Genomic DNA, 57,671 nt, shown 5'->3' with positions numbered 1-57,671 from the left:
TACCGCGCCAGTCCGTGGCCCGCTCGGCGTAGGTGAACTGGTCCATGTAGTGACCGCCGCTCTCGGCGGCGAGCCGCTCGGCCTCGGTGTACATCTCGGCGGGGACGTCCACGAAGTGGCAGCGACCGCCGTAACGCTCGATCAGCGCGATCTTCTCCGGGCTGGTCCGGCGTGGTACGACGGTGATGAATTCCAGGCCGAGCAGCCGCGCGAAGTAGGCCTCGGAGACCGCGGTCGACCCGGAGCTCGCCTCGACGATCGTGGTCCCCTCGTCGATCCAGCCGTTGGCCAGCCCGTACAGGAACAGCGACCGGGCCAGCCGGTGCTTGAGACTGCCGGTGGGGTGGACCGACTCGTCCTTGAGGTACAGGTCGATGCCCCACTCCTCGGGCAGGGGGAAGACGTGCAGGTGGGTGTCTGCGGAGCGGGCGGCGTCGGCGGTGATCCTGCGGACGGCCTCGTCACTCCAGGAGCGGTTGCGGGAGCACGAGCGGTCGATCCACGGGTCGGGGGTGTCTGGCGAGGCTGACATGGGACGAAGCGTATACGCGGGCGGGCCGCCCCCAAGGGGAGCGGCCCGTCGCCGTCGTCGTCGCCCGGGTCAGTCGAGGGAACCTCCGGACATCACCCCGTGCATCCGGCGGTGCGGGGCGGCCTCGGATTCGCGGTTCTGCCGTTCCAGGGTCCGGGCGAGCGCGATGTGCGCCCACGCGTCACAGGGGTCGAGTTCGACCAGCCGGCGGAACGTCTCCTCCGCCTTGGCGAGCTGGGCCGAATGGAAGTAGGACCGGCCGAGGAGCTCCAGGACCGAGCGGCTGTTGGGCTCGGCCTCCGCCAGCGGGGCCAGGACCCGGGCCGCGCCGATCGGATCGCCGAGGTTGAAGAAGCGGCGGCCACGGGCAAAGGTGTCGTACGACGTCTCCGCCATGCGTACTCCTTTCGTCGGGCGTTCCAACAGAGGGGAAGCCGTGAGCATTCCCGTTCCAGCGGCCGGGTGCGGTCGCCGCGAACCCCGCCCCGTTCCCGGAAGGGCGGGGTGCCCCGCCGCCCCGGGGATCAGGAGCCCGAGGCCGGTGCGGTCACCCCGGTGTCGGTCTGGCCGCTTCCGACGAAGGCGATGGGGCGGGGAAGCGCCTCACCGGAGCCGTCGCGACGTCCGTCCAGGTCGGGCAGGCGGACCGGTCCGCCGTCCGCGCGCGAGGCCCGCGCCGGGGCGCGGCCCACCCAGGCGAAGAGCAAGGTGTCCTCGCCCTTGAGGAACCGGTGGCAGCGAACACCCCCGGTCGCGCGCCCCTTGACCGGATAGACCTCGAAGGGGGTCACCTTCGCCGCGCCGGCCTGGGATCCGGGCAGCGCGGCGGAGGTTCCGGCCACGGTGAGCACGACGGAGTCCTCGGGGACGGGAACCGCCCCGAACCACAGGGCGCGGGCGCCCTCGCCCAGCCGGACACCGGCCACGCCACCGGCCGGACGCCCCTGGGGACGCACCGACGAGGCGGGGAAGCGCAGCAGCTGGGCCTCGGAGGTGATGAAGACCAGGTCCTCCTCGCCGGTCGACAGCTGTGTCGCGCCGACGAGCCGGTCGCCCTCCTTGAGGCCGATGACCTCGAAGTCGTCCTTGTTCTGCGGATAGTCGGTGACCCGCTTGACCACGCCCTGCTCGGTGCCCACGACCAGCCCCGGTCCGTCGCCTGCGAGGCTGGCCAGCGAGATCACCCGCTCGCCGTCGGCCAGCTCCACGAACTCCGTCACCGGGGAGCCGGAGGCCAGCGGCGGCACGTCCGCCCCCTCGTCGGGCACCTCGGGCAGCTCCAGCACCGGGATCCGGATCAACCGGCCCAGGTCGGTGACGATCGCGATCTCACCGCGCACCGTCGCCGGGACCGAGGCGGTGATCGCGTCGTGGCGGACCCGCAGCCCCTCGAACATCCGCGGAAGCCGGGCCCCCACGCTGCGGCCGAGCATCCCGCTGGAGCTCAGCAGGACGTGGCAGGGGTCGTCGCCGACCTCCAGCGGGACCGCGGCGGTGCGGGTGGCGCCGGAGCTCTCCTTGAGGACGGTGCGGCGCGGCGTGGCGTACTGCTTGGCGACCTCGGCGAGCTCCTTGGAGACGACCCGGCGCAGTTTGGCGTCGGACTCCAGGATCGCGGTGAGCTCGGCGATCTCGGAGTCGAGGCGGTCACGCTCGCCCTCCAGCTCCAGCCGGTCGTACTTGGTGAGCCGGCGCAGCGGCGTGTCCAGGATGTAGCGGGCCTGGACGTCGGAGAGCCCGAAGCGGTCCATGAGACGCTCCCGCGCCTGCCCGGAGTCCTCGGATTCGCGGATCAACGCGATGACCTCGTCGATACCGAGCAGCGCGACCAGCAGGCCCGCGACCAGGTGCAGGCGCTCCTGCCGCTTGGCCCTGCGGAACTCGCAGCGACGCCGGACCACCTCGAGGCGGTGGTCGACGTAGACCGAGAGGAGCTCGCGCAGGCCCAGCGTCTGCGGCTGTCCGTCGACCAGGGCCACGTTGTTGATGCCGAAGGACTCCTCCATCGGCGTGAGGCGGTACAGCTCCTCCAGGACGGCCTCGGGGTTGAAGCCGTTCTTCAGCTCGATCACCAGCCGCAGGCCCTGGTTGCGGTCGGTGAGGTCCTTCAGGTCGGAGATGCCCTGGATCTTCTTGGCCTGCACCAGTTCCTTGATGCGGCTGACGACCTTCTCGGGGCCGACGTTGTAGGGCAGCTCGGTGACGACCAGGCCGGTGCGCCGCGGGGTGACCTTCTCGATCGACACGGTGGCGCGGGTGCGGAAGGTGCCGCGGCCCTTCACATAGGCGTCGCGGATGCCGTCGAGGCCCACGATGGTGCCGCCGGTGGGCAGGTCGGGGCCGGGGACGAACTCCATGAGGTCGTCCAGGGTGGCGTCGGGGTGTGCGATGAGGTGACGCGCGGCGGAGATGACCTCACCGAGGTTGTGCGGCGCCATGTTGGTCGCCATGCCCACCGCGATACCGGAGGCCCCGTTGACCAGCAGGTTGGGGAACGCGGCCGGCAGGACCTCGGGTTCCTGCTCCTGGCCGTCGTAGTTGGGGCGGAAGTCCACGACGTTCTCGTCGATGGAGGCGACCATCAGCTCGGCGGGGGAGGCCAGGCGCGCCTCGGTGTAGCGCATGGCCGCGGGTGCGTCGTCGCCGCCCAGAGAACCGAAGTTGCCGTGTCCGTCGACGAGCGGGACGCGCATGGCGAAGGGCTGGCTGAGCCGGACCAGCGCGTCGTAGATGGAGCCGTCGCCGTGCGGGTGCAGCTTTCCCATGACCTCGCCGACCACGCGGGCGCACTTGACGTGCGCGCGGTCGGGCCGCAGGCCCATTTCGTTCATCTGGTAGAGGATGCGCCGCTGAACGGGCTTGAGCCCGTCGCGGGCGTCCGGCAGCGCGCGCTGGTAGATGACCGAGTAGGCGTACTCCAGGAAGCTGCCGCGCATTTCCTCGGAGACGTCGATGTCGATGATCTTCTCAGCGAGTTCCGCCGGAGGTTGGGACGTAGTTCGGGCCATGACCGTAATTCTGGCCCGACCCAGTGACCACCGCGAACCGGATCGCGGGGTGAAATACCGTGCCGTCCCCGTGCCGCCGGCCGTCTCCGGCCGGAGACGGGGAGTGAGGCGTTTCATGTCATCCCCGAGAACAGGCCATACGAGGGGTGGAGACGCTGCGTAACCGGACACGGTGCTTCGGGCGGCCCGTGACGACGCGCTGTAAGTGGGACGCCGTGTCTCATCTTTCTTGTTGTATGAGATCAAACACGGTGAAATTGGGAATTCGAGCCGGTGGCGTTCCGGAGAAGGACCTGATTTTCCCGCCCTACCAGTATAAATACGGAGAGTGACGATCGTCCGTGGTCGGTCGGGGGGGCGGCAAATAGTACACCTCGGCGCGGTGACGTCAAGATGGGAAGGAGGAGTGCGGTTACCCTTTGGGGTGTTCCGTCCGTTCGACACCTCGCCCCGCCCGCCCGCCGTCCGGTGGTGAGAAAGGTTGCGCCTCCGGTCCTGACCATCGATAACGTCACTTATGCTGCTGCCCTTCATCATCGCGATCCACGCCCTGGCTGCGGTCGCGATACCGCCGTTGGTACGGCTCCTGGGACCTCGCGCCTTCCTGGTGGCGAGCCTGCCGCCGATCCTGTCCGCGGTCTGGGCGCTCTCCCAGGCACCGGAGATCGTCGCCGGCCGGGCCGTTTCCGCGTCCATCCCCTGGGTGCCCGCCCTCGACATCAACCTCGACTTCCGGCTCGACGCGCTCGCCCTCGCGATGGTGCTGCTGGTCTCCGGCGTGGGCGCCGTCATCTTCTGCTACAGCGCCGCCTACTTCTCCTCCGGCGAGCGCGCGCTCGGTCGACTCGCCTCGGTGATGGTGCTGTTCGCCGGATCGATGCTCGGGGTCGTCACCACCGACAACCTGTTCGCGCTCTATGTCTTCTGGGAACTGACCTCGGTCACCTCGTTCCTGCTCGTCGGCCATGACGACCGCAAGGAGAACTCCCGGCGCGCGGCCACCCAGGCCCTGGTCACCACCGCGGGCTTCGGCCTGCTCATGCTCATCGGCTTCATCATCCTGGGCACCATCGGCGGGACCTACAGCATCTCCGCCCTGCTGGCCGACCCGCCCACCGACAGCCCCTGGTTGCCGGCGGCCCTGGTCCTCATCCTGGCCGGCGCCTTCGCCAAGTCCGCCCAGGCCCCCCTGCACTACTGGCTCCCGGGCGCGATGGTCGCCCCGACCCCGGTCAGCGGCTACCTGCACGCGGCGGCGATGGTCAAGGGCGGCGTCTACCTCATCGCCCGGCTGTCCCCCGGTTTCGCCGACGTCGATCCCTGGCGCGTCCTCGTGCTCGGCTTCGGTCTGGCCACGATGGTCGTCGGCGGGTGGCGAGCACTGCGCCAAGACGACCTGAAACTCCTCCTCGCCTACGGCACCGTCAGCCAGCTCGGTTTCCTCACCCTGCTGGCCGGGGCGGGCACCCACACCGCCGCGATCGCCACCATCGGGGTGCTGCTGTCCCACGGCCTGTTCAAGTCCACGCTGTTTTTGACCGTGGGGATCGTCGACCACCAGACGGGGACGCGCAGCATCAGCCGGCTCAGCGGCCTGGGGCGGCGGATGCCGGTGCTCGCGGTGGCGGCCGGTCTCGCGGCGGCCTCCATGGCGGGCCTGCCGCCGTTGCTCGGCTTCGTCGGCAAGGAGGCGGCGCTGGAGGCGTTCGTCCCCGGCCACGCCGGCGAACTCCCCCAGGGGGTCGCCTGGACCGTGCTGGTCGGCCTGGTGTTCGGCTCGGTGCTCACCTTCGCCTACAGCGCCAGGTTCGTCTGGGGGGCCTTCGCGGACAAGGCCACCGTCTCCGCGCGCCGCTTCAAAGCGCCCTCGGCCCCGTTCGTGGCGGCCCCGGTCCTGCTGTCGGCGGCCGGCCTGGTCCTGGGGGTCGCCTCGCCCCTCCTCGACCCGATCGCCCAGTCCTACGCCGCCGCCTACGACGACGGCGGGTACCCCTACCACCTCGCCCTGTGGCACGGCCTCACCCCGGCGCTCGGACTGTCGGCGCTGGTCATCGTCTTGGGCGCGGCGATGTTCTGGTGGCGTCGCCCCGTCGCCAGGCTGCAGAACTCGATGCCGCGCTGGCCGGACGCCGACGCGGGCTACCACCTGTTCATCCACACCGTCTACTCCAGCGCGCTGAGCGTCACGCGCCGCTCGCAGAGCGGCTCCCTGCCGGTCTACCTCGGCATCATCCTGGCCACGATGCTCGCGCTGCCGGGACTGCGCATGCTCGCGGCCCTGATCACCGGTGAGCTGGCGCTACCCCTGGGCGGAGAGCACCTGCGCCTGTGGGACAGCCCCCTTGAGGCGGTCGTCGCCCTGGTCATCATCGTCACCGCGGTCGCGACCGTGCGCGAACACCGCAGGTTCCCCGCCCTCATCCTCCTCAGCGCGATGGGATTCGGCATCGCGGGTCTGTTCGTCCTGCACGGGGCGCCCGACCTGGCGCTCACGCTGGTGCTCGTCGAAACGCTGACGACCATCATCCTGGTGTTCGTCCTGCGCCTGCTGCCGACGACCTTCCACACCCGGCCCAACGGGTGGGCCAAACGACTGACCCTCCTCCTGTGCTCGGCCGCGGGCACCTTCATCGCGGTGGCGCTGTGGCTGACGACGAGCGCGCGCACCGCCGAACCCATCTCGCGTGAGTTCGCCGGCTACGCCGAGCAGGCCGGGGGGCACAACCTCGTCAACGTGATCCTCGCCGACTTCCGCGCGCTGGACACCTTCGGTGAGGTCGTCGTCCTGGCCACCGCGGCCGTCGCGGTCGCCTCGCTGGTCCTGCTCAACCGCCGTGACCGGATCGTGGACGAGCCCGACGTCGACATCAACGAGGAGGAGATCGAACTGGCGATGCGCGCCCCCGGATCCCCCGTCAGCGAGAACGCCGACCTCGGCACGCGCGGCGAGGAGGGGGCCGACCTGCGAATCTCCCGTTCCCGAACCGGCGACAAGCCCAAGGAGGGAAGCTGACCATGGCCCTCGAAGGCAGTGGCGCCCCGCGCCCTCGTGCCACGGCCGGCGGGAGCTCCGCGGGACCGCCCGAAGGCTGGGAGGCACCGCGTGAACGGTGGCTGAGCACGGTCGTCCGTCCCGCGTTCGGTCCTCGCTCGGTCCTGCTGGAGGTCGCGGCGCGGCTGCTGATCCCCGCCATCCTCACCCTGTCGGTCTTCCTCCTGGTGTCCGGACACGACCGTCCCGGCGGAGGGTTCGCCGGAGGGCTCGTGGCGAGCATGGCCTACGTGCTGCGCTACATCGCGGGCGGTCGCCATGAACTCGCCGCGGGACTGCCGATGCGGCCCAACACCCTGCTCGCGCTGGGCATGATCGTCGCCTGCGGCGCGGCCGGTGTTCCGCTGCTGTTCGGCCGGCCCATCCTCGACACCGTCAAGTGGGAGTTCACCCTCCCGGTCTTCGGTGACGTCAAACTGCTCAGTGCGCTGATCTTCGAAACGGGGGTCTTCCTGATCGTCGTCGGTCTCGTCCTGTCCGTTGTCGCCGCGCTCGGCGCCCGCATGGAGGCGGAGGAGGCGGAGGCCCGCCAGGAGCGGGCCGCAGAGCAGGCGCGCGCCGCCCGCAGGCGAGGGGGTGAGAAGGCGTGAACACGCCCGGACTCATCCTCGTCGTGTGCGTCGCGGTCCTCTACTCCAGCGGCTTCTACCTGCTCCTCCAGCGCTCCCTGATGCGCGTCGTGTTCGGCATCCTCATCCTGGGCCACGCCGCGAACCTGTCCCTGCTCCTGACCGACGAGGCCATCACCCTGCCCCCGCTGCTGGGCGGCCCGTCGGGGGAGATGTCGGACCCGCTGCCCCACGCCATGGCGCTGACCGCGATCGTCATCACCTTCGGTGTCACCACCTTCCTGCTCGCACTCGCCTACCGGGTGTGGCTGGGAGACGAGAACGACGAAGTCCCCGACGACGTCGAGGACCGCCGCATCAGCCGGCTGACCGAGCCGGAGGACTCCTCGTGAACATGCTGCTCGCCATCCCCCTCGTGGTGCCGTTGCTGGGCGCCGCCGTGACGCTGCTGCTGCGCGGCGTTCCCCGGGCCCAGCAGATCGTCGGCGCGCTGACCCTGTCGGTGGTCATCGTCGACGCAGCGCTGCTGCTGGCGCGCACCGCCGACGGCACGGTCGTGACCACCCAGGCCGGGGCCTGGGCGGCGCCGCTGGGGATCACCCTGGTCGCCGACCCCATGGCCGCGCTGCTCCTGCTCGTCTCCTCGGTGGTCCTGCTGATCGTCCTGCTCTACGCGATCGGGCAGGACATCGGCGGGCTCAGCCGGGCCACGCCGCAGGTGTTCCACCCGACCTACCTCGTGCTGACCGCGGGCGTGTGCCTCAGCTTCATCGCCGGCGACCTGTTCAACCTGTTCGTCGGGTTCGAGATCATGCTGACCGCGAGCTACGCCCTCATCACCCAGGCGCCCACCAGGGCGCGGGTCCGCGCGAGCATGATCTACACCGTCGTCAGCCTGACCTCATCGATCCTCTTCCTCACCGGGATCGCCCTGGTCTACGCCCTGACTGGCACCGTCAACATGGCCGACATCGCCGAGAAGCTCGGTGCCGCCCCTCCGGAGCTGCGGATGGTGCTGGCCCTGCTGTTCTTCGTGGTGTTCGGGATCAAGGCCGCCATCGTGCCCATGCACTTCTGGCTGCCCGACAGCTATCCGGTGGCCCTCACCCGCATCTCGGCGATCTTCGCCGCGCTGCTGACCAAGGTCGCGGTGTATGCGATCATCCGCACCCAGACGCTGCTGTTCTTCCGCGACGACATCTCCGACGTACTGCTGTGGGTGGCGATCGCGACCATGGTCGTGGGGATCCTCGGCGCCCTGGTCCAAGACGACGTCAACCGGGTCATGTCCTTCGCCCTGGTCAGCCACATCGGTTTCATGATCTTCGGGCTGGGCGTGGGAACGGCCGCGGGTCTGGCCGGGGCGGTGTTCTACCTCGTGCACCACATCATCGTCCAGGCCACGCTCTTCCTGGTGAACGGGCTGATGCGGCAGTACGTGGGGCACACCTCGCTGCGCGCCATCCGCGGGCTGACCACGGTGTCCCCGGCGCTGGCGCTCTTCTTCTTCCTGCCGGCGCTCAGCCTGGCCGGGCTGCCGCCGATGTCGGGCTTCGTCGCCAAGGTCGCGCTGTTCGAGGCTGGTTTCGCCGAGGGAAGCCCGCTCGTCCTGGCCGGCATCGTCGCGGGTCTGTTGACCAGCCTGCTCACGCTGATCGCGGTCTTTCGGATCTGGACCCGGGCGTTTTGGGGCACTCCGCTGCCGGACATGGTCGAGGCGAAGGAGCGGCTGCGCAACGGCGCCAACCTCGGCGGTCTGCGTTTCATGACCACGATGACCGGGGTCATGGTCGCCGTCGGGCTGTTCGTGGCGGTCGCGGCCGGACCGTTGGCCTCGATCGGCTTCACCGCGGCCGAGGGGCTGGTCAACGGCGACGCCTACATCGAGGCCGTACTGGGAGAGGGGGCGCGATGACCGCGGCGGACGAGAGCGGCGCGGTGCGTCCCGTGGAGGCGCCCGCCGACGAGCGGAGCTGGCTCCAGCGTCTCCTGGGGCGCCTGCCCACGGTCGTCTGGCTCACGGTGATGTGGGTCATCCTGTGGGGGGACCCGTCCCCGGGAACGATCCTGGCCGGTCTGCTCGTGGCCTCGCTGGGCTACTCGGCCGCGCGTCTCCCGCACCTGCCGGTCCGGCTGGGATTTCACCCGATCGCGGTGTTGCGGCTGGCCTCGCGCATCGGCTACGACCTTTTCGCCTCCAGCGTCAGAGTGGCCTTCCACGTTCTGTGGCGGCCGGAGCGGACCCGCGGCGCGATCGTCGCGGTCCCCATGCGCACCGACTCCGACTTCCTGCTCGCCCTGGTCAGCGGAGGTCTGTCCCTGGTCACCGGGAGCCTGGTGATCGAACTCAACCGTGACCAAGGGGTCATCTACGTGCACGGTATCCCCGTGGCCTCGCCCGAGGCGGTGGAGGGGCTGCGCCGCCAGGTGCGCCGTACCGAGGAACTGATCGTCCGCGCGTTCGGCAACGCCGAGGACATCGCGGAGTTCGAACGCGCCGAACGCGAGTACGCCACGACCACGCGGAAGGAGACGTCGTGAACGTCTTGGAACACGTCTACACCGCGACGTTCGCCATGCTGGGCGCGGGCGTGCTGTTCACGCTCGTCCGCCTGGTGCGCGGGCCGTCGGTGCTCGACCGCATCATCTGCCTCAACGCGCTGTCGGTGCTGGTGGTCAGCTCGATCGCGGTGGAGGTCGCGGTCCGCGGCGACACCGCCTACATCGGCCTCATGGTGACGATCGCGCTGCTGGGCTTCGTCGGCACGTTGACGGCGGCCCGGTTCGCGGAGAGGCGGGCCCATGACCGTGGCTGACTGGGCGACCGCGGTGCTGCTGCCGCTCGGTGCGCTGTTCGCGCTCATCGGCACCTTCGGCCTGGTGCGGTTCCCCACGCTGTTGGGGCGCCTGCACGCGGCGACCAAGCCGGACACGGTGGGGCTGGTCCTGCTCCTACTCGGAGCCGCGTTCCAGCTGCCCGACGTCGGTTCGGCCGTGCCGCTGGCCCTGGTGGGCCTGTTCCAGTTCCTGACGGTCCCGGTTCTGGCCCAGACGATCGGGCGTGTCGCCTACAGCCGTGGCGAGAGCGACCGCGCCCACCTGGTGACCGACGAACTGCGGCAGGCGCTGCGCGAATCGCGCGACGACGGGGAGTGACCCGCGGCCGGTTGCCGGGACCGGGCGGCGCCGCGGCGCGGGCTCTGATAGCAAGGAGGACATGGTGACTTCAGCACCGTCCGAAACCGCGGCCCCGGCCTCGGACGAATCGGCCCTGCGCGAGGCGGCCGAGCGCCACCTCCGCGCGCTCGCCGGCCCGTCCGCCCGGCTGCGCGAGGACCAGTGGCGGGCCATCCACGCCCTTGTCGCCGAACGGCGCCGGGCCCTCGTCGTGCAGCGCACCGGGTGGGGCAAGTCGGCGGTCTACTTCGTGGCCACCGCGCTGCGCCGGGCCGAGGGGGCGGGCCCGACCGTCATCATCTCGCCGTTGCTCGCCCTGATGCGCAACCAGATCGCCGCGGCCGAACGGGCCGGGATCTCGGCCCGTACCATCAACAGCGCCAACCTCGACGAGTGGGAGCGGATCTACGCCGACATCGCGGCCGGCTCCGTGGACGTGCTGCTGGTCAGTCCCGAGCGGCTCAACAACCCCGACTTCCGCGACCAGGTCCTCCCCCGTCTCGCCGAGGGCGCCGGCCTGGTCGTCGTGGACGAGGCCCACTGCGTCTCCGACTGGGGGCACGACTTCCGCCCCGACTACCGGCGCATCCGCACGCTGCTGGCCGGGCTTCCGCGGGGCGTTCCGGTCCTCGCCACCACGGCCACGGCCAACGAGCGCGTCACCCGCGACGTCGCCGAACAGCTCGACATCGGCGACGGCGCGGGGACCCTGGTGCTGCGCGGCGCCCTCGACCGCGAGAGCCTGCGGCTGGCGGTGGTACGGCTTCCCGACAGCACCGCGCGGCTGAGCTGGCTGGCCCAGCACCTGGGCGAACTGCCCGGCTCCGGCATCGTCTACACGCTGACCGTCGCCGCGGCCGTGGAGACCGCGGCCTTCCTCGGTGAACGCGGTTACGACGTGCGCGCCTACACCGGGCAGACCGACCCCGAGGAACGCCGCAGGGCCGAGGACGACCTGCTCGCCAACCGCACCAAGGCGCTGGTGGCCACCAGCGCCCTGGGGATGGGGTTCGACAAACCCGACCTCGGATTCGTCGTCCACCTCGGCGCGCCCCAGTCGCCCATCTCCTACTACCAGCAGGTGGGCCGGGCGGGCCGTGGCGTCGAGCGCGCCGAGGCCATCCTGCTCCCCGGCCGCGAGGACCGCGAGATCTGGGCCTATTTCGCCAGTCTCGCCTTCCCGCCGGAGGAGATCGTGCGCCGCACCCTCGACGCCCTCGCCGAGGCGGACGGCCCGGTGTCGTTGCCGCGGCTGGAGGCCCGCGTCGACCTGGGCCGCAGCCGGCTGGAGCAGATGCTCAAGGTGCTCGACGTCGACGGCGCGGTGCGCCGGGTCCGTGGTGGCTGGACCGCCACCGGACGTCCCTGGAGCTACGACGCCGACCGTTACGCCGCGGTCGCCGCGGCGCGCGAGATCGAGCAGCGGGCGATGCTCGACTACGCCGACACCACCGGGTGCCGGATGGAGTTCCTGCGCCGTCAGCTCGACGACGCCGACGCGGGGCCCTGCGGCCGGTGCGACAACTGCACGGGGGGCCGCTGGCCCGTGGACGTCGATCCCGCGCAGCGGCAGGCCGCGGCCGAGCATCTGGATCGTCCCGGTGCCGTCATCTCCCCCCGCAAGCAGTGGCCCACCGGCATGGACGCGCTGGGGGTCGGCCTTTCCGGCAACATCCGCCCCGAGCACCGAGCGGAGGAGGGACGCTCCCTCGCCCGCCTGACCGACATCGGCTGGGGGACCACCCTGCGCCGTCTCCTCGCCGAGGAGGCCCCAGACGAACCGGTCGCGGATCGGGTGTTCCAGGGGCTCGTCCGGGTTCTGGCGGCCTGGCCGTGGCAACAGCGGCCGGTCGGCGTCGTCGCCATGCCCTCACGCGGCAGGCCGGTCATGATCACCGACCTCGCCGCGCGGATCGCGCGGGTCGGCCGGCTGGCCCCGCTGGGGACGCTCGCATACACCGGGCCCGACGGCCCCGGGGCGCGCCGTCACAACAGCGCCCAGCGGCTCGCCTCGGTGTGGCACGCGCTCACCGTGCCCGACCCCCTGCGCGCGGCCCTGGCCGGGGTCGACGGGCCGGTTCTGCTGGTCGACGACTTCACCGACACCGGGTGGAGCCTGACCGTGGCGGCCCGGCTGCTGCGTGAGGCCGGCTCGGGCCCGGTCCTGCCCCTGACCCTGGCCTCCCGGTCCTGAGCCGTCAGGGCGCGTTCTCCGGCCGGGAGGGCGCCGAGTGAGGATGTTCGACGGCCCCCTCCGGTGACCTCGTGTGGCCCGCATCGATGGGCGGCGCGGGAGGAGATCGGGAGGGGCCTTCCCGGTTCGCGTCCGCCACCGCCTCGTCTCGCGCAAGGCGAGGCGGCGTCGCCTCGTGGCCCCGGCCGCCGGCGCGTGGTCGCGGGAGGCGCCGGATGGGTGGTCTGGGGGGCGATCGGTGTCCGCGCGCCGAAGGGCGCGCCCGGCCGCTCCCTCGGACGTCGGCCGACCGGCGTGTTCGCCCGACCGCGCGGAGCAGCGGGGACGGGGATGGGAACGTCGGGCGGCGCGCGGGATCCCGGTCCGGGGGAGCTCGGCGAGGCCGCTGCCATCGTCCCGCCGAGGAGGAGGCGCGGACCCGCGGGGCCGAGCCCGTCCGGAGGTCCCGAACCTGAGGAGGGGCACGACCGGAGGGTCCGCCCCGGACCCGTGGCGGGTTTCGGGGCCCACGGAGGGGAGGCGGACCCCGCGCCGGTCCGCGACGGGGTCAGCCGAGGTCGGGGCGGGCTCCCGGCTGGTGGAGGGCACGCGCGGCCAGGCGCTGCGCGGAGGCCAGCGCGTCCCTGGGGTGCTTGCCGGCCAGCCACGGTGGGAGGAAGCCGGCGATGAAGGCGTCGCCCGCGCCGATCGACCCGGGAGAGGGCTCGACGGGCTCGGCGGGGAGCACGATGATGTCGTCCCGGTTCCGCGACGCCCACAGGGCGCCCGCGTCACCGAGCTTGATCACCACGTTGGGGTACCAGGCGATGAGGACCTTGGCCGCGGCCTCGGCCTCCTCCCGCCCGGTGAGCACGGTGGCCTGCTCCTTGTTGGCGAACAGCAGCCGCGCGTCCGTGGTCCACTCCAGGAAGTCCTCGGCGCCGGCGCGCTCCAGCGGGGCGTGGGAGCCGCCGTCCACCGAGATGGACATGCCCGTGGACCTGGCCATGCGCAGCGCCGCGCGCGCGGCGCGCCGGGACCCCTCGTTGAGGAGGGTGTAGCCGGACAGGTGCAGATGACCGTCGGGCCCGAACACGTCGCGGGGGAGGTCCTCGGGCTGGAGCGCGGCGTTGGCGCCGGGGTCGCTCAGCATCGTGCGGTCGCCGCGGTGGGTGATCATCACCACGCAGGTGCCGGTGGGACGCTCGGGGTCCATGACCATGCGCGCGTCGATGCCGTACCCCATGAGCTCCATCTCGCGGGTACGGCCGGTGATGTCGGAGCCGCGCCGGCCGACGAGCGTGGTGTCGGTCCCCTCGACGGCGAGCCAGGCGGCCACGTTGGCGCCGGATCCGCCGCCGTACATGATCACCGAGGCGGGGGTGTCACTTCCTCTGGCCAATGGGTGGAAAGCCCGCGCGACAGCGTCGGTCATCAGATCGCCGATCACGACCACTCGCGTCATACCGTCACCGCCTTGCCGACCGAGCTGCGAGCCTGCCCCGCCCTGTTTTTCGAATGCGCTCCTGACGTTAACAGGTCCTGGGGAGACCGTGGGTAACGAAGTGACGGAGGGGAAGGTGAGATCGGTCCAACGGAAGCGTCACTACTTCTGTCCGAAACGCCCGAATCGCCGGCGTGCTGCCTCCAGCGCGTAGGAAAACTCGTTTACTCTCAAAACCGTGCAGCCTTACCCGAAACACTGGGAAGCCGACGTCGTCCTCACCGATGGCGGTACCGCGCATATCCGTCCCATCACCCCCCAGGACGCCGGCCTGCTCCAGGAGTTCCACTCCCGCCTGTCACCCGAGACCATCTACTACCGGTTTTTCGCGCCCTATCCGAAACTGTCGCGACGCGATGTCGAACGGTTCACCACGGTGGACTACGAGGACCGGGTGGCCCTGATCGCGACCATCGGCGATCCCATGGTCGCGGTGGTCCGCTACGACAAGGTGGGGCCCGACGAGGCGGAGGTCGCCTTCGTCGTCGAGGACGCCCACCAGGGGCGCGGTCTGGCCTCGGTACTGCTGGAGCACATCGGTGAGGCCGCGCGCGAGCGCGGGGTGCGCCGCTTCATCGCCGATGTCCTCCCGGAGAACCGGCGCATGATCAACGTCTTCCGGGAAGCCGGATACACGGCCCAGCAGACCTTCGACGAAGGCGTCATCCGGCTCACCCTCGACCTGGAGCCCACCGAGGAGTCCCGCGAGGTCATGCGCGCGAGGGAACAGCGCGCGGAGTCCCGGTCCATCGCACGGCTGCTCTTCCCGGAGTCGGTCGCGGTGATCGGCGCCAGCCGTACCGCCCACACCATCGGGCAGACCGCCCTGCGCAACCTCATCGCCGGCGACTTCCGCGGCCCGGTCTTCCCCGTGCACCCCGAGGCCAAGGCCGTGGCGGGCGTGCGCGCCTACCCCAGTGTCCTCGACATCCCCGACCCGGTGGACCTCGCGGTCGTCGCGGTACGCGCCGACATGGTCGCCGACGTCGTGGACCAGTGCGCCCGCAAGGGGGTGCACGGTCTGGTCGTGGTCAGCTCCGGCTTCGGCGAGGCCGGACCCGAGGGACGGGCCCGCCAGGACGAACTGGTGCTGACCGCGCGTGCCGCGGGGATGCGCGTCGTCGGCCCCAACTGCCTGGGGATCGCCAACACCGACCCCGCGGTCTCGCTCAACGCCACGCTCTCACCCGACGTGCCCCCGCGCGGCCCCATCGGCTTCTTCTCCCAGTCGGGCGCGCTCGGCCGGGCGATCCTGCAACGGGTGGCCCAGCGTGGCATGGGCCTGTCGACCTTCGTCTCCGCGGGCAACCGCGCCGACGTCTCGGGCAACGACCTCATGCAGTACTGGGAGGAGGATCCCGCCACCGAGGTGGTCCTCCAGTACCTGGAGTCGCTGGGCAACCCGCGCAAGTTCACCCGGCTGGCCCGCCGGCTGGCCCGGCACAAACCGGTCGTCGCCGTGCGCAGTGGCGGATCCTCCCAGGGGGTTCCCACCGGGCACGCCGCCAACGCCCTCGCGCTGCCGGACTACGCGGTCACCTCTCTGTTCCAGCAGGCCGGCGTGGTGCGGGTCGACGACATCACGCAGATGTTCGACGTCGCCCAACTGTTCGCCTACCAGCCGCTTCCCGCGGGGCCGCGGGTCGGCATCCTCGGTAACTCCGACTCCCTCGGCCTGCTCGTCAAGGACGCCTGCGTACGCTCCGGCCTGCGCCCCCACGATCCGGTCGACCTCGGCCCGACCGCCACCGCCGAGGACTTCGACGCGGCGCTCGGCGCCGCGCTGGCCGACGATTCGGTCCACTCGGTCGTGGTGGTGTTCATCCCCGCCCTGAACCCGATCTCCGACGACGTGGCCGAGGTCCTGCGGACCCGGGCGGCCACCGCGTCCAAGCCGATCGTGACCACCTACCTGGGCTACCAGGGGCTGCCCGAAGAGCTGCGTCGGGTCGGTCCCGACGGGGAGACCATCCGCGGGTCGATCCCCTCCTACCCGGCGCCCGAGGACGCGGTGCGCGCGCTGGCCCACGCCACCCGCTACGCGATGTGGCGCGAACGCGACCTCGGCCGCCACCCGGAGCTGGCCGACATCGACCGGGCCGCGGCGCGGGAACTGATCAGCGAGGCGCTGGCCGACGCCGAGGTGTCCGGTGAGCCGTCCCACTCGGTCTGGTTCACCAGTGAGCCGGTGCACGACGAGGAGAGCGCGGTCGCGCCCGAGATCGCCCGGCGGCTGCTGGCCTGCTATGGCATCGACGTCTGGCGCGACATCCCGGTGGCCTCCGCGGCCGAGGCGGTCGCCGCGGCCGAGGAACTGGGGTATCCGGTGGTCGTCAAGGCCAACGCCCCCGATCTGCGGCTGCGTTCGGGCGGCGGTGGGATCCGGGCGGATCTGCACACCGCCGAGGACGTGCGCGGGGCCTACACCGCGTTGCACGACCGTCTCGGCGAGGAGGCGATGCTGGTCGTCCAGCGGATGGCCGTCCTGCCGGGGGTGCCCACGGTGGTACGGGCGGGGGAGAACCCCTCGTTCGGTTCGGTGGTCGCCTTCGGACTCGCCGACGCCACCGCCGAACTGCTGGACGACCGGGCCTACCGTCTCGCCCCGCTCACCGACTCCGACGCCGCCGACCTGGTCCGCGCCGTCCGTTCCTCGGCCCTGCTGTTCGGGCTTCCCGCGGGCGCCTCGTCCCTGGCCGACCAGCCCGACGTCGACGCGCTGGAGGACCTGCTGGTGCGGGTGTCACGCCTGGTCGACGCGCTGCCCGAGGTCGCCCACGTCGACTTGGACCCGGTCGTCGTCAACGCCAGCGGCGCCCACGTGCTGGGGGCGCGCGTCTGGCTGCGCGAGGCCCCCGAGGTCCGCCTCGACTATGGCCCGCGGCGGTTGCGCGTTCCCTTCTGAGGGCGTGCGGCCCGCGCCCCACGGCGCGGGCCGCCCTCACGCCGGTTCCGGCTGGGGCTCGGGCTCCGGTGGCGGCGCCGGCGGTTCGGGGGGAAGGGGACTGGGCTCCGGCGGCACCGGGTCGGGGCCGGGCATGGGCGGTCCCGGGGGCTGGGGGGTCGGTATCGGTGGGACGGTCATCACATACATAATCGACCCCTACCCGCCCGCCCGGCCGCTATCCGTGCTCCCGCGTCCCTCCCTTGAGCCTCCTCCGCCCGGGTCGTCGTCCGGGTGCGTGCGGTCATCAGGAGAGGGCAGGATGGGGGCATGAGGAAAACGCGTGCTGTGTCCACTGACTGGCGCTCGGAGATCGAGCGCAGTGGGTACTACCCCGGGCTCGTGGCCGACGCCGTGGCCACCACCCTCGGCACTGAGACCGCCGAAGCCTTCGTGGTCCACCACGAGGCCACGTTCGACCCCGGAATGGAAGTGCGGCGGCACATCACCGTCCTGCTGCTCACGCCCACCCGCCTGGTCGTCTGCCACACCGACGAGCACCCGCCCGCGGGCCCGGGTGAGCGCCCGCACGCCTCCACGACCACCGACGCCATCAAGCTCGGCAACATCCAGTCCGTCGCGCTCACCCGCGTCGTGCCCGACCCCGCCGCCTACGTGCCGGGCACCCCGCCCAGCGAGGTCGTCTTGAGCATCAACCTCGCGGTCAACTGGGGGGCCATCGCCCACATCGATCTCGAACCCGCCGCGTGCGCCGACGAGTCGTGCGACCTCGACCACGGTTACACCGGCGCGATCACCGCCGAGCCGCTGACCCTGCGCGTCAGCCAGGCCGCTGACGGAGCCGACGCCGTCGCCAACCTGCTCGGGTTCGCCCGCGCGCTGACCGAGGCCACCACCGGCTGACGTCCCGCCCTCTCGCAACGACCCAGGAGAACCCCGTGTCCCCCGCCCCCGCCGTCTTCGACACACCCCGCTACGGTGCGGCGTCCCTGGCCGACCTCGCCCCCTCCGTGCTGGCCTCCCTCGGCGTCCCGGGGGAACCCAACGTGCTCGGCCTCGTCCCGTCCCGGCGCGCGTGCGTGCTCCTCGTCGACGGCATGGGCTGGGAGGCACTGCGCGCCAACCGGGAGCACGCCCCCTTCCTGGCGTCGCTGCTGGAGGGCGGCGGGCCGTTGACGGCGGGTTTCCCCACCACCACGGCGACCAGTCTCACCTCCTTCGGCACCGGCGCCGCGCCCGGCCACCACGGCATCCTGGGCTACCAGGTCGCCGTGCCCGGCCACGACCGCGTCATGAACTCGCTGAGCTGGGACCCCGGGATCGAGCCGGAGGAGTGGCAGCCCCGGCGGACCGTCTACCAAAGGGCCGAGGCCGCAGGGGTGCACGCCTCTTATGTGGCGGCGGGGATGTTCGAAGGGAGCGGCTTCAGCCGCGCCTCGGCACGGGGCAGCCGCTACGTCGCGGCCGACGGGATCACCGCGCTCCTGGCGCAGGCCGAGGCGCAGCTGCACGCGGCCCAACGCTGTTTCGTGTTCGTCTACCACAGCGCGCTGGACTCCAACGGCCACCACTACGGGGTCGACTCCTCGCACTGGCGCCACCACCTCGCGCTGGTCGACCGGTTCGCCGAACGGCTCGCCGCGGTGCTGCCGCCCGACGCCGCCCTGTACATCACCGCCGACCACGGCATGGTCGACATCGGCGCGGACGCCCGCGTCGACGTGGAGAGCGATCCGGAGCTGAACGCCGGGGTGCGCGTGCTGGCGGGCGAGGCCCGGGCCCGTCAGGTCTACACGCGCCCCGGCGCCACCCCGGACGTCCTCGCCGCCTGGCGGGAGCGCCTGGAGGGACGGGCGGTGGTGGTCAGCCGTGAGGAGGCGATCGCCGAAGGCTGGTTCGGACCGGTCGGCGAGGAGTTCCTGCCCCGCATCGGCGACGTGCTGGCCCTCGCGCACGGCGACACCGCGCTGGTCGCGCCGGAGGCGGAGCGGATCGAGTCGGCGCTCGCCGGACACCACGGTTCGCTCACCCCGGCCGAACTGCGCGTCCCCCTGCTCCGCTTTTCGCCCGAGGGGTGAGCACCGACCACATTCGACGGCCCGAGGAGGACAAGGCGTGCATGTAGGCGACGAGGTACCCGACTTCGAGCTGCCCGACCAGGAGGGCAGGCCCCGCCGGCTCAGCGCCCTGCTGGCCGATGGGCCGGTGGTGCTGTTCTTCTATCCGGCCGCGATGACCCCCGGGTGCACGGCCGAGAGCTGCCACTTCCGCGACCTCGGCGCGGAGTTCGCCGCGCTGGGCGCCCAGCGGGTCGGTATCAGCGCGGATCCGGTCGACCGGCAGCTCCGGTTCGCCCAGGCCAACGGGTTCGACTATCCGCTGCTCTCCGACGCCGACGGCGAGGTGGCCGCCGCGCTGGGGGTGCGCCGGGGAGGGCCGATGGCGGTCGTGGCGCCGACACGCCGGCGCACGTTCGTGATCGACACCGACCGCCGGATCCTCGCCGTCATCAGCGGCGAGATCCGCATGCGGGCGCACGCCGACGGCGCGCTGGAGGCGCTGCGCAGGCGAAGGGGCGAGGGCTGAGCCCGAACCGACACGAGGCCCCGGGTGTACCCGGGCGGGGCGGAACGGGCAGGATCGGGTCAGCATCCCGGAATCCGACCGGAAAGGGGTCCCTTGATGTCGCAGGCCACCGAGCAACTGGTGCGCGGCACCCTCGACCGGGGCGTCATGACGCTCACCCTCGACTCCCCGCGCAACCGTAACGCCCTGTCGGCGCGGTTGCGCACCGAGCTCGCGGCGGGTCTGGCCGCGGCGATGGCCGATCCGGAGGTGCGCGCCGTCGTCCTCACCGCCACCGGCCCCGCCTTCTGCGCCGGGGCCGACCTCAAGGAGGTCGCCGCGGAACTCGCCGGACAGGCCCCCGCCGCCGACGCGCCGGGCATGCCCGAACTCTTCTCGGCGATCATGGACGCGCCCAAGCCCGTGGTCGCCAAGCTCAACGGCCCGGCGCGGGCCGGCGGTATCGGGCTGGTCGCGGCCGCCGACATCGCGATCGCCCCGCAGGACGCCACCTTCGCCTTCACCGAGGTGCGCATCGGCGTCGTCCCGGCGATCATCTCCGTCCCGGTCGCGCTCCGCATGCACGACCGGCAACTCAACCGCTACTTCCTCACCGGCGAGACCTTCGACGCCGCGACGGCCGCGGCCGCCGGTCTGATCACCGCGGCGGTGCCCGCCGACCGGGTGGACGCCGAGACCGAGGCGGTCCTCGACGGACTGCGCCGGGGGGCGCCCCGCGCGCTGGCCCGCACCAAGGAGCTCCTCGGCGCCTCGGAGCGGGAGGAACGGCGCCGCCGCTTCGACGAGATGGGGCGGGTCTCCCGGGAGTTCTTCGCCAGCGAGGACGCGGCGGAGGGGCGGGCGGCCTTCTTCGAGAAGCGTCCGCCGCGCTGGGTTCCCTGACCCTCCTCCGCCGACCACGCGCCGGGCGGATCCGGCCTGTCCATGGCGTGCCCACGAGACGCCCACCACAATGGGGGACGTGAACTACTCCGGAGACACGCGGGTCGGCGGACCCGCCGACGTACGCGAACTGTCCGAGCTGACCATCAGCAAGCTCGCGGTGGGCCCGATGGACAACAACGCCTACCTGCTGCGTTGCCGACGCAGCTCTGAGGCGGTCCTCATCGACGCCGCCGACGAGGCCGATCGCCTCCTCGACCTCGTCGATGGGGCGGGACTCGACCGGATCATCACCACCCACCGCCACCAGGACCACTGGCGGGCGCTGGCCGAGGTGGCCGGGGCGACCGGCGCGCGCACGGTCGCCCACCCCCTCGACGGCGGGGAGCTGCCGGTCTCGGTCGACGAGCCGGTCGAACACGGCGCCCGCGTCAAGGTCGGGGAGTGCGAGCTGGAGGTCATCCACCTGCGCGGTCACACCCCCGGCTCGATCGCGCTGTGCTACGAGGACCCCCACGGGGGAACCCACCTGTTCACCGGCGACAGCCTCTTCCCCGGGGGAGTGGGCAAGACCTGGAGCGACGCGGACTTCCGGTCCCTGCTCGCCGACGTCGAGGAGCGGATCTTCGCCCGCTTCGACGACGACACCTGGGTCTACCCCGGCCACGGCCGCGACACCACGCTGGGCGCCGAGCGCCCCCACCTGGACGAATGGCGCGAACGGGGGTGGTGACCCCCGCCCCGGGAGGGTGGGGAGCCGTCCCGGGGCTCCGCGCTAGGCGTCGGCGGCCGAGGCGCGAACCGCCGCCGCGGCCTCGGGGGACAGGGGCAGCACACGCTCGTCGGGCAGGAGCGCGAGGGCCTGCTCACTTCGGCCGGCGTCCAGGAGCTCCCGCATCCGCAGGGCCCGCGCGGTGACGTCGGCGATGCCGGTGATCCACTCCCCGGTGTAGCGCCGGACGGCCTCACCCGACAGGCCCACCTGGATCGAGCGGTGCGCCAGCGGGGCGCCGCGCACGTCGCGTTCGGGGTCCCACTGGACGCGCACCGGGGAACGCCCCAGCGCCGCGCGCCACTCCTCGTGGGTGTCGTGCAGGGCGCGGTCGAAGTGACTCGGGCAGGAGTGGCGCAGCGCCCATTCGAAGCCCTCGCGCCGGATCCGCACGGCCAGGACCCGTTCCTGGCCGGGCTTGGCGGCGTAACCGCAGCGGTACATCATCCACAGGAAGGAGGGCTTGATCCAGGTCATCCGCTCGTGTTTGAACGGCGGGACGAAGGTCCCCGCGGCCAGGGCCGCGTCCGCGATCGGGGCGGGATAGGCCTGGTAGACGACGAGCGTGGTGTCGTCGTGGTCGGCGCGGACCTCGCGGGCGGCGGGGACTCGGGAGGGCGTGGCTCGCATGGCCTCCATCATCCCGAGGAGGACAAGCGGTTTTTTCAGGGGAGGTCGGGGTCCTCGCGTTCCCGCACCGCCTGTTCCTCGGCGCTGTAGGCCCCCCGGTCGAATCCCGCGTCCCCGGCCACCAGTTCGTCCTCGTCGTCCTCGCGGACCCCCTCGTCCTCGGCGACCAGGCGCTCGGCCGCGGGGTCGGCGTCGATGTCCCCCTCGGGGTCCGGGCGCGTCTCGCCGAAGTCGGGCTCCTCACGCGACAGCGCGACGTCGAGAGGTTCGCCGGCCTCCTTCTCGGTGCCGGTCGTCCCGAACTCGTCCATCGCCTGGGGGCGCTCGTTCGGCAGGATCAGGTCCTCGGTGCTGTCCTCCTGGGCGGGCAGGGCGTCGTTCTCCCAGTCCGCGGCGGTGTTGTTGATCGGTTCCGTGCGCTGATCCGGTTGCTTCTCGGTCATGGGGATCCCCTACCACCGCCTCGTGCGGTCATGCGCGGGACGGGCCGGTGATCAACTCGGCGGGGGATAGGCGCGCTCGGTCGGCGGAAGCGGACGACGGCCGGCGAAACCGAGGTCGATCCGGTGGTACCAGGCGATCTCGGTCTCGCCCTCGAGCCAGCACAGCCGTACGGGGGTCCCGCTGAGGAGGACGGGGAAGTCGAGGAGCAGGGGCGCCACCCCCTTGACCTCGATCCCCGCCTCGCCGAGCTCCGCGGGGATCTCGGCGAGGCGCGCCTCCAGCGCCTTCAACTCGGCCATCCCGCCCAGTGGGGACATGCCGCCGGTGTTCAGGTCGGCGGCGAGCTGGACGAGGTCCGCGCGGACGGCCACCAACTCGTCGGTCAGCTCGCGGACCCACGGTAGGAGCGCGTGCGCTTCGGCGGTGGAGAACAGCCGCCGAGCCCCGTCCCCGCCGCCCTGGTGGGGGACAGGGCCGGGGGTGTCGTCTTTGCTGTGACCCATGCCCGTACGCTATCCACTCCGACGCCGGGAGGGGGCGCAATCCAGCTCGTCGCAGGTCATCCGGCGCCAAAACAGACGAATCCCGCCTCGGAGAGGTGGTCGGCGACCGCCTGGGCCGGTGGCGTTCCGGCGAGAAGCGCGGCGTACAGGGCGGCCATGGACCGTCCGGCTCCCCTGTCGCGCACCGGCAGCATGCTTGCGATGACCGTCCGTCCGCCGCGCGCCAGCACGGTGCTCACCAACCCGAGGGGGACCCCGGTGGGGGAGGAGACCGACTGGCCCAACCCGCAGGAGGACAGGACCGTCAACCAGGGGAGGCGCGCCGGCCGCTCCATGTCGTAGGCGAACAACGGGCCGCCGTTCAGGAGGAGCCCCGAACGCATGGGCGCGTCCATCGGAACCATCCCGTGCGCGCCGAGGTGGGCGATGTCGGCGGCTCCCAGCCCGCGCAGCACGGCGTCGGCGGTCGCGGCCGCGCCGGAGAGCACGGTCGCCCCGGGCAGGAGCCGGGAGAGCGCGCGAATCTCGTCCTCGGCGCCGGCCAGCCCCGGTCCCGCCACGATGAGGGGGCGTCCCGGCGGGGACGGGGCCGGCCGCGATCGGCAGGCGAGCCAGGTCCGGGCGGAGGGGACGACGCTCACCGGGAGTCCGCGCAGACCCGGCAGCACCCCCCAGGGCAGGGCGTGGGCCTCGGGAGGGGGGACCACCACCAGGGGCCGGCCGCCGATCGCGTCGCCGATGGGGTCGACCAATAACCGTTGCACCAGGGCCGCCCGCGCCTCGGTGAGCGCGTCCGCGGCCGTGGAGGGGGTCACGACGCCCAGCCGCGCGGCGTGCAGCAGTTTGGCCACGGCGTCGGCGCGGTCGGGCGAGTCCGGCAGCCGGTGGGCGCGTACCCGACCCGCCACGAGGGTGATCGCCACGGGTCCCCTCCCGTCCTCCGCGTAGCGGACGAAGGCCCGCGAACCCAGCTCGCCGGCGAGCCGGGCCACCAGGGTGCCGGACGCCCAGGGGGAGGCGAGCGGGCGGGCGGCGCAGGCGGCGTGCCACCGGGCCAGGCCCAGCCTCAGGGAGAGCCGACCCAGTTCCCGGCGGGCCGAGACGTCCCCGGCCGTGGCCTGGTCGTGGGCCGAACGGTAGCGGTCCAGCAGGGCGGCCCAGCCGGTGTCGTGGCAACGGGAGTCGGGGGAGGAGGCCGGCCGCCACTCCAGGAACTCCAGCGCGGTGGCGGCGTCGCCGTCCTCCAGCGAGATCCGCGCCCCGAGCCCGGCCAGCTCGTGCCCGGCCGGCCGGGCGTGGGCCACCAGCTCGACATGGCCGCATCCGAGGGGAGGCCCGGCCTCCCGCGACAGGCCCCTCTCCAGCACCTGGCGTGCCACCTCGCGCCGGTCCTCGGCCAGCGCACGCAGCGCCGCGGCGTGAAAGGGACCGGGAGCCGGATCCCCGCCCAGCGGCGTGGTGGCGATCCGCAGCGCGAGCGCCCGGCCGGCGTCCGCCGTGGCCGGCAGGTCGCGGGGCCATTCCGGAGGCGGCGCCTCTGAGAGGACGGGACCGTCCCCATGGGTGTCCGGGCGCGGTCCGGACACCGCGGGTGCCTCCGTCCGCACCGCGTCGGCGGGCTGGGTTTGGCTCCGCAGGCCGGTGCGGCCGGTCGGCCCCGGACGGGGCGCGTGCGGCGTCCCGATACGCCGGGAGGGGGCGAAGCGCGCGGCCCACTCCACCTGACGGGCGATCCCGGCCCACGACGAATGGGGTGGGAACGCCTCGCGCACCCGCCGGGCGCGTTCCACCGCCGTGTCCCGGTCGCCCATGTTCAGGTGGACCTTGGCCTCCAGGAGGCGGCGAACGGCGAACTCGGAGTCGCGGTGTTCGGTCTCGCAGGACGCCGCCGCGCGGCGGATCAGCGTCGCGGCGTCGCGGAACAGCCCGGCCGCCACCAGCGCGTTGGCGCGGTCCAGCGCCAACGCGCCGAGCCGGCTGCCGGGCAGCAGGGGAGAGGCGGCGGCGAAGCGGTTCATCGCGGCGCCGACGTCCCCCCGGACGACCTCGACACAGCCGAGGTTGTGCAGGACGAGACCGCCCAGGTAGTCCAGCCCGTGTTCGCGGGTGAGCGCCAGGGCCTGCTCCAGGTCGTCGGCCGCGGCGGAGAGCCTCCCGGCGTGCATCAGCGCCAGTCCCCGGTTGCTCAGCAACCCGGACAGCAACCGTCCGTCGGGCCAGGAACGCATGTGGCGCGCCGCGGCGTCGAAGCTGTCGAGCGCGTCTGAGAACAGGCCCTGTTGGCAGGCGGCCACCCCACGGTTGAGCAGGGCCAGCGCGCGCGCCGAGGGGTCGGGGCGAGCGGCCCGGTCCAGCCGGAGGTCCAGACCGCGTCCGCCACCCCGCCGGGCCAGCAGGCCCAGCCTGGTGACGTGCGCCTGGGCGGCGAGGGCGCGCGCCCCCGAGCGGCGGGCGATCGTGACGGCCCGCAGGAGAGACCGCTGGGCCGCGGCGGGATCCCCCATCTCGTGCTGGGCCAGACCCAGGGCGCGCAGGGCGATCGAGTGGATCCGGGGATCGGCCTGTTCGGCCAGCAGCCGTGTGGCGTGCCGGTGGGCGCGCGCGGGATCGCGGCCCACCAACGCCACCACCCGCGTGACCTCGTCGTCGATCCGGAGAACCACTACGCCATCGCCTTTCCGTCGCCGGCGGACGTGCGGGAACGCGGCACAACGGTCGTCGTCGCCGACGGTCACGCGCCGCTCACAGTGATAACAGCTCGCCGTCCCGCCGGGGGAGGAAACGACGAGGAAAGGCGGCGTCCCGTGGGGCCGCGTCGCCGCCTCCGCTGTGGCTCACACGCCGATCCAGCGCGTGGCCACCGGCGGACCCGAGCCGAGATGACACAGCAGGCTCACCGGCCCCCCGGGAACACCGCGCACGACGAACGCGCCGGTCCCGTCGACGCCCTCGGTCCGCCGTCCGCGTGGCCAGCGGACGACGACGGAGACGGCGCGCGGGGGGTCGAACTGCCCGACCAGGTCGCGTCGGCTGTCCTGGGAGGTGACCTCGAGCCGGAGGAGCAGGTCGCCGACCCCGAAGGTCAGGTAGCGGGGGTCCAGGCCGAAGCCCACGGCATCGCGCAGGTCCTCAGGAGGGGTGTCCGCCGAGTCGTCGAGGACGTCGGCGAGCAGTTCGCCCGGACACAGCATCGCGTGAGCGGCGCGGGCGGCGGCGAGCACCTCCGCGGGCATGGGATCCACGACCGGCGGGTCGCCGCGCAGCGACGCGAAGAACCGCCGGTCGTCAATGGGCTCGTCCAGGGACATGCCTGGTCTTCCTTCCTGTGGACTCTGGTGCGCCGGTGGCGGGGGCCGCGCCCGCGTCCGCCGCCGCGCGCTGCCGGGGGCGCGGGGTCAGCCGTCCTCGCGGAGCAGACGTTGCAACCGGCGGCGGGTCCGCCGTCGGACGGTGCGCAGCCGGTCCAGGGGGACGCCCGTCACCCGGGACACCTCCTCGGCGGGCAGGTCGGGTTCGGTGACGGCCAACAGCGCCACGAGCCGGTCCGGCAGGTCCAGCCGGGCGATGGCGGCCCGGACACCGTGCGCCCCTTCGGCGGCGATGTGCAGCGACTCGGGGCTGCGGTGGTCGGGCTCGTCGAACAGGCCCGGATCATGGGGTGCGGTCCGCCGTAGGCGCTTCAGCTGGAGACGGCACTCGTTGTGCGCCGTCGTGGCCAGCCAGGCGCCGATGCTCGAGGGGTCGCGCAACCGGGAGAGATGCTGGGTGAGCGCGCACAGGACCGTCTGCGCGACGTCCTGGGCGTCGTGGTGGGAGAGGGGGTAGGACCTGATGACCACCCACAACCGGCCCGAGTAGCGCTCCAGCAGCCTCTCCCAGGCCTCGCGGTCCCCGTTCGCGGCCCGTTCCACCAGTTCCACGACGAACGCCGCTCCACCGGGCTGGTCACCCACCCGCACCCCCAGTAAAATCGCACATCCGGCAACGCGCGGGGCAACACGCTAACCGCTCACCGTGGCCGGCGCGTGGTTACCGCTGTTTTCGGCCGACGGAGACCCTGGTGCTGCTGATGCCCATGGGGCACAATAGAGTGAGGAGACTACCTATCACGGACATCTCCTCCGCGGATACGAGGGCGTCGGGGAAGCGCACTCGTTCGTATAGGAGGTTCGGTGTCCGCACGTGGCGTCTTGTACGTCCACTCCGCGTCGGCGGCGCTGTGCCCACACGTCGAGTGGGCGGTCGCCGGTGTAGTCGGCGTGCCTGTCAAACTCGACTGGGAGGCCCAGCCCGCGGCTCCCGGGTCCTACCGCGCCGAACTCAACTGGCAGGGTGCCCCGGGAACGTCCGGTGCCATCGCCTCGGCTCTCAACGGCTGGCAACGGCTGCGTTTCGAGATCACCGAGGAGGCCACCCCCGGATGTGACGGGGTGCGCTACAGCTACACCCCCACACTCGGCGTCTTCACGGCGGTGATCAGCGCCTCGGGCGAGGTCCTCGTTCCCGAAGCGCGGTTGCGCAACGCGATGGAGCGGGCGGCGGTCCAGCAGGTCGACCTCGCCGAGGAGCTCGACCGTCTCACCGGGCGGGCCTGGGACGACGAGCTGGAGCCCTTCCGCTACGCGGGCGACGGCGCCCCCGTCCGCTGGCTGCACGCCGCGGGGTGAGGGCCGGACGGCGGCGGAGGGAGGAACGGGCTAATCGGGCCACACCGCCGCGGCGATCAGGATCGCGGCCCAGATCCCCAGGGGGACCAGGGGCCAAAACGGCAGCATCACGCCGCCGATGAGGCTGGTCACGCCCCAGATGCCGGTCATGATGATCGCCCCGCCCAACCACCAGCGCCACTCGTCGACCCAATCCCTCCAGGGAGACGAGGAGCAGGACGGACGGCTCGAACCCGGCACGGCCGCGGGCGGGTTCGAGACGGCGGGGCGTGGTTCGGGCAGGTCGGCGACCAGCTTGCTGAGATCTCCCATGACCACCGCGCGCATGGCGAGATCGAGGCGGCGGTTGTACTCCGCCAGGTCCAGCCGACCCTCGGTGTAGGCGGTTCCCAGACGCGCGGCGACGAGGTCGCGATCCTCGTCCGAAGCGCGCATGAGCCGTTCCGGGAGACGCTCCTCCTCCATCGCCCACCCCCTCCCTGGCACGTGAAGCCGATGGGGAGATTTCACGATACGCCGTGGCGACGCGGGTGAAAACCTCCAACGGTTGACCTGCGAGTTCCTCAGTCGTCGGTCGCCCGCTGACACCAGTCCGCCACGGTGTCCGCGGTGACGGGATCGGCCGCCGCGATCAACCCGGTGTGTTCGAACCCGTCACGGTAGCCGAACGGAGTGCCGTCCAGCCGGAGCAGCGCGCCCCCGGTCTCCCGCAACAGCAGTTCCGGGGCGGCCACGTCCCAATCGCGCACGGGGACGTCCTTGACGAACAGGTGCGCCGACCCCTCGGCGATCTTGCACAGCTTCAGCGAGATGCTGCCGCACTCAAGGTAACCGCGGTACCCGAAGCGGTCACGCACCCTGCGTGCGATGCCCTGTGGTTCGGCGGTGTTGTCGGTCAGGACGCCGACCCCCGGAGGCGCCGAGCGGCAGGGCGGCAGGGGACGCCCGTTGGCGTGGGCGCCCAACCCGCGCACCGCCGTGTACATCACGTCCACCTCGGGCGCGTAGACCGCGGCCAGGACCGGATCGGTCCCGGCCAGCAGGGCGGCCTGCGTGACATACCCCGGAAAACCGTGCGCGTAGCTCGCCGTCCCATCGATCGGATCGATCAGCCAGTAGCGCTCCGGACGGGAGGCGAGCAGCGAATCCGGGTCCTCCTCGCTGAGGACGGGCAGACCCGGGGTGAGCGCGCGCAACCGGCGGGCCAGGGCGTCATGGGCCAGCGCGTCGGCCCGCGCCTTGAACTGCTGCCCCTCCCAGGAACCGTCGGTGTTGCGCGGATCGGTGCGCCACTCCCGCAGCAGGACCCCCACCTCCAGCATGAGGCGGGCCAGTTCGTCCACGAGCACCGGGGCCGGCTGCTCCAGCGGACCGACGCTCATCGCTCTGCCTGCATGATCGGGCCGATGTAGTCGGGGGAGATCCGCGTGGGCTCGAAGCCGTGCGAACCGAACGTCGCCGTGTCCACGAACTCGTCGGCCCAGCGCCGCACCATCACCAGCCCCTCACGCCAGGTGTCCGACAGGGCGGAGGCATCGCCCAGGGCCTGACGCAACAGCCCGCCGATCTCGTCGACCCCGGAGGCGATGGTCAGCGGAGCGGTCGAGGAGAAACGCGGGTTGATCTCGAAGATCCGCGGCAGGCCCGAGGAGTCGAGCGCGAGCTGGACGTTGAACGGGCCGTCCGCCCGCAGGACCCGCTGTACCTCGCGGCAGACCTCGGACACGCGCTCGTCGCGCCGGGTGACGGCGAACTTGGTGACGCCGCGCTTGAGGATCACCTCCTTGGAGACCACGGCCTGGACGCGCCCGTCGCGCCACACCACCACCGAGACCGTGTACTCCGGTCCGGTGATGCGCTCCTGGATGATGAGGTCGCCCGCGGAGTAGGGGCCGTCGTTGATGAGCCGGCGCACCTCGGCGGCGGATCCGCACACGGCGACACCGCGGCTGCCGCGCCCCGAACGGGGTTTGACCACGACGGGAAACTCCAGGTCGTCGGTCCACTCGGTGGCCGTGCGCGTCGCGGGTATCGGGATGCCGGCGGCCTCCAGCCGTTCCATCAGCACCAGCTTGTCCAGGCAGGTGGAGATGAAGTCCCGTCGTGGGGCGAGGACCGCGACGCCCTCGTCCTCCAGCTCGGTGACGGTGATCAGCTCCTCGTCCACGAGCGGGATGAGGGCGGCGGCGTTCTCCTTGAGGCAGATGCCGCGGATCTCGGGAAGGTAGTCGTCGGTGTCTCCCGGTGGGACGAGGTAACCCCGATCCGACAGGTACAGACCCGGTGCCGAGGGATCGATATCGGTGGCGACGACCCGATAGCCCTGGCGCCGCAGGTGCAGGATGGTTCCGGACGTGGGAGCCGAACCCGCGGTCGTGACGACGATGGTCGGCTGTTCGGAGCGCTCTTCAACGGACACCGGGGAACCTTTCCGATCGGTACGGGCGGTGAGCGGTGACCGGCTCGGATCCGCGCCGAAGAGCAGATCCGCCAGAGCCGATGATCTCCCTTCCCCGAGGGTAAGCCCCTGCTCAGCGCACTCCGAGGGGCTGGCCGGTTCCGGTTTCCAAGACAACCGGTCGGCCCGCTCGCGCGTGCGCCCCTCGGCTCAGAAGGTTCCGATTCGATCGATGAGGAAGGACTCCAGGTCGGTGATGCCGCCGAAGTGGTGTGCGTCGATGCCGATTCGCTTGGCCGCTAGCACGTTCTCCTCGCGGTCGTCGATGAACGCGACCTCCGCGGGATCGGCGTCGAGGTCGGCGAGGACGCGATGGTAGACCTCCGGATCCGGCTTGCACATGCCGAGATCGCAGCTGAAGAACAGGGCGTCGAAACGTTCCAGCAGGGGGGAGGCGCGCAGCGCACCGGCGATGTCGGAGGGGGCGTTGGACAACAGCGCGAGCCGGACCCCGCGGTCGGCGAGCCGGTGGATCAGCGCCACACTGGGCGGGAAGGCGTACAGCCAGCCACCGACGTCGGTCGCCCACAGCTCCTGGCGGCGCGCCGCGTCCCAGTCGGCGCCGATCCGGGCGGCGACCCGGTCCCAGTACTCCGCGGAGGACAGGCCGGCGTCATAGGGCCGCCGTTCGGCCCAGTAGGCCGCCCAGAAGTCCTCGGCCGTGGCGCCACTGAGGCGCTCCAACGCGGACCGGACCTCGGGCGGGGGCGGAACGGAAATGACCTCGCCGTAGTCGAACAGCACCGTGGTGATGGAGCCGTCTTCGGCCGGGACGCCCATATGATCTCCTGCCTCGTCCAAGGGTGGGGCGGGACCAGCTTAGGGCGCCGTGTCCGGACGGCAGGGGGAGGGACCCGTCGGGACGGGAACCCTCCCCGCGACGGCCTCAGGACTGTTCGTAGACCGGGGTCACGATCGCCCGGCCGAGGGTGTGGAAGAAGAGGTTGAAGCCGAGATAGGCGGGCGTGGCGGTCTCGTCGATGCCCAGCGACTCGACGTCGAGCGCGTGCACCGCGAAGAAGTACCGGTGCGGGCCGTGGCCGGCCGGCGGCGCGGCACCGATGTAGCGCCTGCTCCCGGCGTCGTTGCGCAGCGTGATCGCGCTCTCGGGCAGACCGGCGCGGTCCTCGCCGCCGGCGCCCGCGGGCAGCTCCGTGACCCCCACGGGGATGTCGCAGACCGCCCAGTGCCAAAAACCGCTGCCCGTCGGCGCGTCGGGGTCGAAGCAGGTGACGGCGAAGCTCTTGGTGCCCTCGGGGAAACCGCTCCACGTCAGATGGGGGGAGACGTCCTCGCCTCCGGCCCCCATGATCCCGCTGACCTGGGCCTTGGGCAGGGTCGTTCCGTCGGAGACGTCCGTGCTGGTCACGGTGAACGACGGAACCTCAGGTAGGAAGTCGTACGGGGATGGCGCCTTGGCCACGAAATACCTCCCGATCGGGTGAGTGCGTCCGCTGCTCGGTCCTACCCCACGATTATCGTGTGACGCCCCTGTCGCGTGGGACCCGGGCGGTGCGGCCGCGACGAGGACGGGACGCGGCGCCCAACGCGCGAGGGGAACGGAGACGTCGCCCGGTGACGGCCGGCGGGCGACGCCGACCGCTGGGGCGGACGTAGAGACGGTTGCGCGCGATCTGACGGCGCATGTCCCACAGGCACAGGTCCTTGGGGAGGTGACGGAGCGCGCGTGGCAGCCGGGGGTAGACCACACGGGTCACATAGACGAGCCGGTCGAACCGCCGTTGCTGGGTCGCCCCCCACTCCAGGCCGAGGGCGTCGCGGATCCGGGGTGGCAGCAGGCCCGCGGCGAGGAAGCGCTGTGCCCGCGCGGCGGCGCGGAGCAGCGGGTTCGGCGGGTTGAACAGGGAACGGGTGATGTGCCGCGCGGCGTCGGTGACCTCGACCGTGTCGACCGTGTGCCGCCAGTACTCGGTGAAGGCGTCGAGGTCCTTGGGCCAGTGCTCGGCCGGACAGCCCAGCGCCGTCGCGAAGATCGACGCCTGCGCGCAGGCGACCTCCTTCTCCGCGGCGGAGAGGGGACCCACGAGTAGTTCGTACATCCGCAGCGAGCCCTCATAGAGGGTGGCGGCCACCCACACCTGGAGGTCGGGGTCGAGGGCCCGGTAGCCGTCGCCGTTGACCCGGACGTGCCGGGCGCGGACGATCCGGGAGACGCGTTCGGCCTCGTCGGCCGTTCCGAAGACCGTGCCGTAGACGAAGGTGAGCGTTCCCCGGAGCCGGTCCAGGGGGCGTTCGGCGAAGTCGCTGTGCTCGTGTACGCCCCGCCCGACGGACGGGTGCGCCACCTGGAGCAGGATCGCGTATCCCGCCGCGCCCAGGACGGCGGCCTCGCGGTTGATCTGGAGGAGAGGGGAGTCGTCGGGGAAGAGTCCTGCGCCCATGTGACAAGGGTAAAGGGGAGTTGGGGAAACCATTGACGGGTTTCGACCTCCCTGTTAAGGAGGACTGATCCGGTGGTGGCGGACGCGCGCCTGTTCCCCGGTCGGGCGATCGCCCGTGGGAGACGGCGAAGTGGCGTGGCCGCGAGCCGAACCAACGCGGATGGGCGTGGCCGCGAGCGTCCCCGCCACGGGGCCCGCGAGACGTTCGCCACGCAGAACGGCCGCCTCCCCCACACCGGCCGCGGCCCCTCGTCGACCCTCTTCCGCAGGGCGGCAGAGGGCGGGCCCCGGCCACCGGGGCCGGCACGCCGGCCTCGTCCGAAGAGGCGGGGGTCTCGCCCACGCTCCGACGCGGTTGTGGCGGGCCGTCCCCGGATCGCTCCTCCCAGCGGCGGCCATCGTCCGGCGCGGCATCGGCGAGGAGGCCGGGGCCTCCTGGAGGACCGCGGCCGCCTCCCCGTCCACGTCGACATGCACACCGCCGTCCACGGAGCCGCCCGCGCCGGGGCAGGTCGTGGAGAGCGCGTCCCGTGGCCGGCGAAGGCCGGACGGTGGGATCGGGAGGACGGCCCCCACCTGGCTGGGGCGCTCACGGAGGAGGCAGGAGGCCGTTGCCCAGCGCGCCCGTCACCTCGGTGACGCCATCGGCCGAATCCGCGCGCGGTCCGGAGACCACGGAGCCCTCTCGGGGGTGCCGAGAGGGCTCCGATCCTGGGACGTCGCCTGAGGCGAGGGGTCAGGTGTTCCCCACCTCGACACGGCGGAAGGTCCGGGCGGTGTAGACGGCGGTGGCGAGGGCGACGGCGGCCAAGAGGGCGAAACCGATGGTGTAGGCACCGGTGGCCTGGTAGACGACGCCCATGACCAGGGGCGGGAAGTAACCGCCGAGGCCGCCGGCGGCGCCGACGAGGCCGGTGACGGTGCCGACCTGGGTGGAGGGGACCAGGCGGGGCAGCAGCGCGAAGATGCCACCGGTGCCCAGCCCCAGGACGAAGGCGGTGAGGACGAAGGCGATGCCGGCGGGCAGCTCGGCCGGTGGGTGCAGGGCCAAGACGATGGCGAGCAGGGCGGTGCCGACGAAGGAGACGAGGCAGACGCGGACGGGGCCGATGCGGTCGGCGAGGACGCCGCCGAGCGGCCGGGCGGCGACGGCGGCGATGGAGAAACCGGCGGTGCGCAGGCCGGCGTCGGTCTGGGCGAAGTGGTAGGCCGTCTGCAGGAGGGTGGGCAGGTAGGTGGAGAAGGCGACGAAGCCGCCGAAGGCGAGGGCGTAGAGGGCGGAGGTCTGCCAGGTGGCGGGGAGACGGAGGGCGTCCTTGAGACGGGGGGTGAGGGGAGCGGTGTTGGGGGTCCAGGTGGGAGCGTCGCGGGCGAAGAGATAGGTGGCCAGGGCGGTGAGGGCGAGCAGGGCGGCGATGAGCAGGTGGGTGGCGGTGGTGCCGAGCGTGTTGGCGAGATGGGGGGTGAGGAAGGCGGAGACGGCGGTGCCGCCCATCCCGGCGCCGAAGACCCCGGTGGCGTAACCGCGGCGGTGGGGCGGGTGCCAGGCGTTGACGAAGGGGATGCCGATGGCGAAGGTCGTGCCGGCGATGCCGAGGAGAAGTCCCCAGGTGAGCAGCAGGGGATAGGAGGTGATGGGCAGGGCGAGGAGGAGGACGGGAACGATGCTGACGAGGGTGGTGGCGGTGAACATCACGCGTCCGCCGTAGCGGTCGGTGAGAGCCCCGACGGGGATGCGGCCGAGGGAGCCGACCAGGACGGGGATGGCGATGAGGAGGGAGGTCTGGGTGGGGGAGAGGTCCAGACGCCGGGTGTAGGTGCCGGCGAGGGGGCCGATGAGGTTCCAGGCCCAGAAGGTGATGGCGAAAGCCAGCGTCGCCACCGCCAGATTGCCCCCGGCAGAACCCCGCCGATAGACGGGGTTCTTCGTTTCCCGTGACTTCCTCGGCATCGGTAACCCCCTAAGTAATCGGTCGAGGCTTACTCTAGACCTGTATTCGCGAGGGAAGTGATCACCCCCCAAATGCGAGTCTCCGTGTTCGGGGAGTAGTTTGTGAGCGAGACCGGTCGTCTTCTTCTTTGAGAACTGCTTGCGGCCTGTTTATCGTTGCCTTCCGTCTGCCGAGAAACGGGGAAAGCCTTATGCGTGGAACCGGTAAAGAACCAGGACAGAGCGGTGATCCTGCGGATCTTCTGCTCAAGGCCGGGGTTTATCTGACAAGGTCGAAGTCATCAAGGGACCTTCGGGCCGTTTTTAAGGACGGAGGTCGCGAGGGTGACGTTTTCTATCGTGATCGATGGAGCCATGACAAGGTCGTGCGGTCGACGCATGGGGTGAATTGCACGGGGTCGTGTTCGTGGAATGTATATGTGAAGGACGGGATTATCACGTGGGAGACGCAGGCCACGGATTATCCGTCGGTGGGGCCGGACCGCCCGGAGTATGAGCCGCGGGGGTGCCCGCGGGGGGCGGCGTTCTCCTGGTACACGTACTCGCCGACGCGGGTGCGCTATCCGTATGCGCGCGGGGTGCTGGTGGAGATGTTCCGGGAGGCGCGGGCGCGGTCGGGGGACCCGGTGGCGGCGTGGGCGGAGATCACGGCCGATCCGGTACGGCGCCGGCGCTACCAGGGGGCGCGGGGCAAGGGGGGACTGGTCCGGGTCTCCTGGGAGGAGGCCGTGGAGATGGTGGCGGCGGCCCATGTGCACACGATCCGGGAGTTCGGTCCGGACCGGGTGGCGGGGTTCTCACCGATTCCGGCGATGTCGCAGGTGTCGCAGGGGGTGGGGGCGCGGTTCGTGAACCTGCTGGGCGGGTCGATGTTGTCGTTCTATGACTGGTACGCGGATCTGCCGGTGGCGTCGCCGCAGGTGTTCGGGGACCAGACGGACGTGCCGGAGTCGGGCGACTGGTGGGACGCGGCCTATCTGGTGGTGTGGGGGTCCAACGTGCCGGTGACGCGCACGCCGGATGCGCACTGGATGGCCGAGGCGCGGTATCGGGGGCAGAAGGTCGTGGTGGTGTCGCCGGATTACAGCGACGCGTCGAAGTTCGCCGACGAGTGGCTGGCGCCACATCCGGGGACCGACGGGGCGCTGGCGATGGCGATGGGGCACGTGGTGCTGCGGGAGCGGTTCGTGGAGAAGCGGACCCCGGCATTCGAGTCGTATGTGAAGAAGTACACCGACCTGCCGTTCCTGGTGGCCCTGGACGAGCAGGACGGGAGGTGGGTGCCCGGACGGTTCGTGACGGCGGCGGATGTGGAAGGGGTGGCCGGGGCGCTGCCCGGGGACCCGGACGGGACGTGGAAGCCGGTGTTCGTGGACGAGGCGTCGGGGGAGGTGGTGGCGCCGAACGGGACGTTGGGACACCGGTGGGGGGAGGCCGGGCGGGGGCGGTGGAATCTGGACCTGCAGGGACGGGACCCACTGCTGAGCTTCCATGGCCGGGAGGGGGCCGAGGCGGTGGAGGTGCTCCTCCCCCGATTCGACCTCGACGAGGCCGACGAGACCACGGGCGCGTCGACACCGCCGGGAGCCGGGCGGGTCATCGCCCGGGGCGTCCCGATCCGCCGGATCGGCGGAAAAGCGGTGACCACGGTGTTCGATCTGCTGCTGGCCCAGTACGGGGTGGGGCGCGCGGGGCTGCCGGGGGAGTGGCCACGGGACTACGACGACGCCTCGCTGCCCTACACGCCGGCGTGGCAGGAGGAGATCACCTCGGTTCCGGCGGCCACGGCGGTGCGGATCGCGCGGGAGTTCGCCGACACGGCCGAGCGGTCGGGCGGGCGGGCGATGATCATCCTGGGCGCCGGGGTGAACCAGTGGTTCCACGGCGACACGATGTATCGGGCGTTCCTCACGTTGCTGCTGCTGACCGGCTGTCAGGGGGTGAACGGAGGAGGGTGGGCGCACTACGTGGGCCAGGAGAAGTGCCGCACCCACACCGGCTGGGCCACCTATGCCGCGGCCTCCGACTGGACCCGGCCGCCGCGCTTCATGCCGGGCACGGCCTACTGGTACATGCACACCGACCAGTGGCGTTACGACGCCTATGACGCCGACGCCCTGACCGCGCCGACCGGGCCGGGCAGGCTCGCGGGCAGGCACACCGCCGATCTGGTGGCGGCCTCGGCGTGGATGGGCTGGATGCCCTCCTACCCCACCTTCGACCGCAACCCCATCGAGCTCGGGAAGGAGGCCAAGGCCGCGGGACGCGATCCCGCCGAGTACGTGGTGGACCAGCTCGGTTCCGGGAAACTGCGGTTCGCGGCGGAGGACCCGGACGCGCCGGAGAACTGGCCGCGGGTGTTGACGGTGTGGCGGGCGAACCTGCTGGGATCCTCGGCCAAGGGCAACGAGTACTTCCTGCGGCACCTGCTGGGCGCGGATTCGGCGGTGCAGGGGGCCGAGGCGGGACCGGGGTCACGGCCCTCGGAAGTGGTGTGGCGGGACGAGGCGCCCCAGGGCAAGTTGGACCTGCTGGTCTCGTTGGACTTCCGGATGACCAGCACGACGCTGTTGTCCGACGTCGTGCTGCCGGCGGCGACCTGGTACGAGAAGTACGACCTGTCGACCACGGACATGCACCCGTTCGTGCACGCGTTCGCCCCGGCGATCGACCCGCCCTGGCAGGCGCGCACCGACTTCGACGCCTTCCACGCGATCGCCAAGCGGTTCAGCGAGCTGGCGGAGCGGCATCTGGGCGTGGTGACCGATGTGGTGGCGGTGCCGCCCCAGCACGACACCCCGGGCGAGCTGGCCCAACCCGGCGGAACCGCCCCCGACTGGAAACGGGACGGGCAGATCCCCGTTCCCGGCCGGACCATGCCCGACCTGATCCCGGTCGAGCGCGACTACCCGGCCGTCGCGGAGAAGATGGCGGCCGTCGGCCCATTGGCCGAGACCAAGGGGCTCCCGGTGAAGGGGGTGTCGTTCACCCCCGACAAGGAGATCGCCTGGCTGGGGCAGCGCAACGGCGTCGTCAGCGGTGGTGTCGCCGATGGGCGCCCGCTGCTGGACACCGACGTCAAGGTGTGCGAAATGATCCTGGCGTTGTCGGGGACGAGCAACGGCCGGCTGGCGTCGCAGGGGTTCGAGCGGCTGGCCGAGCGCACCGGGACCGACCTGTCGGAGTTGATCGAGGGCGGACGGGAGCGGAGGGTGGTGTTCGCCGACACCCGGACCCGGCCCACGCCGGTGGGGGCCAGTCCGGAGTGGTCGGGCAAGGAGGCGGTGGATCGGCGATACGCGCCGTTCACCATCAACGTCGAGCACGACAAGCCGTGGCACACCCTGACCGGACGCCAGCACTTCTACCTGGACCACGAGTGGATGCGCGAGTTCGGTGAGGTGCTGCCGGTGTACCGGCCGCCGTTGGACGCCCACCGGCTGTTCGGGGAGCCGGAGCTGGGGCCGCGGGGGCAGCGCGAGGTGACGGTGCGCTACCTGACCCCGCATTCGAAGTGGTCGATCCATTCGGAGTACCAGGACAACCTGTTGATGCTGACGTTGTCACGGGGCGGGCCGACGATCTGGATGAGCCCGGCCGACGCCGAGGTGATCGGGGCCCGTGACAACGACTGGGTCGAGGCGGTCAACCGCAACGGGGTGGTCGCGGCCCGTCTCGTGGTCTCCCACCGCATGCCCGCCGGAACCGTCTACATGTACCACGCCCAGGAACGGCTGGTCGCGGTGCCGAAGACCGAGACGACCGGCCGGCGCGGCGGCATCCACAACTCCCTCACCCGCCTCCTCGTCAAACCGACCCATCTCATCGGCGGCTACGCCCAGTTCGCCTACGGGTTCAACTACATCGGCCCCACCGGCAATCAGCGCGACGAAGTGACGGTCGTGCGTAAGCGGGTCGCCGAGGTGAGGTACTGACGCCGGTCCGGAGCAGACCAGAGCGGCGGTCGGAAAGAGGGCACGGGGCGCGACGGTGACACGCGGTCGGTGTGTCGCCGATCCACGGCACGGCCGTGTGGCGGGATGCCGGCCGACCACGAACGAGCTGACGAGGTGAGGAGACGATGGAGATTCGCGATGGCGCGGGGCGGCCGATCGGGCGGGTGATGGCCCAGGTCGCGATGGTGATGAATCTGGACAAGTGCATCGGGTGCCACACGTGTTCGGTGACGTGCAAGCAGGCGTGGACCAACCGCAGTGGTGTGGAGTACGTGTGGTTCAACAACGTGGAGACCCGGCCCGGGCAGGGCTATCCGCGCCAGTACGAGGATCAGGAGCGGTGGCGGGGCGGGTGGCGGCGCACGGGGTCGGGCCGACTGGTGCCCAGAGCGGGGGGCCGGTTGCGCAAGCTGGCCACGATCTTCGCCAATCCGTTGATGCCGTCGATTCAGGACTACTACGAGCCGTGGACCTACGACTACGAGAACCTGATCGTGGCACCGTTGGGCGATGACATGCCGGTGGCCCGGCCGCGGTCGTTGATCAGCGGCGAGCCGATGAACATCGAGTGGAGCGCCAACTGGGACGACAACCTCGGCGGTGGGCCGGAGGTGGCGGGCGGGGACCCGTTGGCGCGGCGGTTGGGGGAGAAGGTGCGGTTCTCCTTCGAGGAGTCCTTCATGTTCTACCTGCCGCGGATCTGTGAGCACTGCCTGAATCCGTCGTGTGTGGCCTCGTGTCCCAGTGGGGCGCTGTACAAGCGCAGCGAGGACGGCATCGTCCTAGTCGATCAGGACCGGTGCCGAGGGTGGCGGATGTGCGTGACGGGCTGTCCGTACAAGAAGGTGTACTTCAACCACAAGACCGGCAAGGCCGAGAAGTGCACGTTGTGTTATCCGCGGGTGGAGGTGGGGCTGCCCACGGTCTGCTCGGAGACGTGCGTGGGCCGGCTGCGGTATTTGGGCGTGGTGCTCTATGACGCCGAGCGGGTCGGACAGGCCGCGGCGGTGGCCGACGAGCGGGATCTGTACCCGGCGCAGCTGGACGTGATGTTGGACCCAGAGGACGAGGGGGTGCGCGCGGCGGCGCGGCGGGACGGGATCGCGGAGCGGTGGGTGGAGTCGGCGCGGCGCTCACCGGTGTACACGTTGGCGGCGCGGTACCGGGTGGCGCTGCCGTTGCACCCGGAGTATCGGACGTTGCCGATGGTGTGGTACGTGCCGCCGTTGTCACCGGTGGTGGACGCGCTGGTGGAGACCGGCCACGACGGGGAGGCGGCCGGAAACCTGTTCGGGGCGATCGAGGCGTTGCGGATCCCGGTGGAGTACCTGGCCGAGCTGTTCACGGCGGGGGACGTGGAGCCGGTGGTGGGCGCGTTGCGGCGGTTGGCGGCGATGCGGTCGCACATGCGGCGGGTGAACCTCGGGGAGCCGGTGGACGAGGGGATCGCGGAGGCGGTGGGGATGCGGACCGCCGAGATCGAGGCGATGTACCGGCTGTTGGCGGTGGCCAAGTACGACGAGCGGTATGTGATTCCGACGGCCTACGGGGTGGACGAGGCGGATCGCGGGGTGATCGAGGAGGTCGGGTGCAGCCTGGACTTCGAGGGAGGCCCAGGAATGGGGGGAATGGGCGGCGCGGCGCCGTGGGGAGAAGCGTCGGGGCGTGCGCGTCCGGCGACGGTGGAGAACTTCCACGCGCTGCGTGTCCGCCAATCCGGTGAGAAACCGTCGGGATCGGCGAAACGGGTGAACCTGCTGAACTGGGACGGCAGGGGCCGCCCCGAAGGACTCTTCCCCAAGAAACGCAAGGACGGCGCCGAAGCGGCCGAGGAGGGGACGGAATGAGAAGGGTGAGGGGCCGCGCCAAGAGGGCCGAGAAGGAACGGGCCATCGGGACGGCGCGGGACACGGCGGTCCTGCGCCAGGCGGCGTCGCTGCTGCTGGCCTACCCCGACGCCGACTTCCGCGAGCGGCTGCCGCTGGTCGAACAGGGACTGCGGGCGCTGCCCGGGAGCCAGGCGCGCGATGCGCTGCTCGGCCTGTGCCGTCACACCGCCACGGAGTCCCCGCTGGATCTGGGGATGCACTACGTCGAGGCGTTCGACATGCGCGGGAAACGGACCCCGCACATGACCTTCTACCTCGACGGCGACACCCGCCGGCGGGGGCACACGCTCGCGGCGATCAAGGAGATCTACACCGGATGCGGCTGGGAGCTCTCCCCGCGTGAGCTGCCCGACCACCTCGCCGTGATCCTGGAGTTCGCCGCCCGCGGCGACGCCGAATGGGGCGAGACCCTGTTGCACTACTTCCGGCCCGGACTGGACCTGCTGGGCGCCGCCCTGCACGAGTACGCCACCCCCTACGCGGCCGTCCTCGACGCGGTCCGCGCCACCCTGCCGCCACCCGGCCCCGAGCAGGAGGAGGCCGTTCGCAGGCTGGCCCGCCTCGGCCCGCCCGCCGAGGCGGTCGGTCTCGACGGCTACGGCGGGCCCGTCGACCTCGGCATGCCGGGCGTCGGGTCCCCGGTGAACAGCGGAATCCTCGGGGGTGCGCGATGACCTGGCTGGACTACGCCCTGTGGGGAGTGCTGCCCTACCTGGTGCTCCTCGTCCTGGTCGGCGGGACCGTGTGGCGTTACCGCTACGACCGGTTCGGTTGGACCACGCGCTCCTCGCAGCTGTACGAGTCGCGGCTGCTGCGGATCGCCAGCCCGATGTTCCACTTCGGCCTGCTCGTCGTGATCGTCGGCCACGTGATCGGCCTGCTCATCCCCAAGAGCTGGACCGAGGCGGTCGGCATCCCCGAGTCCGCCTACCACCTCACGGCGCTGTCGCTGGGCATCGTCGCCGGGGTGTGCACCCTGGGCGGCATCGCGCTGCTGATCTGGCGGCGCCGCACCACCGGACCGGTGTTCAGCGCCACCACCGTCAACGACAAGATCATGTACCTGGTGCTGACCATGGCCATCGTCGCGGGGCTGGCCACCACCCTGCTGTCGGCCGGGGCCGATCTGACCGGCGGCCACGGCCACGACTACCGCGAGACCGTGTCGGTGTGGTTCCGCAGCATCTGGATCCTGCAACCCGACGTGGCGGCCATGGCGGCGTCGACCTTCGCCTTCAAACTCCACGTGGTGATCGGCCTGGCCCTGTTCACGCTCTTCCCGTTCACCCGGCTGGTGCACGCCTTCACCGCGCCGGTGGGCTACCTCTTCCGGCCCTACGTCGTCTACCGGGCCAGGGACCCGCGTTCCACCACCCGGACCTCCCGTCCGATCCGCCGGGGCTGGGGGTGAGGAAGGCTCCCGGGCCCCTGACGGGATGAACCCGATGACGGCCCTCACCGGCGCGAGTGGGCTCGGGCCGGTGAGGGGCGGTCGGACACCGGGCGCGCCGGGGCCCTCCCCTCCGCGGGCGGGGGCGTCCATACTCTGAGGGGAGCGATACGAGGCGCGCCGGTCCGCGGAGGCGACCCCGTGGAGCCGTCCGGCCCCTCGCCTCGGTGCCCACCCGCGTCGGCGCCGGGCCGGGGCTCACACCCGGCGGGAGGGGGCGAGATGGGAGACATCGACGCGGTGGTCGTGGGGACCGGTCCCAACGGTCTCGCCGCGGCGGTGACGCTCGCCCGGGCCGGACTCAAGGTCGAGCTGTACGAACGGCACGACGTGATCGGCGGGGGACTGCGCACCGTCCCGCTCTTCGACTCCGACGTCGTGCACGACGTGTGCGCCGCGGTCCACCCGATGGCCGCGGCCTCACGCTTCTTCCGGGAGTTCGACCTGGTCGCGCGCGGGGTGGACCTGCTCCGGCCGGCCGTCTCCTACGCCCACCCCCTGCCCCACGGGCGCGCGGCGCTCGCGGCGGCCGACCTGGACGCCACCTGCGCCGGGCTGGGCGAGGACGCCCGGCGCTGGCGCCGTCTCATGGCGCCGCTCGTCGCGCGCAGCGGGGCCGTGGTCGACCTCCTCCTCTCGGACCTGAGGCGCCTGCCCGCCGACCCGGTCGCCGCCCTCTCCTTCGCCCGCCGCGTCCTCCAACACGGTCGGGGAACCGGCCCCTTCGTCACGGACGGCGCCAGGGCCCTCCTCGCCGGGGTCGCGGGGCACGTGGTCGGTGCCCTGCCGTCGCTGCCGGGCGCCGCCGTCGCCCTCCTCCTGGGGCACCTGGCGCACACCGATGCCGGATGGCCCCTGCCCCGGGGAGGGAGCGGAGTCATCGCCGAGGCGCTCGCCGCCGACATCACCGCGCACGGCGGTGTCCTGCGCACCGGCCACGAGATCAGGGACCTCGGCGACCTGCCGCCGGCGCGCTCGGTGCTCCTCGACGTCGCCCCGCGGGGGTTCCTGCGCCTCGCGGGCGACCGGCTCCCTCCCCGCTACCGCAGGGCACTGCGCCGCTTCCGCTACGCCCCGGGTGTGGCCAAGGCGGACTTCCTCGTCAGCGAGCCCATCCCCTGGACGGCCCGGGAGGTCGCCGGGGCGGGCACCGTGCACCTGGGCGGCACGCAGGAGCAGGTCTTCCGCGTCGAGACGGCGACCGCGCGCGGCCGGCGGACCGACGAGCCGTTCGTTCTCCTCGTCGATCCCGCGGTCACCGACCCGAGCCGGGCCTCGGGGGGCAGACGCCCGGTGTGGGCCTACGCCCACGTGCCCAACGGGGACACCCGGGATCCGGTCGACATGATCCGCCGGCGGATCGAGACCTACGCCCCCGGGTTCAGCGACACGATCATCGCCTCACGAGGGGTCTCCGCCGCGGAGATGGAGGCGTACAACCCCAACTACGTCGGCGGGGACATCGCGTCCGGGGCGATGACCCTGCGCCAGGCCCTCATACGGCCCACGCCGAGGATCGATCCCTACCGGACGCCGTTGCCGGGGGTGTACCTCTGTTCGGCCTCGGTCCCTCCCGGCCCCGGCGTGCACGCAATGTCGGGATACCTCGCCGCGCTGTCGGCGCTCCGCAACGACCACGGCGTGACCGTCCCCCCGTCCCTGTCCCCCTGACCGCCTCGCCGGGGCCGCCGCCGCGCCTTGGACGGCCACGATGGGACGCGGGTCAGGAGGGAAGCGCCCAGGTGAGCAGTGTGAGCTGGGCGATGGCCCCGGCCAGGAACGCGGCCACGGCCGCGACGCGCCGAGGCGCCCCGGCCCCGCGCCAGCGGACGACGACCGTCACCGCCCAGCCGACGCCGACGGCGAGGCCGGCCGCCGTCGCGAGCCGCAGGACCCATACCGCCGCTCCGCCGGCCGGCACCCACGCGCCGCCGGTGACGAGGGGGGACAGCGCCATCATGGGCGCGGCGACCGCCACACCCACCGCGAGGAGGACCCAGGCCAGGCCCAGGCGGCGGGACGCGCGGGCCGCCGTGCCACGGCGTCCGCGCGCCCGCGCGCGCACGACGGCGCACACGGCGGCGACGGAGAGCACGAGCACACCGGCCAGGGCGGTCACGGTGAACCCCCGACGGGCCCACCACGGTGCCGGGGCCAGCGTCTGTTCGAGCATCTTGCGGTCGCCGCGGAGCAGGAACACCGCGCCGTCGGCCGAACGGACGCCCGCGATGCAGCCGTGGGGGTCGCACCAGCGACCGGGCGCCGCGGGGGCGAACCGCCGTTCCCCGAGGAGCAGATCCTCCCCGTCCCGGGTGACGGTCACCTGACCCGTCAGGCTGCGCAGCGCGAGTTCGGGCCCGCGGCCCGCGAAGAGACGCTCGTGGAAGGTGCCGACCGGGACCGCGGGGGCGAGGTCACCGGCCCAGGGCGGCACCACCGTGGGGCGTCCCGCCTGCGGCTCCGGGGCCGCCGCGACCCGGCCGGTGGCCACCGCCCACCTGGCGACGGCGTCCACGACGGCGGGGGCGAAGGGCATGGCGTCCGCGGTGTCGGAGGTGACGGCCGCGAAGACGCCGAGTCCGGCCTCGGGCAGCAGGGCGAGCCAGGCGACGCCGTTCCCACCGGCGTGCTCGAGTACGCGGACCCCCTCCCGCCACGTCTCGAAGAAGACCTGGGTGTGGCCGTCACCACCGTGCGCCGGGCGGACGGCGGTGGTCGTGGCCTCGGCGACGACCTCGGGGGAGAGCCGCCCGTTGTCGGCGAGGAGGGCGTGCAGCAATGCGGCGGCGTCGCGGGTGGACCAGGTCAGTGACGCGGAGGGGGCCTCGTGCACGGCCGGCCAGGGCGAGGCGGTCCAACCGGTGTCGTCGGGCGCGGTCAGCACGACGTCGCCGTCGGCCGGTTCCGTCGCGCCGAATCCGGCGTCTCGGGCGCCCACCGGCTCCAGCACGTGTTCCCTCGCGGCCTGGTCGAAGGGCCGGCCCGTGGCCTGCTCGATGGCGGCGCCGATCAGGGTGTAACCCTGGAGGGGGGAGTAGTGGAGCCCGACGTCGGCGGGGTGGCGCAGGGTCGGGGGATGCTCGTCCAGCCACGATCGCAGGGAGCGCGCGACCTGGTTCGCGTCGTCGGGCGGATCGGGGTGGAGGAGCAGGGGCTCCTCCAGGCCGGAGTGGTGGGTGAGCAGGTGTCTCCCGGTCACCGGGGTGCGCGCGGCCGGGGCGCGGCGGTCGCGAAGCGTGACCCCTGCGAGGGAGCCGATCTCGGCGTCGAGGTCGAGGGAACCTTGATGGTGCAGGGACAACGCGGTCAGCGCGGTCACGACCTTGGACACGGACGCGACCGGTGTGCGCGAGTCGACCGTCAGCGGGACGCCGCGCATGGGATCGGCCTGGCCCCGCGCGTCGAGCACCAGCGGGCCGTCCGCGTCGACGACGGCGATCATCGCCCCGGGGGTGGTGTGTCCCACGTGTCCGCGCGCCAGGTCGTCGATCAGTTCCTCCAGGGCGGCGCGGTCCTCCGGTCCCGTCGTCGCCGGCGGGTGCGCGTGGCCTCCCCCTTGCGCGGTGGCGGCGTTCGCGTCGCCGGCCGCTCCACCGAGCACGCTTCCGCAGACGAGCGCGACGCACAGGACGCCGAGCGCCACGTCACGTGTTCGAGGCACGGCTCCCCCTGCTATGTAATACGGGCGTGTTGGAAAGAAGCTAACACAGCTGTACTGCTAAACGGTATGGAGGACTCATGCCGCACAGGGTCGACCACGACGCCCGAAGGAGCCGGCTCGTCGAGGCGGCGATGCGCGTCGTCGCAACGGACGGCTTCGCCGCGGTCTCCGTGCGCCGGGTCGCGGCCGAGGCCGGCCACTCTCCCGGCTCGCTCAGATACTTCTTCCCCACCCAGGAGTCGCTCATCGAAGCCGCGCTCGCCCACGTCACCGAACTCGCGGCCGAGCGACTGGTCGGGCGGATCGTCGCGTTCGAGAACGCCGACGCCGGCCGCGTGGTCGACGCGGCGTGCGCGCTGATCGAGGAGCTGCTCCCCCTCGACGAGACGCGCCGCGCCGAGTGGCGCATCTACGGAGCGCTCAGCGAGCCCTCTGTCGCGACGAGCGCACTCGCCCGTTGGCGGAAGGCGGGCTGGGCCGGCACGCGCCACCAGTGCCGGCGCGTCGTGCGCGGCCTCACCGGGGGCGGCGTCAACGGCGCCGCCGCGCGCGTAGCCGACCCGCCGCCGGACGCCGAGGCGATCCTGGCCGCAGCCGAGCGACTCGCGGCGTCGCCGGACGACACCGTCGAGCAGCGCGCCGCCGGACTGCACGCCCTCATCGACGGGCTCGGAGCGCAACTCGTCCAGTTCCCCGACATGGTCACGGAGCGGGCCGCGCGGGCGACGGTGCGCCGGGCCGTCACCGACCTCGCCCGGGTCCTCTCCCCGGACCTCTAGGGGGTGTGCCGTCCACCGGCGTGCTCGCCCCGCGGACCGGTCCCGCGACGCTCCCGGCGTCGCCGTCCTCGTGAGGGGAACCGGCGGAGGTCCGCCCCGCTTGACGCGCACGGGCTGACTTGGACGTCCAGGGAGGAGCGCCATCGAAGCCGTGGAAGGGCCGTCGGCGGACCTCGCGGCCGTTCCCGGACGTCTCGTTTTCCCTATTCAGGCGGGGTATCTGAGGAGTCGGGGCGGTCGTGGCGACATCCGCCCCGGGAAGCCTCCATCGACCGATGTGACGCTTTGTGTTCACGTGCGCGCGCGGCGTGGTAAGAATTCGCTGGGCACATCGGGGAGGAGGTGACGGGTGGGATACGCGCGACGGGTCATGGACGGGATCGGCGAGGTGGCCGTGACCGGGGCCGGCGGCTCCGTCACCGGGGCACGGCTGCGGCATCAGGTCCGCCTGCTGGCCCACGCCCTCACCGAGGCCGGGATCCCTCCGGGACGCGGGGTGGCCTGCCTCCACGCGAACACCTGGCGGGCGATAGCGCTGAGGCTGGCGGTCCAGGCCATCGGCTGTCACTACGTGGGCCTGCGTCCGACGGCGGCCGTCACCGAACAGGCCAGGGCGATCGCCGCGGCGGACAGCGCCGCCCTCGTGTTCGAGCCCTCGGTCGAGGCGAGGGCCGCCGACCTGCTGGAACGTGTGTCGGTGCCCGTGGTCCTCTCCCTGGGGCCGACCTCACGCGGGCGAGACATCCTGGCGGCCTCCGTCCCCGAGGGGACACCGCTCCGTTACCGGGAGCACCCCGAGGGGATCGCCGTGGTGGCGTTCACCAGCGGCACCACCGGGACGCCCAAGGGGGTCGCCCACAGCAGCACGGCCATGTCCGCCTGCGTGGACGCCGCCGTCTCCATGTACGGCAGGGGGCCGTGGCGTTTCCTGATCCCCATCCCGCTGTCGGACCTGGGCGGTGAACTCGCGCAGTGCACGCTCGCCACCGGCGGCACCGTGGTGCTGCTGGAGGAATTCCAGCCCGACGCCGTCCTGGAGGCGATCGAGCGTGAACGGGCCACCCATGTCTTCCTCGCGCCGAACTGGCTCTACCAGCTCGCCGAACACCCGGCGCTGCCGCGCAGCGACCTGTCCAGCCTCCGCAGGGTCGTCTACGGTGGGGCGCCGGCCGTCCCCTCGCGTGTCGCGGCGGCCCGCGAGCGGATGGGCGCGGTCCTGATGCAGAACTACGGCACGCAGGAGGCCGCCTTCATCGCGGCGCTCACACCGGACGACCACGCGCGCCGCGAGCTGTTGACGGCGGTGGGCCGGCCCCTGCCGCACGTCGAGGTCGAGATCCGCGACGACAGCGGGGGCACGTTGCCACGGGGCGCGGTCGGCGAGGTCTGGGTGCGGTCCCCCATGACGATGAGCGGGTACTGGCGCGACCCCGAACGCACCGCGCAGGTACTGAGCGGCGGCTGGCTGCGCACCGGAGACGTCGGGACGTTCGACGAAGACGGCCATCTCCACCTGACCGACCGCCTCCAGGACATCATCATCGTCGAGGCCTACAACGTCTACTCACGCCGGGTCGAGCACGTGCTCACCGAGCACCCCGACGTTCGCGCCGCGGCCGTCGTCGGGGTCCCCGATCCCGACAGCGGGGAGGCCGTCTGCGCGGCCGTGGTGGTCGCCGATGGCGCCGACCCCGATCCCGAACACCTGCGCGCCCTGGTCCGCGACCACCTCGGAGACCTCCATGTCCCCCGACGGGTGGAATTCGTGCGGAGCATCCCCGTCACCCCGGCGGGCAAGCCGGACAAGGTCAAGGTACGAACCTGGTTCACCGACTGAGCGGCCCGAGAAGTCCCGCGGGCGACGTCCGCCCCCGCCCCAACCGACGCACGCCTTCATCCGACGAGCATAAGGAGACAACGGTGAGGCAGATCGAAATCGAATGGGTCCAGCCGGGCATCACGGTCACGGCCGACCTGAGCTGGGAACGCAACCCGGAGCTGGCCGAACTGCTGTGGACGGGGCTTCTCCCCTACAACAGCCTGCAAAACCACGCCCTGGTCTCCGGCAACCACCTCTACCACCTCATCGCCGACCCCCGGCTCGTCTACACCGAGGCCCGTTATAAGGAGGACCGCACGAAGTCCCCCGACGGCACGGTCTTCCTGTCCCAACTCCAGCACCTGGCGGTCAAGTACGGGCCGCTGACCGAGTACCTGCCGGCCGCGCCCGTCGGCTCGGTCGTCCCCGAGGACATCGACGCCCTGCGCGAGGCCGGCCGGGCGTGCTGGAAGGCCGCGTGGGAGACCAAGCAGCCCATCGAGGTCAGGGTGCGCCGCAAGGGCGAGGCGGTGACCGACTTCGCGCTGCCGCGCACGCCGCCCGTCGACCATCCCGGCGTGCAGAAACTGGTCGAGGAGATCCAGGACGAGACCGAGCGGGTGTGGATCACCCCGCCCGCCGAGATCGTGGACATGCACCAGGGACGGATCGCGAGCCGGGCCGGAAGCTACGACCAGTACTTCTCCACCCTGGTGTTCCTCAACGGAGAGGTGCGGCCGCTCGGCTACTGCGCCCTGAACGGGCTCCTCAAGATCTGCCGGACCACCGACCTCACCCTGAACGACCTGAAGCGGATCACCCCCACCTTCATCAAGACCCCGGCGGAGTTCCTGGGGTACACGGGCCTGGACACGTTGTGGAGGTTCACCCAGCAGGTGCTGACGCTCCTGCCCGACGTGGAGACCCGGGAACAGTACTTCGCCCTGGTCAACGCCCTCGCCCTGTACGCGAACATGCTCAACACCTGGAACCTCCACTTCTTCCCGTGGCAGCACGGCACCGACTACCGCTATCTGGACGCATGACCGACAGGGAACCGGTGGGGCCGGCCGGGCCGTACGCGGCGGTGCTGGAGGACATGCGGCGCAGGATGTTGCGTCCCGACGAGCAGAACCGCGACGAACTGCGCGAGCGGATCGGCGTCCTGTTCTCCGGCCTCCCCCGCGACACGCCGGCCGACGACTCCTGGCTCGGTACGGCGACCCCGGACTACGGCTGGTTACGGGCGTTCGAGCACATACCGCGGACCGGCGCGGATCGCGATCTGGTGCTCGGCGCGGTCGCGGCGGCCCTCAACGGGCAGTTGCGCCAGCACTCGCTGGGCACCTTCTTCAACCTGATGCCGCTGCCGCTGCTCGACGCGGTGGCGGCGGCGGCCGTGACCGATCTCTACAGCCCCAACGCCCTGTGGGACCTGGTCAGTTCCGGTGTGCTCGACGTCGAACGGCAGATCGTCCGGCAGCTCGCCGGGCTGGCCGGCTGGCGGCCCGAGCTGGCCGGGGGCACGTTCTCCTTCGGGGGCAAGGCCGGGCTGATCTACGCGATCCGCCTGGGGCTGAACCGCTGCCGGCCGGAGGCATCACGGCGGGGGCTGGCCGGGGGACCGGCCCCGGTGGTGATCACCACCGGCCACAACCACGACAGCGTGGAGATGGCCTGCTCGCTCCTTGGGCTGGGGACCGAGGCGTGCCTGCGCGTCCCCGTGGCCCCGGGGCGGGCGGTGTCGCCCCGGGCGGTCGAGGAGACGGTCGCCGGGCTGGTGGCGCGGGGGGTTCCGATCGCCTGCGTGGTGCTGTCGGGCGGCAACATCCTGCACAACGCGATGGACCCGGTCCACGAGGTCGCCGACGCGCTGACCCGGACCTGTCGAGGGCTGCCCTACCGGCCCTATCTCCACTTCGACACCGCGTTCGGCTGGCCGTGGCTGTTCTTCGGGGACTACGACTTCGCCGGCAACCCCCTCGGTATCGAGGAGGGCGTGCTGGCCCGCATCGAACAGTCCACGCGCCTGGTCACCGGGGTCGAGGCCGCCGACTCGATGACCGCGGACTTCCACAAGATCGGTTTCTGCCCCTACTCCTCCAGCGTCTTCCTCGCCAAGGAGGACGCCGAGCTGCGATCGCTCCACGGCGAAACGACGACCCCGCGCGAGGGGGCGTGGGGGGACACCCTCGTGCTCCACCACACCATCGAACACTCCCGCAGCGGGGCGGGGATCCTCGCCGCCTGGGTGGCCCTGCAAAGCGTCGGCCGGACCGGTTTCCAGGTCTATCTCGCCCACATGATCGCCATCTCCGACGTCTTCCGGTCCCTCCTGCCGGGCGGGGGGTATGAGCTGCTCAACCCGTGGGCGACCGGTCCCACGGCCGTGTACTGGCCCGTGCCGCCAGGGGGGCCGGACCGCTTCGCCGACCTGCGCGGCGGCGACTCGTCGCCGCTCATCGAGCGCGCGAACCGCTACACCCACGCCCTGTACCGGCGGCTGGCCGGCCTCGACGGGAAGGCCGGCGCGAGCAGGATCACGTTGGGGCTCCTCCCCACCTACGAGCGGAGCGCCCGAGGAGAACCGATCGCGGCACTGCGGCTGCTTCCCACCTCGCTCCACCACGACCATTCCCGCACCGCGGAACTGGCCGGACGCATGGTCGAGGTGAAGAAGGAACTCGACAAGACGGTCGAGCGCGGTTCGGGGTGGCTTCCCGACGCCCGTCTCTATCCGGTTCCGGAGTGAACCTGCGGCGCGGGGCGGGTCCGGGCCGGACACGAGGGGTTTCCGCCGGTGTCGGACGTACCGGGCCGGCGGCGACCTCGCGAACACCCAAGGCGTGTACGGGGAACCCGTGAAGCGCCGCGGGTGGCCGAGCGCGGGTTCCGCCCGCCCTCGGCCGGCGCGTACCCGTCTCGTTCCCGCAGGCGGTTCGAATCGGATGCGGTGATAGATCAATGGGTCCTTTCCCATGGGGAGCGGCCTGGACGTTCAGGTCTGGGCGAACATGGCGGCGTGGTCGCGGGCGAAGTCGGTGATGTCGCGCGCGGGCCTTCCGGTGAGGTCGGTGACGCAGGAGTACACCTCCGCGGCTTCACCGCGGGCGTAGTGGGCGTAGTCCTCGACGAGGCCGTCGAGCTGCCATGGCGGCATGAGCCCGGTCAGCGCGGCGGCGAACTGTTCGTCGGGCACCTCCTGGAAGGTGATCTCCCGCCCGGTGGCGGTGGAGAGCGCCTGGGCGATCTGGCCGTGGGTCACGGCGCGGGGCCCGGTCAACGTGTAGGTGCGGCCGGTGTGCCCCGACGTGGTCAGCACGACCGCGGCGGTCTCCGCGATGTCCCTGGTGTCGATGACGCTGACGGCGGCGTCGCCGATGGGCGCGGCGAACCAGCCCTGTGCGATGGTGCCGGCGAAACCGAGCAGCGCCTGCATGTAGAGGTTGGGGCGCAGCACGGTGTGGTCGAGGCCGAGTCGCCGCACGTGCGCCTCGACTTCGGCGTGCCAGCGCAGGAACCGCACCGGCGAGTCGACGCGCGCCGCGTACTGCGAGAGCAGCACGAGCCGGCTGACGCCGGCGTCGCGGGCCAGGTCGGCGAACCGGATCTGTAGCGCCGCGGCGTCCTGCGCCGAGGGGCTGTTGAGGAAGACCGCGTCGACGCCCTGCACAGCGGTGGCGACCGCCCGCGGGTCGTTCAGGTCGGCGACGACGTTCTCGACGCCGGGGACGGCGCGGCCGGCGTCGCGGACCATGGCGCGGACGGTGGCGCCGCGGGCGCGTAGGGCGGGGACCAGGGCGGATCCCACGGTTCCGGTCGCTCCGGTCACGAGTACGGTGGGCGTGTTCATCGGTGTGTCCTTTCCTGGTGGTGTCATCGGGGTCTGTTGCTCGAAGGGGTTATCGAAGGGCAGGAGGGGCCGGCGGCGGCCGGGGGCATTCGGGGGTGGGACAGAGGGAGAAGGGCCAGGACGAGGGAGACGACGACGAGCACGCTCTGGCCGAGGAGGACGGTCGTGAACGCGATGCCGCCTGATGTCCCCGCGGTGCCGATGGCGATCCCGGCCAGGGCGGCGAGCCCGATCGCGCCGCCCAGCCGCTGCACGGCGTTGACCAGCCCGCTGAGCACACCCGATTCGCCTTCCCCGGTGTCGTGCAGCGCCATCGAGGTGGCGGTGACGGCGCCGAGGCGGCCGCCGAGCAGCAATCCGGCGAACGCGATGAGGTAGCCGTTCACGACGAGTGTGAGTTCAGCGGTCGAGAGCCCGAGGTCCTCGCGGATCGCCGGCTCGGCGAGGTCGATCATCGCGGTGGTGAGAACGATCAGGAACATGGAGGTCGCCAGCCCGGCCACCGCGCGTGGTACCCGCGGGCGTGGGCGGGTGTCCGCCGTGGGGGGCGTGGTTGGGGCGCTCATCGGTCCGTCCTTCCAGCGAGTGTTCGCTTCCACGGTTGGGGCGGTGGTGACGCGCTCCCGTCTCGATGTGCCCGGTCGGTCGCAATTCTCTCTTTGAGAGTGAGTAGTCACTATCAAAAACTTAAAAAACACGTTGCTTCCGGCGCTCAGGAGCCGGAATCCAGAAAACGCTTGGCCCACTCGTCGTGTTCGGCGCGGGCCGGCAGGTCCATGGAGGCGGCCACCATGTACAACATGCCCGCGGCGAAGAAGTCGTGCGCCGGATCGGTGCCGACCTCGGGCAGGACCTCCAAGCGCCCGAAGACGTCCTGTGTCCATCGGTGCATCAGGTCGCGAATGTCGGGATCCTCGCAGGCGGCATACCCCTGGAGCAGGATGAGCATCAGCTCGCGTCGTTCCATCAGGCTTCCCCAGGCGTCCGCCATCGTCTGGAGTGGATCGCGTTCGGCGGCCTCGCCCGGAACGAGCATCTCCTGTGCGATCGTTTCGAAGGTCTGCTCCAGGACCGCGATGAACAGCTCCTTCTTGGTCGAGAAGACACGGAACAGGTTCGGGTGGGAGATCTCGACCGCCTTGGCGATGTTCACGGTCGAACCACCGTGGAGCCCCTTGTGACTGAACTCCTTCAGCGCCGCGGCGAGGATCTGCTCGCGGCGGCGTTCGATGCTGACCCGTGGTCTGCGCCCTCCCGGCATGTTTGATAGTTAACACTCACTACGAAACCGGCGTCAACCCTGCGGCCTCTGGAGCGGGTGCCAGGGTGTGGTGTGCGGCGACGCCGCCGTTGAGCTGGCCGAAGACGTGGTGTGGGTTGTGGCCCCGGAGTCGGGGAGGGCCGTCTTGGGACGGGTAGGGAACGCCGGAGGGGCCGGGAGCGCGGCCGTGATCTGGGGTTCGGTGTCCGGAGGCGGAGAACGGCGCACTCGCGGTCACGAGGTGCGGTGTGGGTCACATTCACGTCGGCGTGGTCTGGTGGCGGGGACGGGCGGCCCGGGCTGTCCGTCCGGGACGCCGGCGGCGGGGGAGGCGAGGCGTCCACCATCAGGACACCCCCGAGACGGAGCGGCGGGGACTCGGTGTGCCCGAGTGCCGAAGGTAGAGGGGCGTGGTGACCCCCGCCCCCCGGGGGTGAACGGCTCTTCGCCGTGACACCGGTGCTGGGGAGCGTCAGCGTCGGGAAGACGAGAACGGGTCCGCCGGGACGGTGGTCTCCCGGAGATCTCTGCGGCGGAGTACCAGGCTCCGCCGAAGGCGGCGGGCTCCAGGCGGAGTCGCCGGCCCATGCTCCCGCGGTGCGCGCAGCGGTCGGTCACGCGGTCCGATGACGCCGGCCGGCGCGTACAGCACCATGAAGGCCGCGCTGAGCGGTGGCAGGACGGGAAGACCCTTGTTCGGCGGTCACCGGGCGAGGGCCGGTTCCCCGGCGGCCCGCTTCGCGTGGGCGGCAGGACCCGTTCGCAGGACCACGCGCCCGCACGAGGGCCGACTCCCGCGGAAAACCGCCGTCCTCCGCGTCCGGCCCCGTCGGGGAGCGCGCCGGCCGCGCGCTCTGAGCGGCGGACGCGATCGCCGCAGCACCGCCGGCCGCGCCTGTCCCGCCATGCGAGGCCCTCCCCGACACCACGGGCAAGGCGCGTCTCGCCCGCGCCCTACGGCACCGCTGCGGCGAAGACCGTCGTCCTCCGGGGCGCGTACACGTATCCGAGGTGCCGTGATGAGGTGGCCCCTCGACCGTGGATCAGACGCCGCCACGGACCTTCGTGTAGACGAACAGCAGCGCGCTCATCGACGTGCCCGCCACGATCTTCCGCTGCGCGACCAGCTCCGGTACCGACGCCAGCGGTACCCACTCGATCCGCTCGGCCTCCCAGTCGTCAGCCGGATCGCCCACGCGCTCCGCCGTCTCGGCGAGGAACACGTGATGCTCGGAGTCGCTGATGCCCGGGCTCGGCTGGACACGGAGCAGCGGACGCAGCGGGCCCGGCCGCCAGCCGGTCTCCTCCTCCACCTCGCGGGCCGCGGCCGCCGCCGGTTCCTCGTCGTCGTCGATGCCGCCGAGGGGGATCTCATAGCCCCAGGTGTCGGTGATGAAGCGGTGGCGCCATTCCAGCAGCACCCGGTTGCGGTCGTCGAGGACGACGGCGCCGGCCCCGGGAGCCGAGCGGATCAGCCGGTGCCGCAGGTGTCGGCCGGCGGTGATCTCCACATCGGCGATCCGGACATCCAGCCACGGATCGGTGTAGAGCGGCTTCTCGGAATGGACGGTCCAGCGCATGGGGCGACTCCCAGGAGCGAGGGCGGCGTCAGCGGCGTCGCTCCCTAGGACACCACACCCCGGGAGGGGGCTCCGCAACGGCGTGTCCGACGGACTCCCACACTCGGGCCGACCACTGCGGGAGGCCACCGCCGCGCGCACGGACCGGAGGCGGCCGTGGAGCCACCCGGACTCGATCCCGCGAACCCGTTGCGGCGTGCGCCGGGTCCGCGCTGGCGCCTCGTCGACACGGCCACGCCGGGCGCAGCCGGGGACCGGGCCGGCGGATCCGCCCGCGCGGGTGCGCGCCGCGCTGCGCCGAAGCGAGATCGCCGAGCCGCCGTAGTGCCTCGGCTCGCCGGGGCTCCAGCAGGCCGGGTTGTACGCAGGAGGACTCCCGCGGACCGCGTGTCGACGCGGATACGCCCGGCCGGGGACCCCGGCAACGAGGCCAGGGGCGCGCCGATCGCCATACGGGCGGACGCGCGGACCCGTGCCGCGTTCGGGACGCCGGTCAGGGCCGTCGGCGCGCGCAGGGCCGTCCCGTAGCTGGACGGCCAGCCGGTACTCACTCCGTGGCGGCCACGGCCCGGCCGACAAGAGAACGGGGAGACACCGAACGCGCGGCCCCGCCCGCCCCGGCCACGCGCGGCGCGGCGAGGAAGTGGCCAGGGCGTCCTCGGTGCCGACCGACGTGTAACACCGCGCCCAGTCCCCAGGGGACACGATCATGGCCGGGGGCTCGGCAGGACACAGGGCCGGCTCGTGCAGCCCGTCGAGAAGGGCCCGCAACGGCCGGTAGCGCGAGGTGCAAGACGCGGCCGGTCGCGCCCTCGACGTGGCCCACGGGCGGGCCGTCGGGGAACTCCGGCGGCGTGACCGGGACGGCGCTGCCGCAAGGGCGGTGCCCACCCCGAAAACGAAAAAGGCCTCCCAGTCGTCTCCCACGTCGGCGTGAACCGTCGAGGGATCTCTCTGAGAGACCCATGGTGTTACTGGTGGGCGATACAGGATTCGAACCTGTGACCTCTACCGTGTCAAGGTAGCGCTCTAACCAACTGAGCTAACCGCCCGAGTCGAACTCGAGGTGGAGACGGGATTTGAACCCGTGTCGACGGCTTTGCAGGCCGCTGCCTCGCCTCTCGGCCACTCCACCGGATTCACTTGGAGGAACGCGCTCCTCCTCGTCTCCGAGCGGACGACGGGATTCGAACCCGCGACCCTCACCTTGGCAAGGTGATGCTCTACCAGCTGAGCCACGTCCGCCTGAGGTTCGGCCCCCCGGTCCGTTTTCCCGGCCCCGGCGCCGCCCTGCGAGAAGAACTTTATCGGAATCTCCGGATACGGCAAATCGAGGTGAGAGGGGTGGACGGGCTCCCCGGGGCGAGGAGGGGCCGGCGCGCCCGAGGGGGTGGGGGCACGCCGTGGCGCGGATGCCGGGGATATAAGTGGAGGGGTGCGAGTACACAGAGAGGCGAGGGCCCACGGCGCGGACATCGCCCGGCCCTGGAACGTCGCCCGCGCGGCGGCGCGCGACCTCGGCGCCCGGGCCGTCCGTCCGCCCACGCGGCGGCTGCCGTTAGAGGAGGCACGCGGCGCGACGCTCGCCGAAGACCTGGTGGCACTGGTCGGGGTGCCCTCCTACGACACCTCCGCCATGGACGGCTACGCCGTCGCCGGCCCCGGCCCCTGGAACGTCGTCGGCCGTGTCCTGGCGGGACAGCGCGACGGCCACGCGGCGCTGCGACCGGGGCAGGCCGTCGAGATCGCCACGGGCGCCCCGGTCCCCGGGGGAACCGAGGCCGTACTGCCCTACGAGCACGCGCTCCGCCGTGGCGCCGAGGTCACCGGTGAGGCCCGGCCGGGCCGGCACGTCCGCCGGGCGGGGGAGGAGACCGCCCGCGGCGAGACGGTGCTGCCGGCCGGGACATCGGTCACGCCGGCCGTGCTCGGCCTGGCCGCGAGCCTGGGACACGACGCGCTCGCGGTGCGGCGGCCGCGGGTCGCCGCCCTGGTCACCGGCGACGAGCTGGTCCACTCGGGGCTTCCCGCCCCGGGGACCGTGCGGGACGCGATCGGCCCGCTGCTGCCCGGAATGGTGGAGTGGGCGGGCGCCCTGCTCGAGGACCCCCGCCACATCGGCGACGGGTTCGGGACGATGGTCTCGGAGCTGTCCCGGATCGTGACGGCCGGGACGGTCTCGATGATCGTGGTCTGCGGAGCCTCCTCGGTCGGGCCGGCCGACCATGTGCGCGGGGCGCTCGCCGAGCTGGGGGCTCGGACGGTCGTGGACGGGGTGTCCTGCCGCCCCGGACACCCCCAGCTCCTGGGGCACCTCGGTTCGCTTCGGGAACCCGGCCCCCTCGTGGTCGGGCTTCCGGGCAACCCGGGCGCGGCGCTGGCGGCGGCGGTGACCCTGCTCGTGCCAGCCCTCGCCGCGCTGTCCGGCCGGGCCGACCCCACGGCGCGGTCGCCCCGCGCGCTGCCCCTGCGGGGGGAGGTCGAACCGCACGGGCACGACACCCGCCTGGTCGCGGTGCGGATCGAGGACGGCCACGCGGTCCCCGTCGGCCACGACCGGCCGGGAACGCTGCGCGGCGCGGCCATGGCCGACGCGCTGGCGGTGATCCCCCCGGGCTGGTCGCCCCCCGAGGCCGAACTGGTGTGGCTGCCCCGGTAGCGCGGTCCCGGGATCAGCGCAGCGTCAGGGCGTGCTCCCCCTGGGGGAGCAGTTCCCCGATGACGGTGCCGCCGGGGATCTCGCCGGCCACCAGCAGACCACCGGAGGTCTGGGCGTCGGCCAGCAGGAGCAGGCCCTCCTCCCCGGTCCCGCCCGGGTCCAGGTGGGGGGCCACCCAGGCGAGGTTGCGCCGGGTGCCGCCGCTGACGTGTCCGGCCCGCACGGCCTCGCGCGCGCCGGGCAGGAGGGGAACCGCCGCGACGTCGATGACCGCGGACACCTTCGAGGCCCGGGCCATCTTGTAGCAGTGGCCGAGGAGACCGAAACCGGTGACGTCGGTGGCGGCGGCGATACCGGCCGCCACCGCCGCGCGCGCCGCGTCGCGGTTCAGCGTGGTCATCGTGGCAATCGCCTCGGCGCTGACCTCCCCCGTCGCCTTGTGGCGGGTGTTGAGCACGCCGACGCCCAGGGGCTTGGTCAACGACAGAGGGCTTCCGGGGCGCGCCGCCCCGATACGCAGGAGCCGCGCGGGGTCGGCGAGCCCGGTGA

The 57,671-nt window shown here is 72.1% G+C and carries 48 protein-coding genes and 3 tRNA genes (2 of these 51 cut by a window edge); 25 read left to right on the top strand and 26 right to left on the bottom strand.

What is annotated here, in order from left to right; translation table 11 throughout:
* The 3 genes from cds1 to ACYVHU_RS19035 form a co-directional block, all read right to left on the bottom strand.
* Positions 1–532, bottom strand: the beginning of a protein-coding gene (gene cds1 / locus ACYVHU_RS19045; RefSeq protein WP_078762962.1) for an L-cysteine desulfhydrase Cds1. It extends 587 nt beyond the left edge of the window; only the first 532 of its 1,119 coding nucleotides appear in the window; it begins with the start codon at positions 530–532; its stop codon lies off the left edge, out of view.
* Between the two features lie 69 nt (positions 533–601).
* Complete coding sequence (locus tag ACYVHU_RS19040; protein ID WP_078762961.1) at positions 602–928, bottom strand: tetratricopeptide repeat protein; 327 nt, start codon at positions 926–928, stop codon at positions 602–604.
* A gap of 128 nt (positions 929–1,056) precedes the next feature.
* Positions 1,057–3,540 (bottom strand): DNA gyrase/topoisomerase IV subunit A, encoded by a 2,484-nt coding sequence (locus ACYVHU_RS19035; protein ID WP_078762960.1) that lies wholly within the window; start codon positions 3,538–3,540, stop codon positions 1,057–1,059.
* Positions 3,541–4,057: 517 nt separating this feature from the next.
* Here ACYVHU_RS19035 and mbhE point away from each other — a divergent pair.
* From mbhE to ACYVHU_RS18995, 8 genes are all read left to right on the top strand, one after another.
* Complete coding sequence (gene mbhE / locus ACYVHU_RS19030) at positions 4,058–6,553, top strand: hydrogen gas-evolving membrane-bound hydrogenase subunit E (protein WP_078762959.1); 2,496 nt, start codon at positions 4,058–4,060, stop codon at positions 6,551–6,553.
* A gap of 2 nt (positions 6,554–6,555) precedes the next feature.
* The gene (locus tag ACYVHU_RS19025) at positions 6,556–7,182 is read left to right on the top strand and encodes an MnhB domain-containing protein (protein ID WP_078762958.1); all 627 of its coding nucleotides are present in this window, start codon (positions 6,556–6,558) and stop codon (positions 7,180–7,182) included.
* Complete coding sequence (locus ACYVHU_RS19020; protein ID WP_078762957.1) at positions 7,179–7,553, top strand: NADH-quinone oxidoreductase subunit K; 375 nt, start codon at positions 7,179–7,181, stop codon at positions 7,551–7,553. The genes ACYVHU_RS19025 and ACYVHU_RS19020 overlap by 4 nt, the downstream gene beginning before the upstream one ends.
* Positions 7,550–9,076, top strand: a complete 1,527-nt coding sequence (locus ACYVHU_RS19015) for a Na+/H+ antiporter subunit D (protein ID WP_144390197.1) — start codon at positions 7,550–7,552, stop codon at positions 9,074–9,076. The genes ACYVHU_RS19020 and ACYVHU_RS19015 overlap by 4 nt, the downstream gene beginning before the upstream one ends.
* Positions 9,073–9,702 (top strand): Na+/H+ antiporter subunit E, encoded by a 630-nt coding sequence (locus ACYVHU_RS19010; protein ID WP_078762956.1) that lies wholly within the window; start codon positions 9,073–9,075, stop codon positions 9,700–9,702. Before ACYVHU_RS19015 ends, ACYVHU_RS19010 begins: the two co-directional genes overlap by 4 nt.
* Positions 9,699–9,977, top strand: a complete 279-nt coding sequence (locus ACYVHU_RS19005) for an MrpF/PhaF family protein (RefSeq protein WP_078762955.1) — start codon at positions 9,699–9,701, stop codon at positions 9,975–9,977. The genes ACYVHU_RS19010 and ACYVHU_RS19005 overlap by 4 nt, the downstream gene beginning before the upstream one ends.
* Positions 9,964–10,317 (top strand): monovalent cation/H(+) antiporter subunit G, encoded by a 354-nt coding sequence (mnhG, locus tag ACYVHU_RS19000; protein WP_078762954.1) that lies wholly within the window; start codon positions 9,964–9,966, stop codon positions 10,315–10,317. The genes ACYVHU_RS19005 and mnhG overlap by 14 nt, the downstream gene beginning before the upstream one ends.
* A 61-nt stretch (positions 10,318–10,378) precedes the next feature.
* The gene (locus ACYVHU_RS18995) at positions 10,379–12,532 is read left to right on the top strand and encodes a RecQ family ATP-dependent DNA helicase (RefSeq protein WP_498949153.1); all 2,154 of its coding nucleotides are present in this window, start codon (positions 10,379–10,381) and stop codon (positions 12,530–12,532) included.
* 547 nt (positions 12,533–13,079) lie between these two features.
* On the opposite strand, the gene ACYVHU_RS18990 is transcribed toward ACYVHU_RS18995, so the two are convergent.
* Positions 13,080–13,967, bottom strand: coding sequence for a sugar kinase (locus tag ACYVHU_RS18990; RefSeq protein WP_078762952.1), 888 nt, complete (start codon positions 13,965–13,967; stop codon positions 13,080–13,082).
* A gap of 226 nt (positions 13,968–14,193) precedes the next feature.
* Here ACYVHU_RS18990 and ACYVHU_RS18985 point away from each other — a divergent pair, with 226 nt between their 5' ends.
* The 6 genes from ACYVHU_RS18985 to ACYVHU_RS18960 all read left to right on the top strand — a co-directional run bounded on the left by ACYVHU_RS18985 (position 14,194) and on the right by ACYVHU_RS18960 (position 21,121).
* A complete protein-coding gene (locus ACYVHU_RS18985; RefSeq protein WP_078762951.1) occupies positions 14,194–16,920 on the top strand; it encodes a bifunctional acetate--CoA ligase family protein/GNAT family N-acetyltransferase in 2,727 nt (908 codons plus the stop codon).
* A gap of 327 nt (positions 16,921–17,247) precedes the next feature.
* A complete protein-coding gene (locus tag ACYVHU_RS18980; protein WP_235001083.1) occupies positions 17,248–17,823 on the top strand; it encodes a DUF5998 family protein in 576 nt (191 codons plus the stop codon).
* A gap of 35 nt (positions 17,824–17,858) precedes the next feature.
* Entirely contained in the window at positions 17,859–18,998 is a 1,140-nt protein-coding gene (locus ACYVHU_RS18975; protein WP_235001082.1) for an alkaline phosphatase family protein, read from the top strand.
* A 37-nt stretch (positions 18,999–19,035) separates the two neighbouring features.
* A complete protein-coding gene (locus ACYVHU_RS18970) occupies positions 19,036–19,506 on the top strand; it encodes a peroxiredoxin (RefSeq protein WP_078762948.1) in 471 nt (156 codons plus the stop codon).
* A 96-nt stretch (positions 19,507–19,602) separates the two neighbouring features.
* A complete protein-coding gene (locus ACYVHU_RS18965; RefSeq protein WP_498949152.1) occupies positions 19,603–20,388 on the top strand; it encodes a Clp protease/crotonase-like domain-containing protein in 786 nt (261 codons plus the stop codon).
* A gap of 79 nt (positions 20,389–20,467) precedes the next feature.
* A complete protein-coding gene (locus ACYVHU_RS18960) occupies positions 20,468–21,121 on the top strand; it encodes an MBL fold metallo-hydrolase (protein WP_078763060.1) in 654 nt (217 codons plus the stop codon).
* A 42-nt stretch (positions 21,122–21,163) separates the two neighbouring features.
* On the opposite strand, the gene ACYVHU_RS18955 is transcribed toward ACYVHU_RS18960, so the two are convergent.
* From ACYVHU_RS18955 to ACYVHU_RS18930, 6 genes are all read right to left on the bottom strand, one after another.
* A complete protein-coding gene (locus tag ACYVHU_RS18955; protein WP_078763059.1) occupies positions 21,164–21,790 on the bottom strand; it encodes a DUF4291 domain-containing protein in 627 nt (208 codons plus the stop codon).
* Between the two features lie 35 nt (positions 21,791–21,825).
* Positions 21,826–22,233 (bottom strand): DUF5709 domain-containing protein, encoded by a 408-nt coding sequence (locus ACYVHU_RS18950; protein WP_078762946.1) that lies wholly within the window; start codon positions 22,231–22,233, stop codon positions 21,826–21,828.
* 51 nt (positions 22,234–22,284) lie between these two features.
* Positions 22,285–22,737: a DUF2203 domain-containing protein gene (locus tag ACYVHU_RS18945; RefSeq protein ID WP_078762945.1), complete on the bottom strand. Its 453-nt coding sequence runs from the start codon at positions 22,735–22,737 to the stop codon at positions 22,285–22,287.
* A gap of 56 nt (positions 22,738–22,793) precedes the next feature.
* The gene (locus ACYVHU_RS18940; protein WP_498949151.1) at positions 22,794–25,400 is read right to left on the bottom strand and encodes a CHAT domain-containing protein; all 2,607 of its coding nucleotides are present in this window, start codon (positions 25,398–25,400) and stop codon (positions 22,794–22,796) included.
* A 171-nt stretch (positions 25,401–25,571) separates the two neighbouring features.
* Positions 25,572–26,045, bottom strand: coding sequence for a hypothetical protein (locus ACYVHU_RS18935; protein ID WP_078762943.1), 474 nt, complete (start codon positions 26,043–26,045; stop codon positions 25,572–25,574).
* An 87-nt stretch (positions 26,046–26,132) separates the two neighbouring features.
* Positions 26,133–26,690: an RNA polymerase sigma factor gene (locus ACYVHU_RS18930; RefSeq protein ID WP_235001081.1), complete on the bottom strand. Its 558-nt coding sequence runs from the start codon at positions 26,688–26,690 to the stop codon at positions 26,133–26,135.
* A gap of 219 nt (positions 26,691–26,909) precedes the next feature.
* On the opposite strand from ACYVHU_RS18930, the gene ACYVHU_RS18925 reads away from it, so the two are divergent.
* Positions 26,910–27,404 carry a DUF3145 domain-containing protein gene (locus tag ACYVHU_RS18925; RefSeq protein WP_498949150.1) on the top strand — a complete coding sequence of 165 codons (495 nt, stop codon included), beginning with the start codon at positions 26,910–26,912 and terminating at the stop codon, positions 27,402–27,404.
* Between the two features lie 30 nt (positions 27,405–27,434).
* Here the strand turns inward: ACYVHU_RS18925 and ACYVHU_RS18920 are convergent, their stop codons facing one another.
* From ACYVHU_RS18920 to ACYVHU_RS18890, 7 genes are all read right to left on the bottom strand, one after another.
* The gene (locus tag ACYVHU_RS18920; protein ID WP_235001080.1) at positions 27,435–27,869 is read right to left on the bottom strand and encodes a DUF1707 SHOCT-like domain-containing protein; all 435 of its coding nucleotides are present in this window, start codon (positions 27,867–27,869) and stop codon (positions 27,435–27,437) included.
* A gap of 98 nt (positions 27,870–27,967) precedes the next feature.
* Positions 27,968–28,786 (bottom strand): FIG domain-containing protein, encoded by an 819-nt coding sequence (locus ACYVHU_RS18915; RefSeq protein ID WP_498949149.1) that lies wholly within the window; start codon positions 28,784–28,786, stop codon positions 27,968–27,970.
* Positions 28,783–29,823, bottom strand: coding sequence for an ATP-grasp domain-containing protein (locus ACYVHU_RS18910; RefSeq protein WP_432939470.1), 1,041 nt, complete (start codon positions 29,821–29,823; stop codon positions 28,783–28,785). Before ACYVHU_RS18910 ends, ACYVHU_RS18915 begins: the two co-directional genes overlap by 4 nt.
* Before the next feature lie 189 nt (positions 29,824–30,012).
* Positions 30,013–30,642, bottom strand: a complete 630-nt coding sequence (locus ACYVHU_RS18905) for an HAD family hydrolase (protein WP_078762940.1) — start codon at positions 30,640–30,642, stop codon at positions 30,013–30,015.
* Between the two features lie 106 nt (positions 30,643–30,748).
* Positions 30,749–31,285 (bottom strand): YbhB/YbcL family Raf kinase inhibitor-like protein, encoded by a 537-nt coding sequence (locus ACYVHU_RS18900; protein WP_078762939.1) that lies wholly within the window; start codon positions 31,283–31,285, stop codon positions 30,749–30,751.
* A gap of 52 nt (positions 31,286–31,337) precedes the next feature.
* The gene (locus ACYVHU_RS18895; RefSeq protein ID WP_078762938.1) at positions 31,338–32,264 is read right to left on the bottom strand and encodes an oxygenase MpaB family protein; all 927 of its coding nucleotides are present in this window, start codon (positions 32,262–32,264) and stop codon (positions 31,338–31,340) included.
* Positions 32,265–33,000: 736 nt separating this feature from the next.
* Positions 33,001–34,215 carry an MFS transporter gene (locus ACYVHU_RS18890; RefSeq protein ID WP_078762936.1) on the bottom strand — a complete coding sequence of 405 codons (1,215 nt, stop codon included), beginning with the start codon at positions 34,213–34,215 and terminating at the stop codon, positions 33,001–33,003.
* A gap of 191 nt (positions 34,216–34,406) precedes the next feature.
* Here ACYVHU_RS18890 and ACYVHU_RS18885 point away from each other — a divergent pair, with 191 nt between their 5' ends.
* The 5 genes from ACYVHU_RS18885 (at position 34,407) to ACYVHU_RS18865 (ending at position 43,181) form a co-directional block, all read left to right on the top strand.
* Positions 34,407–38,150: a nitrate reductase subunit alpha gene (locus tag ACYVHU_RS18885; RefSeq protein WP_498949147.1), complete on the top strand. Its 3,744-nt coding sequence runs from the start codon at positions 34,407–34,409 to the stop codon at positions 38,148–38,150.
* Between the two features lie 146 nt (positions 38,151–38,296).
* On the top strand, positions 38,297–40,018 hold the full coding sequence (gene narH / locus ACYVHU_RS18880; protein WP_432939480.1) for a nitrate reductase subunit beta: 1,722 nt from the start codon (positions 38,297–38,299) through the stop codon (positions 40,016–40,018).
* Positions 40,015–40,734 carry a nitrate reductase molybdenum cofactor assembly chaperone gene (gene narJ / locus ACYVHU_RS18875; RefSeq protein ID WP_432939483.1) on the top strand — a complete coding sequence of 240 codons (720 nt, stop codon included), beginning with the start codon at positions 40,015–40,017 and terminating at the stop codon, positions 40,732–40,734. Before narH ends, narJ begins: the two co-directional genes overlap by 4 nt.
* Positions 40,731–41,471, top strand: a complete 741-nt coding sequence (gene narI, locus ACYVHU_RS18870; protein ID WP_498949145.1) for a respiratory nitrate reductase subunit gamma — start codon at positions 40,731–40,733, stop codon at positions 41,469–41,471. The genes narJ and narI overlap by 4 nt, the downstream gene beginning before the upstream one ends.
* Positions 41,472–41,732: 261 nt before the next feature.
* The gene (locus ACYVHU_RS18865; protein WP_078762932.1) at positions 41,733–43,181 is read left to right on the top strand and encodes a phytoene desaturase family protein; all 1,449 of its coding nucleotides are present in this window, start codon (positions 41,733–41,735) and stop codon (positions 43,179–43,181) included.
* Positions 43,182–43,233: 52 nt separating this feature from the next.
* Here the strand turns inward: ACYVHU_RS18865 and ACYVHU_RS18860 are convergent, their stop codons facing one another.
* Positions 43,234–45,171 (bottom strand): serine hydrolase domain-containing protein, encoded by a 1,938-nt coding sequence (locus ACYVHU_RS18860; protein WP_144390196.1) that lies wholly within the window; start codon positions 45,169–45,171, stop codon positions 43,234–43,236.
* Between the two features lie 77 nt (positions 45,172–45,248).
* Here ACYVHU_RS18860 and ACYVHU_RS18855 point away from each other — a divergent pair, with 77 nt between their 5' ends.
* The 4 genes from ACYVHU_RS18855 (at position 45,249) to ACYVHU_RS18840 (ending at position 50,521) form a co-directional block, all read left to right on the top strand.
* Entirely contained in the window at positions 45,249–45,950 is a 702-nt protein-coding gene (locus ACYVHU_RS18855) for a TetR/AcrR family transcriptional regulator (protein ID WP_078762930.1), read from the top strand.
* A gap of 349 nt (positions 45,951–46,299) precedes the next feature.
* A complete protein-coding gene (locus tag ACYVHU_RS18850; protein ID WP_144390195.1) occupies positions 46,300–47,787 on the top strand; it encodes a class I adenylate-forming enzyme family protein in 1,488 nt (495 codons plus the stop codon).
* A gap of 83 nt (positions 47,788–47,870) precedes the next feature.
* Positions 47,871–48,815 (top strand): cucumopine synthase-related protein, encoded by a 945-nt coding sequence (locus tag ACYVHU_RS18845; protein ID WP_078762928.1) that lies wholly within the window; start codon positions 47,871–47,873, stop codon positions 48,813–48,815.
* Complete coding sequence (locus tag ACYVHU_RS18840) at positions 48,812–50,521, top strand: pyridoxal phosphate-dependent decarboxylase family protein (protein WP_498949144.1); 1,710 nt, start codon at positions 48,812–48,814, stop codon at positions 50,519–50,521. The genes ACYVHU_RS18845 and ACYVHU_RS18840 overlap by 4 nt, the downstream gene beginning before the upstream one ends.
* A gap of 246 nt (positions 50,522–50,767) precedes the next feature.
* On the opposite strand, the gene ACYVHU_RS18835 is transcribed toward ACYVHU_RS18840, so the two are convergent.
* The 7 genes from ACYVHU_RS18835 to ACYVHU_RS18805 all read right to left on the bottom strand — a co-directional run bounded on the left by ACYVHU_RS18835 (position 50,768) and on the right by ACYVHU_RS18805 (position 55,708).
* Positions 50,768–51,622 carry an SDR family oxidoreductase gene (locus ACYVHU_RS18835; protein WP_078762926.1) on the bottom strand — a complete coding sequence of 285 codons (855 nt, stop codon included), beginning with the start codon at positions 51,620–51,622 and terminating at the stop codon, positions 50,768–50,770.
* Positions 51,623–51,645: 23 nt separating this feature from the next.
* Positions 51,646–52,188, bottom strand: coding sequence for an MFS transporter (locus ACYVHU_RS18830; protein WP_144390194.1), 543 nt, complete (start codon positions 52,186–52,188; stop codon positions 51,646–51,648).
* Between the two features lie 146 nt (positions 52,189–52,334).
* Positions 52,335–52,883 carry a TetR/AcrR family transcriptional regulator gene (locus ACYVHU_RS18825; protein WP_498949142.1) on the bottom strand — a complete coding sequence of 183 codons (549 nt, stop codon included), beginning with the start codon at positions 52,881–52,883 and terminating at the stop codon, positions 52,335–52,337.
* A gap of 1,043 nt (positions 52,884–53,926) precedes the next feature.
* Entirely contained in the window at positions 53,927–54,463 is a 537-nt protein-coding gene (locus ACYVHU_RS18820) for an NUDIX hydrolase (RefSeq protein ID WP_078762923.1), read from the bottom strand.
* Positions 54,464–55,438: 975 nt separating this feature from the next.
* Positions 55,439–55,515 (bottom strand) — tRNA-Val (locus tag ACYVHU_RS18815).
* A 12-nt stretch (positions 55,516–55,527) separates the two neighbouring features.
* Positions 55,528–55,598, bottom strand: a tRNA-Cys gene (locus ACYVHU_RS18810).
* A 37-nt stretch (positions 55,599–55,635) separates the two neighbouring features.
* Positions 55,636–55,708, bottom strand: a tRNA-Gly gene (locus ACYVHU_RS18805).
* Between the two features lie 190 nt (positions 55,709–55,898).
* On the opposite strand from ACYVHU_RS18805, the gene ACYVHU_RS18800 reads away from it, so the two are divergent.
* The gene (locus ACYVHU_RS18800) at positions 55,899–57,122 is read left to right on the top strand and encodes a molybdopterin molybdotransferase MoeA (RefSeq protein WP_235001077.1); all 1,224 of its coding nucleotides are present in this window, start codon (positions 55,899–55,901) and stop codon (positions 57,120–57,122) included.
* Between the two features lie 13 nt (positions 57,123–57,135).
* On the opposite strand, the gene selD is transcribed toward ACYVHU_RS18800, so the two are convergent.
* Positions 57,136–57,671 carry the 3' portion of a selenide, water dikinase SelD gene (selD, locus tag ACYVHU_RS18795; RefSeq protein ID WP_078762922.1) on the bottom strand. Its footprint extends 496 nt past the window's final position, so 536 of the gene's 1,032 nt are visible here — the last part of the coding sequence; its start codon lies beyond the right edge, outside the window; the stop codon is at positions 57,136–57,138.

The organism is Marinactinospora endophytica (genome assembly GCF_054780875.1).
Note: the sequence above shows the minus strand (reverse complement) of the source record. Positions and strands in the feature narration are given on the sequence as shown.

What these genes read in the sequence shown, in the direction of transcription:
- ACYVHU_RS18830 (WP_144390194.1), bottom strand. Translation starts at nt 52,188, where the DNA reads ATGAGCGCCCCAACCACGCCCCCCACGGCGGACACCCGCCCACGCCCG.
- ACYVHU_RS18895 (WP_078762938.1), bottom strand. Translation starts at nt 32,264, where the DNA reads ATGGGCGCAGGACTCTTCCCCGACGACTCCCCTCTCCTCCAGATCAAC.
- ACYVHU_RS19010 (WP_078762956.1), top strand. Translation starts at nt 9,073, where the DNA reads ATGACCGCGGCGGACGAGAGCGGCGCGGTGCGTCCCGTGGAGGCGCCC.
- mbhE (WP_078762959.1), top strand. Translation starts at nt 4,058, where the DNA reads ATGCTGCTGCCCTTCATCATCGCGATCCACGCCCTGGCTGCGGTCGCG.
- narH (WP_432939480.1), top strand. Translation starts at nt 38,297, where the DNA reads ATGGAGATTCGCGATGGCGCGGGGCGGCCGATCGGGCGGGTGATGGCC.
- ACYVHU_RS18935 (WP_078762943.1), bottom strand. Translation starts at nt 26,045, where the DNA reads ATGTCCCTGGACGAGCCCATTGACGACCGGCGGTTCTTCGCGTCGCTG.
- ACYVHU_RS19025 (WP_078762958.1), top strand. Translation starts at nt 6,556, where the DNA reads ATGGCCCTCGAAGGCAGTGGCGCCCCGCGCCCTCGTGCCACGGCCGGC.
- ACYVHU_RS18855 (WP_078762930.1), top strand. Translation starts at nt 45,249, where the DNA reads ATGCCGCACAGGGTCGACCACGACGCCCGAAGGAGCCGGCTCGTCGAG.
- ACYVHU_RS18890 (WP_078762936.1), bottom strand. Translation starts at nt 34,215, where the DNA reads ATGCCGAGGAAGTCACGGGAAACGAAGAACCCCGTCTATCGGCGGGGT.
- ACYVHU_RS18920 (WP_235001080.1), bottom strand. Translation starts at nt 27,869, where the DNA reads ATGGAGGAGGAGCGTCTCCCGGAACGGCTCATGCGCGCTTCGGACGAG.
- ACYVHU_RS18955 (WP_078763059.1), bottom strand. Translation starts at nt 21,790, where the DNA reads ATGCGAGCCACGCCCTCCCGAGTCCCCGCCGCCCGCGAGGTCCGCGCC.
- ACYVHU_RS18820 (WP_078762923.1), bottom strand. Translation starts at nt 54,463, where the DNA reads ATGCGCTGGACCGTCCATTCCGAGAAGCCGCTCTACACCGATCCGTGG.
- mnhG (WP_078762954.1), top strand. Translation starts at nt 9,964, where the DNA reads ATGACCGTGGCTGACTGGGCGACCGCGGTGCTGCTGCCGCTCGGTGCG.
- ACYVHU_RS18840 (WP_498949144.1), top strand. Translation starts at nt 48,812, where the DNA reads ATGACCGACAGGGAACCGGTGGGGCCGGCCGGGCCGTACGCGGCGGTG.
- narI (WP_498949145.1), top strand. Translation starts at nt 40,731, where the DNA reads ATGACCTGGCTGGACTACGCCCTGTGGGGAGTGCTGCCCTACCTGGTG.
- ACYVHU_RS19040 (WP_078762961.1), bottom strand. Translation starts at nt 928, where the DNA reads ATGGCGGAGACGTCGTACGACACCTTTGCCCGTGGCCGCCGCTTCTTC.
- ACYVHU_RS19035 (WP_078762960.1), bottom strand. Translation starts at nt 3,540, where the DNA reads ATGGCCCGAACTACGTCCCAACCTCCGGCGGAACTCGCTGAGAAGATC.
- ACYVHU_RS18945 (WP_078762945.1), bottom strand. Translation starts at nt 22,737, where the DNA reads ATGGGTCACAGCAAAGACGACACCCCCGGCCCTGTCCCCCACCAGGGC.
- ACYVHU_RS18835 (WP_078762926.1), bottom strand. Translation starts at nt 51,622, where the DNA reads ATGAACACGCCCACCGTACTCGTGACCGGAGCGACCGGAACCGTGGGA.
- ACYVHU_RS18915 (WP_498949149.1), bottom strand. Translation starts at nt 28,786, where the DNA reads ATGAGCGTCGGTCCGCTGGAGCAGCCGGCCCCGGTGCTCGTGGACGAA.
- ACYVHU_RS18965 (WP_498949152.1), top strand. Translation starts at nt 19,603, where the DNA reads ATGTCGCAGGCCACCGAGCAACTGGTGCGCGGCACCCTCGACCGGGGC.
- ACYVHU_RS18825 (WP_498949142.1), bottom strand. Translation starts at nt 52,883, where the DNA reads ATGCCGGGAGGGCGCAGACCACGGGTCAGCATCGAACGCCGCCGCGAG.
- narJ (WP_432939483.1), top strand. Translation starts at nt 40,015, where the DNA reads ATGAGAAGGGTGAGGGGCCGCGCCAAGAGGGCCGAGAAGGAACGGGCC.
- ACYVHU_RS18865 (WP_078762932.1), top strand. Translation starts at nt 41,733, where the DNA reads ATGGGAGACATCGACGCGGTGGTCGTGGGGACCGGTCCCAACGGTCTC.
- ACYVHU_RS18995 (WP_498949153.1), top strand. Translation starts at nt 10,379, where the DNA reads ATGGTGACTTCAGCACCGTCCGAAACCGCGGCCCCGGCCTCGGACGAA.
- ACYVHU_RS18885 (WP_498949147.1), top strand. Translation starts at nt 34,407, where the DNA reads ATGCGTGGAACCGGTAAAGAACCAGGACAGAGCGGTGATCCTGCGGAT.
- ACYVHU_RS18950 (WP_078762946.1), bottom strand. Translation starts at nt 22,233, where the DNA reads ATGACCGAGAAGCAACCGGATCAGCGCACGGAACCGATCAACAACACC.
- ACYVHU_RS18905 (WP_078762940.1), bottom strand. Translation starts at nt 30,642, where the DNA reads ATGGGCGTCCCGGCCGAAGACGGCTCCATCACCACGGTGCTGTTCGAC.